The organism is Pectobacterium peruviense (genome assembly GCF_002847345.1).
GTDB lineage: Bacteria > Pseudomonadota > Gammaproteobacteria > Enterobacterales > Enterobacteriaceae > Pectobacterium > Pectobacterium peruviense.
Genome location: NZ_LXFV01000022.1, coordinates 1 through 57671, shown reverse-complemented (window position 1 = coordinate 57671; position 57671 = coordinate 1). Strand labels below are relative to the sequence as shown.

The window sequence follows — 57671 nt, the reverse complement described above, 5'->3', positions numbered from 1 at the left end:
AAGCTGTCCGACGATGATAACGATACGGCGCAAGGTATCAACACGCGCACGGGTCGTCCGTTTATGACCATCAATGCGGCGCTGAGCGGACGCGGTGAGCAGGGACCATTGGTGCAAGAGGTCAATCAGAAGTTGACTGACCTCTATCACTACCTCGATCAGATCGTCAATGCGACCGATCCGGGGCAAGCGGCATTGAAGGCGGTACAGGCACGGCAGGGAAATAAATTTGCCGATCCGGTGTTCGCCTTACAGCAATACGCCCGCAGCCTCCCCGCGCCGCTGGACCGCTGGGTAGGTCAATTAGCCGGAGAAAGCGCCAGTCTGGTGACCGGCCTTGCGATGTCGTCGTTGAATCAAGAGTGGCTGGATAAAGTCGTGACGCCATTCAATGAAAAGCTGGCGGATCGTTACCCCTTCGATCCGTCATCAAACAAGGATGTGCCGTTATCGGAAATGGAAATGTTCTTCATGACCGGCGGGACGCTGGACAGCTTCTATCAAACCAACCTCAAAGCGATGATGGAAAGCGGCATGCTGGAAGAAGGTATGGCGTCACCGTTGCAGGCTGAACTAGTGAAACAGCTTGAACGCGCTACCCGCATCCGCCAGACCCTGTTTAATGCGCAGGGTAGCCTGGAAGTGCATTTTGTTCTGGAGCCGCTGGAATTGACGGCGAACAAGCGTCGCAGCGTACTCAATCTGGACGGACAACTGCTGGAATACAGCCACGGTCGTCGTCAGAAAACACCGCTGGTGTGGCCAAACAGTATGCGCGATGGAGCCGAAAGCAAGCTGACTCTGGTGCCGGACGATCGTGAGCGCTCACCACGTAGCCTGAGCTTTAGCGGACCGTGGGCGATGTTCCGGTTAGTCAACAGTGACCAGCTAACGCAGGTTAATGAGAACACCTTCGACGTGCGCTTCTCGCTGGAAAACGGCGCGATGACGTATCGCGTATATACCGATGCCAGCCATAACCCGTTTGCTGGTGGTCTGTTCAGCCAATTCACGCTGCCTGACTCGCTTTATTAACTTAACTCTCGGGAGCCTACTCAGGCTCCCTATTGCTGGATGATGTGATATGCAAGATGCACAACAAGCCCTGAAAGTGGGCCGGGATCCACGGATGCTGCCGGAGTTTGATGCACTTCGGGCGGAAATTAACAAGTTGAGTCACGCGTCTCGTCCCGATGTGGATTGGATGCTGGTGCACGATATGGCCACCACCATCTTTGAAAAACAGGGTGTGGATCTCCAGACTGCGATCTATTTCACTCTGGCGCGTTCACGGCTGGCTGGATTGACGGGCTTCACGGAAAGCTGTGAGTTTCTGGCGAACCTGATCGTGACGCAGTGGGATAACTTCTGGCCGCCAGTGCATCAGGAACGGGCGCGTATCGAGATGCTGGACTGGTTCATTGCCCGCATCAGCGAGGTGGTGCGGCAGTACGCTATCAGCCATGAACACAAGCGGCTGGTTTATCGTTGCGAACGCGCGCTGCAATTGATGAGTGAAAAGCTGCACAACTCGGGTTTGAGCCGCATTCCCCGCGTCGAGAATTTGCTGCACTTCGTCGAAGGTTATACCCATCTGTTTGATGAAACCGAGATTGTCATTGTGTCGGACGATCAGGAACTGAGAAAACAGGATATGCAGATTCCGCCTATGGTGTTCTTTCATTCAGACATGGAGCCGGGCGCGACGGTGCAAAGCGGTGGTTCATCAGGCTCGGGTCAGGCTGCACTGCCCGCAGGTAGCATTCTCATTGGACGGGAGAAGGGGCAAATGAAACCGACGGTATTGAAAATTGAGGCGCATAAAAAGCAGAAGCCAGCTTGGTTCTGGTTTGTCTCCGGGTTGCTGACTTGCGCGCTACCTGTCGCCGCTATTACGGGGTGGCAGTATTGGCAGGAACAGAAAGCCGATGCGCTGGCATTGCTGCAACAGCCCGCGTACGCCTTGCCTACTGCCCCCGACCATAATGACATTCGCCGGGTGCGTATTGTTCTGGGTGAGCAGAAATTGCAGGGCATGGAAGGCGAACTGATCAACCGCTATCAGGCACAGCTGGAACAGGTGAAAAATGCGTCGCCTTTCTACCTGTACCAGTACGGTAATGGGTTGAAAAACGTGATGCAGCAACTTTATCCCGATTCGCTGGCGGTGAAAGAGATGGAGCGCCAGTGGCAAATTGCGCTTGAACGCCAGCAGGGTGATGAACCGAAAACACAGGGTTACGAACAGGCGCGTGCCAGAGTCAACGATACGTTGCAGCAACTGCTGGAACTGGAGCGTCAGCGGCGGACGGTGACGATCTCCTACCTGAAATCAAAACTCTACGATATGCAAAAAGATCTGATATCGGATGTCCCCTTTGGGATACGGCTGCGTGAACTTGAGGCGCGTAAAATCAAGAGCCAATCGCTGACGCCAGCGGAGCTACGCGGTATGGAGGATGAGCTGCGCGCCTTCAATATTCGCTTGTACCGTTTGCAGCAGGGTAATTCTGCCAGTTGATTATCGTGAAGGGAAAACCGCTGAGCCCATGATGAAATACAACAAATTATTGATAGTCCTGTCGGCCTGCTGGCTGGCGTCATGTCAGGCACCTGTGACGTCGCTGCCTGAATCGGAGTTAGTGGCGTCAGCGAACCGCGGAAATGGTGAAGCGCAATATCAGCTGGCAAAGACGCTAGCCACACGTTCCCAGTACACCGAGGCGATGCAATGGATGCAGAAGGCGTCTGGGCTGTCTGAACTCCCCGGAAATGCAGAAATGCGTGCGGCTGCTGCGCTTCAGGTCGGCGATTGGTATCAGGCTGGATTAGGCGCGCCCAAGAACAGCCCGTCTGCCCGCCAGTGGTGGGGAACGTCCTCACGTCTGGGAAATGGCGAAGCAGGACATCGGCTCGGTATGGACTGTCAGGTTCAGCATCAGGGAAAGCTGGTAGCAGCCTGCCTGAATGCATTTGAATCGGCTGCGGCGAATGGTTATCCCCACGCACAGCTGATCGTTGCTCAGTGGCATGCGACGCATGCGGGCGGTGAAAAAGAGGCTGTAGTGTGGTTGCTGAAGGCTTCTGAACTTGGCAATCGGGATGCGCAATATCAGCTAGCGCAGCGCTATGAGCAGGGCAACGGCGTGGTTATCCGTCGCGATCTGGCCGAGCGCTGGTATTTCCGTGCCGCGACGCTCGGTCAGGCACAGGCGCAACGGTGGATGGCCCTGCATGAAGACGGTGAGAATGCGTTGAACTGGTATCAAAAATCCGCGTCATCAGGTGATGCGGAAGCCCAGCTTTGGCTGGGCAAGGCATACCGCGAAGGTAAGCGCTTACCTTGGGATGAGCAGAAGGCGCGTTACTGGCTGGAACGTGCTGCGTCTGGAGGATCGGGCGAAGCCGATTATTTACTTAGCCAGAGTCAGACAACCCATGAAAAGCGTGAACATTATCTGGTTCAGGCGTCCTCTGCGGGCTATATCCGAGCGCAACGTGAACTGGGTGAGCGGCTATTTAAAGTGAACGAATTCGCGCGTGCGCGTGAAGAATATGCCAAAGCAGCTTCAGCAGGAGATGCCGAGTCACGACTGGCCTATGGCGAGATGTTGCGGCTGGGACAAGGCGGTAAAGAGGATTATGTTGAAGCGATGAAGCAGTATCGTCTGGCGGCGAATGACGGTAACCGTATGGCTCAGTATCGTATGGGGATGATGCGTCAAGATGGACTGGGGGCATCCCGCAATCGTATTCATGCTTACGCCTGGTATGCCATGGCGGCGACGGAGGGGATGAACGAAGCCATCCATGCGCGTAACGATCTGGAAGCGACAATGCAGCCTGATGAAATCAAAGCCGGACAGCGGCTGGCGATGCACTGGTCGTCAGGAAAGACAGAGTAATCCACTGCGGATTTGTTGGTGGTAAATAGCTGATGAATAGTTAAGGTAGAACCGATAAATCATCACGGTTTAATGAGATCGTAATGACAATAACAGGCGGGTGTTGCGTGATAGCAGCACCCGCTTTTTTGTTGTTATTCCGCGATCTATATGCCTATTTTTCATCATAAATGAAAGTGATTACTTACTTATATTCTTATAGGAAATGAACAAATTATCGCCATATATCGTTCTTTACTATTAATGATCACTATTTTAATTGGTTATTTATTTGATTAATTCAGCACTAATAAAAACTTTCAGAATAACTGCGCATTCTGCGCAACTTCTTGCTCACTTTCTGGTGTAAATCACTTTTTGCGCAATGTTTGCAAACGATTCGAGAAGTCTGCGCAACTTATTGCTCAAATTTTGCTTAGGGGGAATTTTAGTTAAGTTATTTTTCATTAAAAACAACAAGATAAAAATTGGCATGGGGATTGCTATACAGACGGTGAAGTTACTAAACCCGTTTAACTATTCCCCGTTTCAACAACAAGGAGCAAGACTATGCCAACTCCATGCTATATCAGCATCGAAGGTAAAACTCAGGGCAATATCACCGCTGGTGCCTTCACATCTGATTCTGTCGGCAACATCTATGTGGAAGGCCACGAAGACGAAATGCTGGTACAGGAATTCAAACACATTGTAACCGTACCGACCGACCCGCAGTCTGGTCAGCCATCTGGCCAACGCGTGCACAAGCCGTTCAAATTTACTGTCGCGCTGAACAAAGCGGTTCCGTTGATGTACAACGCCCTGGCGTCTGGCGAAATGCTGCCGACCGTGACCCTGAAATGGTACCGCACGTCAGTTGAAGGTAAACAAGAGCATTTCTTCTCTACCGTACTGACCGATTCCACCATCGTGGACATCGATTGCAAAATGCCACACTGCCAGGATCCGTCAAAGATGGACTACACCCAACTGATTGAAGTGTCGCTGGCCTACCGCAAAATTGACTGGGAACACACCGTTGCTGGTACGTCCGGTTCTGATGACTGGCGTGCGCCGGTCGAAGCGTAATTCCTATTTAACCCGGGCTTGCTCGGGTTTTCTGTTTTTTCTCTGATGTGAGTCGTGGTGTGAGCAGACTCAGACCACAGCTCAGGTTTTCATTTTTATCAGGATAGCGACGTACCGCTCCGGAGGAACCCGAGGCGTGCGGTAGCCATGGCAACGGCCAGTAAGGAGAGGACAGGTGGCAAACAGTACAGGATTACAGTTCACCGTAAAGGTTGGCGCCCTGGAGGCAGGCACCTTTGCGGTGGTGGATTTCAGGCTGGATGAGGGGCTGAATCGGCCCTTCAGCCTGTCGCTGAGTCTGGCGAGCGCGTTGCCGGATATCGATTTTGGCACGGTACTGGACCAGCCGTGCGAGCTGCTGATTTGGTATGAAGGCGAACTGAAGCGCCGGGTCAGCGGAGTGATCAGTGGATTTACGCAGGGCGATACCGGATTCCGGCGCACGCGCTATCAAGCGGAAATTCGGCCTGCTATGTGGCGGCTGGGGCTACGCACCAATGCCCGTATCTTTCAGGCGCAGAAGCCGGAAGCGATTATCGGCGCATTGCTGGAAGAGGCGGGTATTACCGACTACGCCTTTGCGCTGCGTAACGAGCACGCTGTACGGGAATATTGCGTGCAGTATCGGGAAAGCGATTTAGCCTTTATCACCCGACTGGCGGCAGAGGAAGGTCTGTATTTTTTCCACGAGTTTGAGGAAGGCAAGCATCGGTTAGTGTTTGCCGACGATGCGGGTGCACTGACCAAAGGGCCAGAACTGTTCTTCAATCTTGCCACACAGGGGTTGAGTGAAGGTGAGTACGTGCGACGTTTCCACTATGCGGAACGCGTGAGCACCGCCGAAGTGGAACTGAAGGATTACTGCTTCAAGACGCCGGCTTATGGGCTGTCGCATAAGAAGATGAGCGGTGAACTGGAGCACCAGCGCGAAAGCTATCAGCACTACGATTATCCGGGACGTTATAAGCAAGATCCGAGCGGCAAGGCGTTCAGCGGCTATCGTCTGGATGCGCTGCGCTCAGGGGCGGTGACGAGCGAAGGAGAATCCAACTGTGCGGGGCTGATGCCGGGCAATACCTTTACCCTGACGGAGCACCCGAATGCGACGCTGAACGCAGTATGGCAGACAGTGAGCGTGACGCACGTCGGGCAGCAACCGCAGGCGCTGGAAGAAGAAAGCGGCGGCGAGCCGACGACCATGAGCAACAGCTTTGCTGTGGTAAAAGGCACGACGACGTGGCGCGCTGCGATGCCGTATAAACCTATGGTGGACGGCCCGCAAATCGCGACGGTGGTCGGTCCGGCGGGGGAAGAGATTTACTGTGATCAGTACGGTCGGGTAAAACTGCAATTCCCGTGGGATCGCTACGGCGCGAGCAACGACCAGAGCTCTTGCTGGGTGCGTGTCAGTCAGGGTTGGGCAGGCGGCCAGTACGGCATGATCGCGATCCCGCGCATCAACCATGAAGTGATCGTCAGCTTCCTCGAAGGCGACCCGGACCAGCCGATTATCACCGGACGTACTTTCCACGCGACCAACCCGACGCCGTACGTTTTACCCGCACATAAAACGCGCACAACGCTGCGTACTGATACGCATAAAGGCAATGGCTTCAACGAACTGCGTTTTGAAGATGAGGCGACGCGTGAACAAATTTACTATCACGCTCAAAAAGATATGGATGGCGTCATCAACAACATCCATCGGCAGAGCGTGGGGCGCGATCAGCACCTTAGCGTCGCTCAGGATCAGTTCCAACGGGTCGATCGTCACCGTCACCGAACGATAGGCAAAGATGACTTTGAAAACATCGGTCAGGATCATCATCAGGAAATTGGCCGAAGCTTCATTCAGAAGATTGGCTCTTCGTTCAAGCGCTTTATCGGTGGGGGAGAGATTACCCGTATTGAAGGAAGCCGTCAGACTACGATGTCCGGCTCTGAAGAGACGCTGATCGGAGCGCACCAGCGTGTTTTGGTCAATACGGACAGCTATCTGAAAGCCGCGGATATTGTGCTGGAAGCAGGGCAGGCTCTGACGATTAAAGCGCCTGGCGGTTTTATCAAGATTGATAGCACGGGCGTCACGATCTCCGGGACGATTGTGAAAATCAACGATGGTGGTGCGGCTGGCGTAGGGACGGCGCCGGTGTCGATTACGCCAGAAGACCCGACTAAGCCTACGCAGCCGGATGCGCCAGACAGACGTTAAGGAGGAACTATGCCAGGTGCTGCACGTTTAGGAGACAGCTGCGCGGGTCACGGCTGTTTTCCTGCCACCCCAATTATTGAAGGCAGTGGTGATGTCATCATCAATGGCAAACCCGCGGCCCGTAAAAGTGATGCAGTCTTACTTCATGCCTGTCCTTGCCCGAATGTGCCTCACGGCGTACACAGTCGAGCGATATCTGCGGGTTCCGGTACGGTCATCATCAATGGAAAGCTGGCGGCGCGTATCGGTGATGCGATTGGCTGTGGCGGCTCGGTCGCTGCAGGCAGTGGGAACGTAATCATTGGCGACTCGCCTTATCAGTCCCCTGTGAAACCGTGTGCCGAACAATCGGCCAAAAGTCGCGCGCCTCTACTAGCATTAACGCCAATGCTGTTGCCGACATTAATGGAATGGGCTTCGGTCGCCGAGTTGCCCATTCTTGATGACCTGCTCTCCGTCGCCCAGCGTAAAGAGCGTTATCTGGCGCGTGCCAAGTTGGCTACCGAGGCGGCGACGTTGCCGGGATTAGCCGATGCGGCAAAACGGCTGGCGTTTAATAACGACAGCATCTTGCGCGCTGAGGCGGCTCAGTACGTTTATTCGGTCGATGAATTTCGACGAGGCGTGCTGGATAAACTGCCTAAGGCTCCGGTTGGTCTGGAACTGCTGGATGTCCAAAAACTTCCTGGTTTGACGGACAATGATTTTATGGATAAGAAAACAGGGTTTGGTTCTGCCCTGTTCAAATCAGCGATTAATGGTGAAACCATGTTGACCTATAGGGGTACCAATAATGCGGTGACGGGAGTGAAAGACTGGTTGACTAACGCCACTCAGGGTATGGGATTTGAATCAGCGCAATACAAACAAGCAATGGATCTCGCGACTCAAGTCAAAGATCTGATGCCAAATCCTCCACCTGTTATTGTTGGCCACTCTCTGGGGGGCGGGTTAGCCTCTGCAGCGGTCAGTGCGACAAAACTTCCCGGCTATACGTTCAATGCCGCAGGATTACATGAGAATACTGCCTTGCGAGGTGGTGGTGCGACATTGGCAGAAACGGCATCATTGATTAAAACACAAGCGGTTGATGGCGAGATATTAACCATGGTGCAAACCTACGGTAAAGCTTTGATTCCAGGCTTGCTATCCGGTGCGGGCGCATTGATTGGCGGAACCGCCGGTGCGGCGCTAGGGGGCGTTATCGGTGTTGCAAAGCTACTGGGAGGGGGGCTGCCGAAAGCAAGCGGTGATATGATGGCGCTTCCCGCTGTTGGCGGTTCACCGATTGCGCGTCACGGTATGGATCAGGTGGTTGCGGGTATTGAAAGCCAGAAAAAGGAAGATATCGGGAAGATAACCAATACATTCAGGGGAATATAATGCAATGGTTGGCACGTATAAAATGGGTAGGCGTCGTTATTCTGGGATTATTAACCGCTTGTCAGGCAGGAGGACACAGTATGCGGGCGAGTGAACTTTTTGAACCACCTGTGGTGGCTGTGCTGGAAAGCATTCAAAAAGGTGACGAATCAGCAGCCCGTCATCAACTGTCACAGGGCGTTAACCTGAATATTAAGGGAAAAGAAGGTGTTACTCCGTTGTTGTGGCTGATTTATGAGACGAAGGATAAAAAAGCCGTCACGCTGGCGCTGAAACTGGGTGTCGATCCAAACTATAAAGACGGATTTGGCGACAGCGCAGTTAATTCCGTGGCGGGAGCCAAAGATCCAGATTGGCTTCGCATTATTCTGGATGCTGGTGGCGATCCAAATGCAATTGGTCGTCGTGGTCAGCCGGCAATATTTAGTGCCATTAATGAGCAACGGTGGGCTGATATTAAGCTACTCGTTGAGAAAGGGGCTGATCTGAATTTAGAAGATCAAAATAAAAGAAATAGTGCGCTTTATGCCGCTTATGTAAATGAATACGAAATTGTGTATTGGTTGATTGAGCAGGGCGCAAGTTTCGATACTTATTCTTCAACCGGTAGTAGCTTGGCGTGGCGTGTACACGACAGCTTATCCATTATGTCCCCTAAATCACCTCACTATCCTTGGGCGCTGAAGGTAAAACAGCTATTACTGGATCGCGGTGTTAAATTCCCACCGTTGTCGCCTGCTGAAGTTAGGGATCGTTGGGAAAAAGGACTACCGCTGTAATTTCTTTTCGATTTGTAGTGTTTATTATCCATTTCGTGTCATAAAAATAAACTGCGTTTACCGACCAGATAATCATGCTGATTATCTGGTCGGTGCTGCGATCAATGAATACACCTCATCGTATTAAAAATTATATTATTTATTTACAGGCAAATAATGATGATGGCAAACGGTTATACTCTGTTTGAAATCAGCCAGTTCGATGCGCCTTTATACGCTATTATCTCGCCGCTGAGTTATCCAAAATTACCTGAATATTGGCAGGCTTTTCAACCTGCTGCTGCGGATATATGGCAACAGCTGCATTTTGGCAAGGATGCTGAAGACTGGCAGATGTGGGCTCCAATTGTGGTGAAAATAGAAGAAGGCAAACCAGGCGAAACCTTATTGCATTGGCTGACAGAGACGCAGCCGGAGCGGCATGGTGGCGTGATTCTTACGCATAGCGCACTGACATTGCAGCAGGTTGCTGACTTTTGGCAGACGCGTATTTTCTGTCTCTGGCCTGATGGCACACGAGCGCTGTTTCGTAGCTATGTGCCAGAGGTTTTATCGACCTGGTGGTCTACCCTTGACCTTGCTGCTCAAACTGATTTTCTTGGTCCGTTAAATAATATGTATTTGCCTATAGTGAATAGCGAGCGAGGGGAGTATCAGCTATTTTCACAGCAGGCTGTTAATAAAGAAAATAAGATCGAAATTAATAAAAATTACCAAATTAACTTAACGAATTATCAATACTACCTTCTCGCCAATGACAATCGATTACACCGATTAGCGAATGAACTCTTTCTTTTTGTCAGTGCGCAATGTGCTTTTCCTCTGGATGTCGAAGTAGTAAAGGCCCGATTTATTAGCGGCATTGCATTAGCTGAGAAATATTACCCTAAAGCCAGCGAAGCGGAATGTGAAGCCTGGTCTGCTCATCGCTGGGTACTCGGTAGCGAATTCTATTTACACCCGATTTTTATTCATCTGATTGAACGCTATTCGATTGCGGACAGTATTCGGATTTTTAAATCTGAGCCTGAACGTACTGAAAGTGTACAGCTTAATTACCATCGCCTCGGTTGGATGCGGGGAGAGTTACCTGACATGACGGAGGTCACGCTGTGAGTGTATCGCAACCTTTCCTTGAACTGACGCCGGAAGATGATGCCGTCTGGCAAACGCGTGTCGCTCAGGGTGGCTGTTTTGTTATTGCTGAGGCATCAATGAATGATGCCGTGCCTTGGCTGGCCGAGCGCTGGGGAGGCAGTCTGGAACAGACGCGTTTGTACTGGGGGGAAACGGGGCGCGTTCATGCGTCGGTAGCGCCGTATTGCATCCCGCTTAACGCGGCTAACTGGTCGCAGGTGAAAGAACACATTATCACCCAGTCTGGGTGGGGAATGGGTCTGCAACTGGAATGGTTTATGCAGGCGTACTCGCCGCTCGATCAATTACTTGAGGTAACAAAGCATCTGCGGCAGTGGAGTCTGGTGGCTTCACCTTCCGGGGAAAATGTCATTCTGCGTGTGGGTGACTGGCGGGTGGTGAATCAACTGCTATCAGCCAGTTCTGTACAAGAAGCCTGCGCGCTCTATGGCCCGATAGCCAGCTTCTGCGATATTTCGCCTGATGGAACCGTACGTGCTTTAAACCTGACAGCCCGTGAACCCCACTCCATTCCCGACATCCTGCCGCGTCAACTGAGCGATGAACAATGGCAAGCCATCATGGTGCCTTCTGAACATCAGAATCTGGCGCGCTACAGGGAACACCTGCGCGCTTACCATGCTGGCTGGCAACATGCACCTGACGATGAGTTACAGACGTTTACCTACCAGCAGGCGGAACAGGCGAGGAACAACGGCTTTAACAATGACCGCGATATCGTGCGTTGGCTGGCATTGGCGACAGAACTCTCGCCGGAATTCATTCATCAGCCCTGGGCAAAAAATATTCTGATACAGCCGGAATACATCGGCACGCAAAGCCGTATGGATCGCCTGTATCAGGCAGCAATTGACCACCTGGACGAAGCATAAAATAAAAAGGACGTCATTTCATGAGTCAGAACAAACAGGCAACGTTGCTTTCCAGTGAGGATGCAGCGAGTCGGGGTTTTAGCACGGATAAAAAAATATCAGGAGGCTGTGCCAAGTGTGGCTATGAAGTTCTGATTTATTATCATTATGACTCAGGGGAGCCGGTTCCTAATGCGCCTTTTGTCCTCATTGACAGCAATAAAACGGAAATCCACGGGCAGACGGATGCTAATGGCCTCTGTTTTATTTACGACATGGGGGGCGGCACGTTTGAATTGATGCTGGAGGAAGGTGAAGACGAGTTCACGCCACAGGAAACCATACAAAACAACCCCGTATTACAGTCAACCCCAGGCTATGCCGCACTAGCGGGTGAATATTTCACGCTGTTCCTTCTCCTGCGTAAGCAGGGATTAGTGACGTATGACGTCGGTGACAGTAGTGACCGGCACGTTGATGTTGATGGCGCGGGAATATTCACATCAATTCCGGATGATTACACCAAGGCTTACCGTCGCTTTTGGGAACTGGATAAGCAAATTAATCGTGGCAATCGCCAACTGAAGCAGGCCATCAACAAGATCCACCATAGCCTCGCGGCAGAAACAGCGGATGCTGGTGGGGATGATAACGCCGCGCTCATGATGTTCTGCGAGATTATTCTGGGTTGTATCCCTGTGGTGGGACAAGCGTTGGACGTGTACTCCATTGGTGAGTGGTGTTGGCAAACCCATGAAAATCCTAAACTGATGGATGATCCACTGCATGTTGCCGGTGGTGTTTTGTGTGTGATTGGGGTGATCCCCGGGCTGGGTGATGCCATTAAGGTGAGCGGGCGGGCGATTATTAAAGCGCTGAGAAATGCCTCCTCACCTGCGGCGGTGCAGTTTGCCATCAAAACGATCCGCAGCCTGTCCAACGGTAATCTGGTGAAAGGCGTTACCCAACTGCGTGGTCTGCTGAAAGAGTACGGACAGAAAGGCAAAGCGATGCTGGCGACAATGCAGCAGGCTTTGGTAACGGCAATGAAGGCTTCGGAGAAAGATGGCTGGATTGTTACGCTGATGAAAGATCGGTTCAGCAAGATGCTCGACTATCTGGATCAGTTAGTTAAACGTTACGATGAAGCTATCGGAACCCTTGAGAAAGAATTTGATAAGTTTATTCCTCTGATAGTAACTCGTGTTTCCGGTAGCCCCCGCCCCAAAGGTTCCTTTGCGAAAAAGGCTGAGACCCCACAAAGCCATACAACGGCGGAGAGCAGGGCCACTAGCCAATCTTCAAGTTCGAAGTCTGCCGATTCTCCAACTACAGGTAAACAAACTGAGGTCAAACCTGATGGTGACAAAGGGAAAGACCATCGGCCTAAAAAGCAAGCTTCAGAAGAAAATGTCCCGCACAAACCAGAGTCGTCAAAACCCGCTAATGCCATTGAAGAAAAGCCTAAACCAAAAGAACCCGTAAAGAAAAAAAGCGAATCTGCTCCGGAAGAAGCGAACAGTATTAATGCGGGAAAAAATACTGAAAAGCCATCGGGGAAAAAAGGGGCTGAGCAGGATGCACAGGCAAAGGATGGCGGCACCAAGGCAAAAACAGACGACATTAAGAAAAATGGCGATCCGGTAGATATGGCGACCGGTGCCGTGGTGGAGAAGCGCACCGATATTCAGCTCAGTGGTCAATTGCCACTTTCACTGCAACGCTACTATCGTTCCACGGGAGAGCGACATCCCGGTTTGTTGGGGAGTTTGTGGCGTACCAACTGGGATATCAGCCTGACGCTCAACAACGGGGTGGCAACGCTAACGGATAGTGAGTTCAATCAGGCATTCTTCGCCCTGCCCAATGAAGGAGAAGTTAGCCGTTCGCCATCTAACCTGCAATGGCGGCTGACCCGTCAGCAGGGTGAGCTCGTCCTTCATCATGTCGATGGGCTGCGCTACCGGTTTGAACACGCACTCGGTCTCCAGCTTTGCCTGACGTCTATCGACGATGCGGCGGGTAATCGGGTGACTTTCGAGTGGATGCTGAGCGAACTGTGCTGGATTGTGTTGTCAGACGGGCGCTTGATTCACGTCACAACCGATCGCCGACGGATCACGGCACTTACGTTGTGTACCCCGCAGCGTCAGCCATTAAAAACGCTGGCGAGCTATACCTATGATAATCGCGGGCATTTACTGAGCGTGCGGGCGGATGAGGGGCGCAATTTTGACTATCGCTACTCACTGGAAGGCTGGCTGCTGCGCTGGTCGGATTTAGGTTCGACCTGGGTTGAGCACGACTATGATAAAAAAGGCCGCGCCATCCGGGACAGAACCTCCGAAGGTTATTGGCCGGGTTACTTTGAATACGACGATGACACGCTGACCAGCCATTACCACAGTGGTTTTGGCGGGGTATTCAGCTATGTGCGCGACGAACGCAACAATATTCTGCTCCAGCGTACGCCAGATGGTGGTGAGACCCATTTCGAGTGGGTGGATAACCAACTGGTGGCGGAGACTGACCCGCTGGGTGGCCGTACGGCGTATCAGCGTAACGACTGGGGGCAGGTGACCGAGGTTGCTTTGCCGGACGGCGCCACACATCAGTATTTGTATGATGACAACGGGCAACTGTTGGCCTATACCGACCCGTTGTGCTGCGAATGGCACTACCAGCGTAATACGGCCGGTCAGGTTGTGGAGGTGAACGACCCGGAAGGGCGTGAGTGGCTGTATTCTTATGGCGAAACGGGACAGTTGTCGACGGTGATAGGGCCGGACGGCGTGTTGCAGCGTTATCACTATAACTGCCGTGGCCTGCTGAGCAGTCTTGAACGGGATAATGCGCCACCGGTAACGTTCCGGTATGACGACCTTGATCGCCTGACGGAGCGACATATCGGGCATGAGGCGGGCGTGCAGGTCCGGCGTTGGGAATATGACGGCGTGCGCGAGTCACCGTCGAAGGTGGTGTACGAAGACAGTAGTGAGACGCAGTTTGGTTATGATGTGGAAGGTAACCTGACGGCAGTTACGGATGCGCTGGGCCAGCGCTACCAGTTCCGATACGGAGCGTTTGATAACCTGCTGGAAGCAACCGACCCGTTGGGTGCAACCGTTCGCTACCACTACAATGCGGAAGCGGAGTTCGCCGGGGTGACGAACAGTCAGGGACGAGACTGGACGTACGGCTTTGACCATAGCGGGCGGCTGAGTGAGGAGCGGCATTACGACGGCCGGGTATACCGTTATCACTACGATGTGGCAGACCGTCTGGTGCAGCGCACGGCACCTGATGGCAGTGCACTGCATTATGAACATGATGCAGCAGGGCGGATAACGCGTATCACGGCGCGGAGAGCGGACGGGGAAACGGACGGCATCACCGAGCTGGAATATGATGTTGCCGGTAGGCTGACCCAGGCCGCCAGCCCGGACGCGGTGGTGGAATACGCCTATAACCGGGCGGGCCAGGTGACGTCGGAGATGGTCAACGGCGAGGCGGTGCAGAGCGGTTACGACGCGGGTGGTCAGCGTGCGGTGGTGGAAGGTATTCTGGCACCACTGCAGCTGGCGTGGCAGTCGGGGCGGCTGTCGTCTCTGGGCATCGGTTCACACCAGCCGTTGCAGTTTAGCCACACCGCAGCGGGCGAAGAGCAGCGACGCAGTAACGGCAGCGGGTTTGCATTACGCCACGAGTGGAGCCCGACGGGGTTGCTGCAGCGTCAGGCGCTGGAAGGGGCGGACGGGCGGGTGAATGACGTGCTGGAGCGTCGTTATCAGTACGATGTGCTGGACCGTCTGACGGGTATCACCGATAGCCACTGGGGTGAGCAGGCCTTCCGGCTGAACGGGGCGGGTCAGGTGACGGCGGAGCGCCGTGATGAGGGACGTCGGCGTCAGGCACGGCTATTTGGCTACGACAGCGAACAGAACCTGTGCGAGGTGTCGCAGATAGCGCCGGGTCTGGGTGAGACGCTGAAGGTGCAGGATGCGGTGGTGCAGTCGTCGGCGCGGTACGATGCGGCGGGTCGGGTAATCGAGCGGGGCCATACGCAGTACCGTTATGATGACTGCGGGCGTCTGGCGATGAAACGTGAAACGCGTCCGGGGTTCAGGCCGAAGGAAACGTACTTCGACTGGGACGTGCAGGACCGGCTGGTACGGGTGAGTCTGCCGGACGGGGCACGGTGGCGCTATCGTTACGATGCATTTGGTCGCAGAATCAACAAGGTGCGCGAGGGACAGGTGCCGTCGGCACAGGCGGTAGCGCGGGTAGCGTACCGGTGGGATGGTGACCAGCTGATTGGTCAGCAGCAGTACCGGGCAGACGGCTCCGCAGCGCGGGAAGTGCAGTGGGTGTATGAGCCGGGGAGCTTCCGACCGCTGGCACAGGTGGAAGCGCAGGGCGATAGCACACAGTTGCACTACATCGTGACCGACCTGACAGGAACCGCGCGAGAGCTGTGCAGCGAGGAAGGCGAAGTTCGCTGGCGCGGCGAACAGGGTCTGTGGGGTGCGCATCGCGAAGAGCGGCGACCTATCCCGTTGCGGCGTTACCTGGGTGATGCGGCAAACGAGGAAGTGTACTGTGAGCTGCGCTATCAGGGGCAACTGTACGATGCGGAAACGGGGCTTTACTACAACCGACATCGTTACTATGATGCGGAGAGCGGACAGTATCTGTCGCCGGACCCGATAGGTTTACTTGGGGGAAATAGACCTCAGGCGTATGTTTCCAATCCTCTAGAGTTCTGTGATCCTCTGGGGCTGGATAAAAAAGGGCCAGCAGCAATGGGGCCTCATGGGACGCTGAAAAAGGATCCCAGCCCTGGACAGTCCCACCATTTAAACCAAGATGCAGCATATAGAGATGTTATTCCAAGAGAGAAAGGTGCGGCTATTAAGCTGGAAGGTAATGCGTTTACAGAGCCGGGAACGCCTCACTATGAAGCCCATAGCTCAATGGAGAAATTCTGGGATCAATATAGGCGGGGTGGGGAACTTAATGGCCAGCGACCTACTAATACGAAATATACTCAAGCATTGAAAAGATCTTTGGAGGCTGCTGGGTTACCTGCAAATGAGGTAAATCAGGCAGTAAGGTATAGTATACAAAATAGAGTTCAGCATGGTGCTCTTGGCGGTATGAAGGTACCTAGGATCCCCGGAAGAATTAATCAGGTTAAACCATGAAGATATCTAATGATGCTGTTGATAGACTGCTTAAAATAGATTGGTTTGCTAATGTTGGCAACCAATGCCTTATTCCTAATGTCAAAGTTGCTGCCTCTTTGAATGAGGCTAATTTTTCTTTGAGTAGCCCTGATTGGGAAAATGTTACTCTGGAAGAGTCCAATGAAATATCAGGATATCTTGCAGTTAAATACACTGTTATTTTTCAATATTGGAACGACTTAGCGCAAGAAGCTAAGTCTTTTTTGAAAGGTAAGTTGTTAAAACAAATACCTCATTTGAATGGTTTTGACAATGTCCTACTTTTGCAATGTATTGAATGGGATGTTGTTAGCTACTTAATTGAAGGTGCATATAAAGATAAAATTAAAAAACCGCTATTTTTTGATTCTTTGATTCACATCTATGAATCAGGTCATATACCCTGTGGTTGGGATGGTGTGTGGCCTAATGGTAAATTAGTGGTTTATTGATATGTAAAAATAGCCGAAAGAGATCTTACGATCCTTTCGGTTTTTTAATGTTACGTTCTGATTGTTAAAATGGTGAGGCTGGCTGATTATTGCTGGAAGTGGTTCTTTCATGAATGACGAATTTAATATCATGAATATAAAAGAAATAGGTAATAAGATATGTGACCATCTTATTTTATCTTCTCATCAAAAAGAAGCGTTGGAAATCGACGGTCTTTTAAAAAAGATCTTTAATGAAACCAATGATCCCATTGAGAAGAAAATAGTCATCGATAATTTATTATTGCGTTGTCACCCTAAGTGGCTAGGTGATTATTATGTTGAAGGTGTCACTTATCAAGATTGGACTAATTTAATATCAAGGTTCGATCGTTCGCTTAATAAATTTAAGAAGAAGTTGAAAGATTAATAAAAATGCCGGAAGTGATCACATTATCCTTCCGGCTTTATTATTTTTAGCGGTTAGTCAGCCGCTACAGATTAATCTGCGTCTCAATAATAATCCTGCCGCGCTCCACCGTGACGGTCACCGGCATCCCAGTGATAAAGCCCGACTCTTCCAGCCAGCGGCCTTTTAGGTTGATGGCCGACGGCGGGTTGGATTTACCATTATGCGGGGCGTATCCCACGGTGTAGTAACGCTCTGTTTTGCCTGCTTTATTAACGGTGACGCCTGACTTAGAATGTGCCTTAGCCATAGTAACTACCTCGTTTAGTTGCTTGTGGTGAGCGGGCTGACGTGTTGCAAGCGCGTCAGTTCCGCGTTAACTCCGTTACTTTGCCAGCGCCTGTAACTGCTTCTTGGTTAAAAAGGCATCCAGCAACTTCTTAATCACTTCCTTATCCTCATCGGGCAACTGCTCGACTTCCTGAAACTGTCGCAATAGCTCCCGGTCTTCAAACCTTGCCTTAGCCGCTTCATCCCTCGCCCCTTCCAGCAGGTAATCCCCGGTCACATCCAGCGCATCGGCCAGACGCTTTAACGTGTCGCCGCCCGGTCGGAGCGTAGAGAGTGAGGGCGATAAATTAGATCTCATTAGGGATTTGGTTAAAGTAGATGCTTTGTTCCTATTTGGTTACGGTTGGTATCCGTCAGAGGTTATGGCGAATTATAAAGAAAAAGGACTCTATGTAGGAAAGTATAAATTTATTTCATGTTCAGATTCAAGGAGTTATAAAGTTGAAGAAAAATAATTAACGCAATCTGTTATTCATCACTGCTTGTTAACTAATCAAGTGTCAGCGTATTACGATAAATACTCCCTTCTTTCTACCCGAATCTCTTTCCTTTCAAGCAACGCTTCAATCGCCAGCGATTGGCTGATTAGCTTGTTTTGTGTAGTCCAATTTCCATTATAATTATTCCCCCTTATTCATAGCATTGCCGTTGTTGCTAATGGTGCCTGCCGCATGATTCCCCTCCTCATTTATGATACATAAAACGTTCTCTATTTCCCTATATTAAATTTATGATCTAAATTAATTATTAGCATTGTAAATAAAAATACTGAATATGTTATTCAGTATTTTCTTTGTACACATGAAGGGTTTTTATTCTATTGTTTCTGCGCCATAGCTATGTGGTTAATTCCATTTTTAAATTAATGTAAATTAATGAGGTTATTTTGGATATAATTAATAATGAATTAGTTTCATCACTAATATTAAGTGAGTTAATTCAATACCGGCGTCGATTCACCCACTCGACGAAATCAGTGAGTGAAGAAGAGTCTCTGGTAACTCAGGTTCAATTACCCAGAATTCGTGATTTTGTTGACGAAGGTCGTCGGGTTGAACTTATTCTACCAGCGTTTCCCGTTAAATCCCCCAGCCCTTATAAGGTGCTGGGGAGAATGCCAGACATGGCAGAGCGCTTGTCCCTGATATTTCTGAATTCGTTATGTCAGCGTATTCAGCTTTATTATCCACCTGGCGCACATATCCGTATTTGCTCGGATGGGCATGTATTTGGCGATCTGATTGGGACCAGCGACGAAACCATTAACACCTATCAGGATGAGATCGAAAACTTATTGCATGAACTGGGCGCGGTTCATCTCAGCGTCTTTAATCTTAAGGATGTAGAGAATATGGCGGCACTCACCGCTGACTATGACCATCTTCGCCAACGGCTGGTTGAGGATTACGCCGAATCGGCAGAGGAGATCAAGGAGCAGCTTATGCAGAGCGAAGAAGGTTTACAGCTTTATCGTTCAATAACTCGCTTCCTCTATGAAGATAGCCTGCGGCCTGACTATACCGGCTCTAATGCAGCCTTACAGAAGGATGCTAAAAAACGCGCATGTGGCGTTATTCAACGTAGCTGGGCGTGGGGCAATCTGCTTGCTGAAAATTTCCCAGACGCTATCCGTTTGTCTATTCACCCTCAACCTGCGGACAGCCTGAAACTGGGTATTCATATGATGCCCACCAAAGATGACTGGTTAACGCCTTGGCATGGTGTTGCCGCCAATGTTAATGGGCAGTTTGTGCTTATGAAGAATACGGATGCGCAGCAGTTGGCCGGTGAAGTTGTGGAAATTCGTGGTACGCCTAGCCACTACTTAGTTAAACAGTCGGACGTGGCATAAGCGTGCTCTTTTCTCACCTTATGATCTGCTGAAAACATCGATATTGTCATCTTATAAAGGAATATACATGATGGAAAATAGAGTGAATTGCAGCATCGAGCTGCTTTCTCCTTTTGGCGCGCTATTGACCCCTGTTGAAGCGGGGCAGAGCATCGCCACACTGCCGATCGACTCACTGCGTGAACTTGCTCGCGAGTATCACCTTCTGGTGCTACGTGGGTTTTCTTCTGGTTTTTCCGATCCCGAAACGTTGACTGAGTATGCCGGTCACTGGGGGGAAATCATGATGTGGCCTTTCGGGGCAGTGCTGGATGTAAAAGAGCATGCGGATACCAAGGATCACATCTTCGATAACAGCTATGTGCCGCTACACTGGGATGGAATGTACAAGCCAACGATCCCTGAATTTCAACTGTTCCATTGCGTTTCTGCGCCGGGGCAGGATCAAGGTGGACGCACCACTTTCGTTGATACCACACGTTTGCTGGCTGAGGCCGATGCACCGTTAGTCGAGGAGTGGCGTCGTGTTTCAATCACTTATCGCATTAAGGCCGTTGTGCATTACGGTGGTGAAGTGACTTCACCATTGGTCATTCCTCATCCTAACGGCGTTGGTGAGATCATGCGTTATAACGAACCGCCGACCGAAGGGGAGCGTTTCCTTAACCAGCATGCGCTGGAATATCATCATGTTACGCCGGAAGCGCAAAACACATTTAGCCAGACGTTACGGCAGCATCTGTACGATCCCCGTTATTATTATGCGCACCAATGGCTACAGGGCGATGTTGTGATAGCCGACAACTTCTCGCTACTGCATGGACGCGAAGCGTTTACGGCTCATTCGGCTCGTCACCTGCAACGTGTGCACATTCAGGGAACCCCGATTTGCGTGAATACCTGTATTGATAACGCAGCATAAGGGAAAGCATCATGGCACATATTCTCATGGCGGCGATGGCAACGCCGGGGCACGTTTATCCGTTGCTGAGCATCGCTCGCTATTTGGTTGCGCAGGGGAACGATGTCACGCTGTTTAGCGGCGCGTTATTCCGTGAGCAGGCGGAGGCCGCTGGGGTAGGGTTTATTCCTTTTAGCGATGATATTGATTTTGACTACAGGCACCTTGAGCAGCATTTCCCTCTGCGAGCCACGCTGCCACCAGGTAACGCGCAGATGGCTCTGGCGCTGAAAAATTTCTTTGCTGCGCCGATTCCATTGCTGGATCGCCAATTGCGTGAAGCGCTGACAAAAACCAATGCCGACCTGCTCATGGTTGAAAACTGTTTTTATGGTGTCTTGCCGCTGTTGCTCTCTAGGCGGCGGCCTCCTGTCATCGTGATAGGCGTTACACCGTTGTCCTACTCAACAAGAGATTCTGTTTTCTATGGGCCCCGCATACCCCCTAAATTGCTGCTGCCCGATCTAAGCCATGAGCAGCTTGTCGATGAGGAAACTCGGGGATTCATGAACGAGGTTCAGCACGCATTTAATCACGCGATGGTGCTGGCGGGAGGAAAGCCGCTTGAGCGGCCTTTTATGGATGCGTTGATTGGCCATTGCGATCGTTTCTTACAGCTATCCACTACTGAGCTTGAGTATCAGCGTGACGATTTACCACAAAGTGTGCGATTTGTTGGACCATTATCTCACCATGTTGCAACTGAGTGTGTTCCTGAGTGGTGGGCGCCGGACGACAGTCGGCCGCTTATTATCGTTTCACAAGGAACACTGGCGAATGTCGATCTCCAGCAACTCATTGGGCCAACGTTACGCGCACTAGCTGACTTACCCGTCAGGGTGCTGGCGACCACGGGAGGACGTTCAGTCGATTCCCTGAAAGCATCCTTACCTGAAAATGCCAGAGTGGTGAGCTTCCTCTCTTATGACGATTGGCTGCCGACGGCGTCGATATTAATAACCAATGGTGGATATGGTTCGATTAATGCTGCGCTGAAAGATGGCGTTCCACTCATTGTGGCTGGGGTAGGGGAAGATAAACAGGAGGGCGCTGCGCGCGTGGTGTTTGCCAGATGTGGGATTAACCTGCAAACCAGTACGCCAAGTGAACAGCAGATTAAGCAATCCGTGATTGAGATATTGGAGGATCCCGGCTATTTACAGCGAGCAAGATGGATTCAGGCAGATTATGCCAGTCATGATGCGTTTGCTCTGATTAATACCGAAGTTAATACGCTATGTCAGGTAAAGGAGGGCGGTATCACATCAGCCAGTAATACCTCTCTGCTCCATGTCTAGCCATTACTTTATATAGTCATTATTTTACATAGCCATGTGCTGAAATCAGCCACGCGTTATGGGGTGAAATGGTGCCCCATAACGCTATGGCGAATCATGTTATTTCTATAGCGCTTTATCGGTCAACAATGCGACCTTGCTAGCTGTTGATACGCGCTCAAGGTAGGCGTGGACGTTAGGGCCAAACTGCACGCCTTTCACGATCGTGAGCGACAGTAAAATAGGGAACAGAATAAAATCGGTAGTGGAAATAGCGTTGATGTTTGCCAAACGCGGCTCCAGTGCTTCGAGTTTCTGCTCTACTTCCGCAATCAATTCCGGCGTTTTCGCTATCAGTGCATCCAGATCGCCAAAGGCTTTTTCTTCACGCTGAATGTAGGCATGACGTGCTTCTGGCATGGAAAGTTCTTTGAAATCGGCTTTTGTGAAGCGGGGAATCGCAAGGTTAAATACTGCGCTGGAAACGGACTTACACCAGGCTTCAATCTCAGCATCAACCGGTTTGTCGGCGATTAACGGGGCTTGCTTGCTGTCAACATAGTGGACGATATCCATGCTTTCCGGCATGAAGCTGCCATCTTCTTTCTGCAGGATAGGCACGACTTTGCGGCCTACCATGCGCGTTGGTGTGTCGGCGTCGCCTTCCATAATGACGGATTGCTCAACAGGCAGATTTTTCAGACCAAAAATCATTCTGGCTCTGACACAGAATGGGCAGTGTTCGTAAATGAAAAGTTTCATGCATCGCCTCGTAAGATTTTGAAAAAGGCGGCAAAAGTTTGCCAGCCCTGTCATGACAAGTTATGCCATCAGAGTAATACTTGATGCAGTCAGCGGTAAAGCGAATGTGGTCACCTCTGCTGAGTGCAAGAAAAGGAGAGGCACGATGTGAATCCGCATGACTCATGCTGGATTGCGGTATGATGCGATGTAACTCCTTTTGCGGAAGAGAAAAAATGGATCGCCTGAGCGCGTTGGAAGCATTTATCTGCGTTTTTGAAACGGGTTCGTTTTCCGCCGCGTCCCGCAGACTCGGTATTGGGCAGCCTGCGGTTTCCAAAGCGATTATGCAGCTTGAAAACCAACTGGCAACGCCACTGCTGATCCGCTCTACCCGAGGCCTGACGCCAACAGAAGCCGGGCAGAATTTTTATGAGCAAATCTCTCCCGCATTAAAAATGCTGGGGGATGCTCAGGATCATGTCGTGAGTGGGAGCACGGCGCTGTCCGGCCGGCTACGCATCGGTGCACCCGTTACTTTCGCCAGACAACTCATAATACCGCGGCTCCATGAATTCATGGCAGAGCATCCACAGCTAAACGTTGATGTCATTCTTGACGATCGTCCGATCGACCTGATTGCTGAAGGGATTGATGTGGCACTGCGTTTGGGCGAGATGAAGGATTCAAGCCTGATCGCCCACCGGCTGGCGTCGTGTTCCATGCGTCTGTTGGCAACCCCTGACTATTTCGCGCGTTATGGTATTCCCGCTTCTCCTGACGCACTGACTGCCTATCCTGCTGTCATCTATTTGCAGGGAGAGAGAACCGACCGCTGGACCTTTTCTCAGGATGGAACACAGACTACGGTATTCCCCAATGGGCGTATTCGTGTGTCTGCGGCGGAAGGTGTGCGTGCCGCGGTGCTGTCCGGTGTAGGGTTGATTGTGGCGTCTGAATGGATGTTTGCACCAGAGCTTGAGAGCGGGCAGGTCGTTACGGCACTGGATTCATGGTCGTTGGGTAAGATGGATTTATGGGCTGTGTATCCCGGAGGCCGCATGACATCAGCTCGCGCCAGAATTTTTACCCGCTTCGTTCAGCATCTCTTTTCTTAATTTATTCCTATTCGGAATAGGTGATATCCATTTTACCTCTCTACTGGGAATGATTACCGCCTCTTATGCTGTACTCATCGCTTGCCGACTTCCGGCGGGAAACACACAGACAGGTATGATGATGAGTACATTATCCAGCGAAGCCGATGTCAGAACACCGCATGCTCCCGGCAAAGTATTGATTTTCTCAATGGCGGCAGCCAGCGGTATTTCTGTTGCCAATATCTATTACAACCAACCGATGTTGGGCGTGATTAGCGAAAGCTTTACGTCGAGCGGCGCGACCTCACTCATCCCAACGGTAACGCAACTGGGCTATGCCTTGGGGCTGCTATTGCTGGTTCCACTCGGTGATAAGTTTGATCGCCGTCGGCTGATTGTGTGGCAATTCTTGATGCTGGCGTTGGCTTCTGCGTTTGCTGCACTGTCGACATCAGCTTTCACCTTATTAAGTGCTTCGCTGCTCATCGGTTTTGGGGCTACCGCCGCACAGCAGATTGTTCCGGCTGCTGCAGCGCTTGCTGATGCGAAACAGCGCGGCGCGATTGTCGGGACGGTGATGAGCGGGTTGCTGAGCGGCATCCTGCTTAGCCGTACGGTTGCGGGCCTTGTGGCGGAAAGCGCAGGCTGGCGTGCGATGTTTTGGTTGAGCGTACCGCTGGCACTGGCGGGCGCGTGGGCGATGGGAAGAATGTTACCTGCCTCACCTTCGAATCAAGTCGTTCGTTACCGTGATCTGATGCGTTCGCTAGTGACGCTGTGGCGGAATGAACGCGCATTGCGCAAAGCTACGCTGATTCAGGCGCTGCTGTTTGCATCGTTCAGCGCGTTCTGGAGCGTGCTTGCGCTGTATCTGGAAAGCGGACGTTTTCAAATGGGGGCCGCTGCCGCGGGCCTGTTTGGCGTGATTGGTGTGGCGGGTATTTTTGCTGCTCCGCTGGCGGGAAGATTGGCCGATAGAATCGGTAGCCGTCCAGTTGTGATCGCTGGAGCACTCCTGACGCTGCTGTCATGGGGGATATTCATCGGCTTCGATTCTGTTATTGGCCTGATTATTGGCGTTGTCCTGCTCGATCTTGGCGTTCAAAGTGCGTTAATTGCCAATCAGCATGTGATCTATGGGCTTGGTGATGCTGCCAGAGGGCGAATCAATACTGTGTTCATGGGCGGTATGTTTTTGGGTGGCGCGGGAGGATCCTCAGTTGCGATGGCTGCATGGCATCAGGGCGGATGGTTGATGGTCGGGGGGCTTGCCAGCGCGTTGGCAATCATGGCTCTGCTGGCTGCGTTGATGAACACAAAAAAGTAGAATTATGATCGGAAAAGCAGGTTGAAATAGCCAGATATTGCGATAAGGACGCATCGCCAATGTTGTTTTACAACCGACAGATTAACCTTACTTGCTGATGACAATACTATACATTTGGCTTGCTATAGTCCTTGCATCCCTTGTCAGTACCTCACATCTCTGTGAGTGTTGTGTAGTTAACCATCCCTGTCATTAGAATGACCTTAACCCGCCTTGTGCGGGTTTTTTTTGCCTGCGTTCTGGCTAGCGGTATTCGCGCTGAACGTATCTATACCGTGTCGTTTTGGATTGAATGATCGGGGACTATTTTGGTAACGACCCGATTTCTGCCTTCATGCTTGGCCTGATAGAGTGCGTCATCCGCAGTTTTCAACACGCTATCGATTTGCTCTGTTCCTGGAATAAAACAGGTGACGCCTAATGAAATCGTGATGTTTTCAGGAATTGGCAGCGGCATTTTTTCAACTTTTTTACGCAGCCGTTCGGCAATCTCAGTGGCTCGCTTCATGTCCGTATCGGGCAGGAGTGCCAGAAACTCCTCCCCACCGGTGCGACAAATCAGATCGGATCCGCGTGAGCCTTGTTTTATGTTTTTAGCCAGCAGCCTGATGACGTCATCGCCAATATTGTGTCCGTAGGTATCATTCACGCGTTTAAAATGGTCGATATCAATCACGATGGCTGCAACCTGATTACTCTTTGACAGAATGAGTTCAATATTTTCATAGATGCCACGGCGATTGAGTAACCCAGTGAGCGGGTCGGTGTGGGCCTGTAAACTCAGTTTTCCAATCCGCTTGTGCAGTAACACCGTACCAAAAAGAATAACGCGTTTTAGCTGATCGACTTCGAAGTACCATGAGGGAACTTTCTTAATTTTTTCAATGACGCCGTGTTCCTCCATTTTGCTGGCTGAAACTGCCAGCAAACGTAAAGGGTTGGCAATATAAAAGGCGAGTAGGGTGAGAGCAATAAGCGTTAATGCCATTACCGGCGCACCTTCATATAGGACGGAACGCATGACACCGTTAATTGAATCGATCACGTTTTGGGAAGGATGTAAGGTAATGATCACCCAGCCAGATGACTCGACTGTATCAAAACCAACCAGAGACGGAGTACCTTGCATGTCGGGCATGGCGAGAGTTCCACTCTTCTTGTTCTGAAATACGTCTTTGATTTTCTTGTCACTGATGGATTTGCCGACCCACTGTTTATCCGGATGATAGAGAACCACGCCGTTTTTATCGATGACATAAACGCTGGAGTAATCATTATAGAAATGGGTATTCATGAATTCGTTTAAGAAGCTTTTGCTTTTTAAATAAATCGTCCCACCGATGTAACCGAGATAATTTCCCTGTTTGTCTTTTATGGGGGAGGAAATCAATACGAGTAGATTCCCCGTCACGGAAATATAAGGCTGGCTGATTAGCGGCTTCTGTTCCGTCAACGCCAACTTGCTGGCATCTGAGGTCAGCGTACTACCTTTTAGGTTGAGTGACGTTGGGTAAACCGCGCGTATGCGGTTCTGGCTGTCCGCAATAAAAATAGAATTAAAGCTTTGGCTCATGTGGTATGCCTGTTCGCTTTTCTCTAACAGCGCATTATCGTTACTAAAATTATCTGCAATCCATGTCGCGCTGTAGGCTAGTTCCTGCTGCGCGGAGGATAAAAAACTTTCGGTGGTGGCAGCCAATTTGGTGGAGTAATTAAGGTTTGAATTAAGTATCTGATCGGTAATGAGCTTTTTTTGTACGTTGTAAACGGCGATATAGGCATTCGTCAGCGTAATCACCATGCTGATAATCGCGAGGGATAAAATGAGCGAACGTAAATTGATTGGGAGACGCTTTCTTATTTTCATGGTGTCCGCACCTACTTTCCGCTAGGTAAGCAAATTTAATCTTTCTTGTTTTTATGAAAATTTGTTATGTAACACGGGCTGAACATCCCTTGCGGCCGTTGAATAAATTCCTCCTATTCAAAGTTATAGACGCTAATTGGACTATCTTGCAACATGCAAGATCTCCACTACTTCAGCTTAATGGAGGGAATGCACGATCTCCAGTGTTCCGTTAATGATGAATTGCACACCCATGCAAACCAGCAAAAATCCCATCAACCGTGAAATGGCTTCAATACCGCTTTTTCCGATCAGGCGCATAATCAGGCCAGAGCTTTTCAGACTGAGCCAGACGATCAGGCTGATCAACATAAAAGTGAGTACGGGGGCAACGGTAACAACCCATGGCGTGATGTCTACGCCGCTCTTGATCTGTGAGGCAGAACTGATGATGAGGGCAATGGTGCCGGGCCCTGCAGTGCTCGGCATCGCCAGTGGAACGAAGGCGATATTGACTTCATTGGCGGAGAAACTGTCGTCAATTTCTTCTTTTTTACTTTTGACTTCCGGCGCGTGTTCTGGCTTTTGCTGGGGAAAAAGCATGCGAAAGCCGATGAAGACCACAATGAGCCCACCGGCAATACGCAATCCGGGAATGGAAATCCCGAAAGTGTTCATAACGATTTGGCCCGCGTAGTACGCGACGGTCATGATGATGAAGACATAGAGCGAGGCCTGAAAGATCTGACGATTTCGCTCCCCTTGGCTCATGTTGCCGGACATTGCCAAGAATACCGCTACCGTTGTCAGTGGATTCGCGAGTGGCAGGATTAACACCAGACCAAGACCAATGGTTTGAATCAATTCCAGCATTCTACGTTCCTTTTATTGGGGCGTTTTCGTCAGTTCAGGAAAATGGTCAGTAATGATCTGTCGCTATGGTGTCTGGTGCAGCTTAGACCCGCTCATCCTCCGCTAATTTCTTAAAACGATAGAGTGTTTTCGTCAGCATATCGCGAGAAAACATATCGAACATTTGGCCGATCTTTTTCCCGATCAAGCCTCCAGGGGGATTATAGCGGATCGTCAGCGTCACAGCCGTACCCGCTTCCGACGCTGCAGGGTGAAAAGACAGTCGACCTTCATTGGGAACGCGTGCTCCTTCCAGAGAACGCCAGTGGATATACTCCCCCGGTTTTTCGTCAATAATACGAGCCTGCCACTCAATGAGTGCGCCAATCGGTGTGTTAATTCGCCAGTTGGAATCGGTATGGTTCAGTATCTCGATACTGGCGAAATGGCCCATCAGAATCGGCAACGTTTCCGGTTTGCGCCAAAGATCAAACAAGCGTTCTGCCGGGCGATTAATCGTAATGCTGCTGCTGATTTCATTGGCATAACTGCCGTTTTTCGCTGCGGTTTTTCTTAAGAAAGAGGGAAACACCTGTCATCCTCCCTAATGGATTGTTACCCCTTAATGGGCATATATACGCCATTCTGACCGATATCGCCCAGCGAAGCAAAGTTGGATAGGGTGGCGATAGTGTGGGTGCAGGCTATTGCAGCAATAGCTCGAACTTTTACACGCCTAATGTTGCGTTAATGTTCATTCGGTACTGTAAGTATCAGACAGAAGCCGAATGAAGTGCCGCAAAACACCAGGGTTTTTACATAACAATAATAGCAGTACCCCGCCCACTATTTTTAGTGGGCTTTTTTTTATTTTAATTTCCCTATTTAGGTATTTTATTCTTATGCGAATTGATATTGGTCAATTTATCGTTAATAGATTTGTACCTATTAAGATGTAATAGTTATTTATCCATGTGTTTTGAATTATAAATAATGTGCTGATTGTGGATGATTTACTTTTTAGCTATGTCGTGATACGTTTATAGCCAGCTTTTATGCTGGTGGGAATAAAAATGAATAATCCATTTGTTGCCAAGTGGAGCCGTAATGGTAACCTGCTTTGTCACGGACATTGGCTAATATCTTATAAAGAAAAAGACTTCGCGCTGCCGGAAAAATATAAAGAAAATCATATGGGAACGATGGGGATCTACTCTATCATTGATCCTGATGATGAACTCTACCGAGACGGATTAGATGAGGATGATTGGATTCTTGGAAATATCGACTGGCTTGCCGATAGTTTTGAAGAGAACAATATCCCTATCGAAGAGTGTTATTTTAGATATTTTTTTCAGGCTATAAATAAGCAGGACTGGCGATGTACTAGTTGTGCAGGTTGTATGTAAATCAGACTGTCATTATTAATTCCTCCAATCCCTCAGTCTTTCCGTCGAACCTTAATCTATTAAGACAATGCTGTTGTCTGCTTGATTATTCGACGGCGTTTTATACGGCTTTTCCTCGTTTTTCATTCCTTTTTCATCGCCTTTGCTATGCGCCTCGCATACCGTGCTGCGGGGCGTCTTTTTCGGGTAAAAGTGTTACCCTGACCAAACAATCCTTGATTAAGATGAGGCAGCAATGACGGAAGCTGACATTCTACGGTTGAGTGCTTTGGTGGGCGAGAAACTGAAAGCGCGTGGTGCCACGTTGACGTGTGCAGAATCCTGCACTGGAGGCTGGCTGGCTAAGTCTATTACTGATGTTGCGGGCAGCTCTGGCTGGTTTGACTATGGGTTTGTAACGTACAGCAATCTGGCTAAGCAGCGTCTGGTCAATGTTAGCGCAGACACATTAGAACGACATGGCGCAGTGAGTGAAAACGTCGTCAATGAGATGGCCGCGGGGGCTTTGCAGGCCGCCGATGCAGATTTTTCCGTATCGATCAGCGGCGTTGCTGGGCCAGACGGGGGGACGGAAGAGAAACCTGTCGGCACAGTGTGGTTCGGCTTCACCGACAAGCAGGGTGGGGCATTCGCTCGGACAATGCGGTTCAACGGAGACCGAAACGCGGTACGTCTGCAATCGGTCCATTTTGCGCTGCAAACGGTGCTCGACGCGTTTCTGAAAAAATAACCTTGATGCTGTATGTGTATACAGTATAATGTCAGTAATTATTCAGCAATTCATGATTAAGCCGCCGCGTAGAGACAGTAGCTTTACGCCGCATGACAGGAGCAGAAATGGCTATTGATGAGAACAAACAAAAGGCACTTGCGGCAGCACTGGGCCAAATCGAAAAGCAATTTGGTAAAGGTTCTATCATGCGGTTGGGCGAAGATCGCTCAATGGATGTTGAAACCATTTCTACAGGCTCTTTGTCCCTTGATATTGCTTTAGGTGCCGGCGGTTTACCTATGGGCCGCATCGTTGAGATTTATGGCCCTGAATCTTCTGGTAAAACCACGCTGACTTTACAGGTGATTGCTTCTGCTCAGCGCGAAGGTAAAACCTGTGCGTTTATCGATGCTGAACATGCGTTAGACCCGATTTATGCGAAAAAGCTTGGCGTAGATATTGATAACCTGCTGTGTTCTCAGCCGGATACGGGTGAGCAAGCGCTGGAGATCTGTGATGCGCTAACACGCTCTGGCGCTGTTGACGTTATCATTGTCGACTCAGTTGCAGCCTTGACGCCAAAAGCTGAAATTGAAGGTGAAATCGGTGACTCTCATATGGGCCTTGCGGCACGTATGATGAGCCAGGCTATGCGTAAGCTGGCGGGTAACCTGAAGCAAGCCAATACGCTGCTGATCTTCATCAACCAGATCCGTATGAAAATTGGTGTGATGTTTGGTAACCCTGAAACCACTACTGGTGGTAACGCATTGAAATTTTATGCCTCTGTTCGTCTGGATATCCGTCGCACTGGCGCTATTAAGGAAGGCGAAGAGGTTGTCGGTAGCGAAACTCGCGTGAAAGTCGTGAAGAATAAAGTGGCAGCACCGTTCAAACAGGCTGAATTCCAAATTCTGTACGGCGAAGGCATTAATATCCACGGCGAGTTGGTTGATCTGGGTGTGAAACACAAACTGATCGAAAAAGCGGGTGCCTGGTATAGCTATAACGGCGACAAGATCGGTCAGGGTAAAGCGAATGCTTGTAATTTCCTGAAAGAGAATCCAGCGATTGCTGCTGAACTGGATAAGAAATTGCGTGAAATGCTGTTGCATAAAGGTAATGAGCTGACGCCTGCCGCCGCGGGAAATAGCCATGACGAAGGCGAATTCGCTGGTGAAGGCAACGAAGAGTTTTAAGGGTGGTTGAATTATCTGTGACAGAACACTTCAGCGGATAGATGGATGAATAAACCATTACGCTATGCGATGAACGTGCTTTCTGTTCGCGATTATAGTGAAACCGAAATACGCCGCAAATGTGCGGCGTATTTATATAAGTCAGAAAGTACGGAAAGTGAAGCAGGTGAAGCCGCTGCCCGAGCTGCGACAGAAGACATAGAAGCTGCCATTGCTTACTGCAAAGAACACGATTGGCTGGATGATGCGCGCTATGCTCGTCGTTATATCAGCAGCCGGAGCCGTAAAGGTTACGGTGCCCAACGGATTAGAATGGAGCTAAGCCAGAAAGGAATCGATAAGACAACGTTAGCCATGGCATTGAACGATAGTGATATCGATTGGTGCGCGCTAGCGAAATCTGTTGTGGAACGAAAATTCGGACATCCCCTGTCTGATGAATGGAAAGACAAAGTCAAACATCAGCGATATCTGCTCTATCGTGGCTTCTTTCATGAAGAAATCCAGTCAATTTATACGAATTTTTCAGATTGAACGCACACGGGATTTTACTTCCCAGCGAAGAAAATTTATCTTATTCCCACTTTTTGTTCGTGAGTTGCTCGGTAACGTCAGCATGCTGGACTAACCTTGCCCGCGATCTGTTCTTCTAGCTTGATTCCAGGACAATTATGAGCAAGAGCACCGCTGAGATCCGTCAAGCGTTTCTCGATTTTTTCCACAGTAAGGGACACCAGGTTGTTGATAGCAGCTCTCTGGTGCCGAACAACGATCCGACATTGTTATTCACCAATGCGGGTATGAATCAGTTCAAAGACGTGTTCCTCGGGCTGGATAAACGCAGCTATGTCCGAGCGACGACCTCACAGCGCTGTGTGCGTGCCGGTGGTAAACATAATGACCTGGAAAACGTAGGTTATACCGCACGCCACCACACTTTCTTTGAAATGTTGGGTAACTTCAGCTTCGGTGATTACTTCAAGCATGATGCGATCCGCTATGCGTGGGAATTGCTGACCTCGCCCCAGTGGTTCAACCTGCCGAAAGAAAAACTGTGGGTAACGGTATACGCAACGGATGATGAGGCCTACAACATTTGGGCTGATGAAGTTGGCGTACCGCACGAAAGAATTATTCGTATTGGTGATAACAAAGGCGGGCCTTACGCTTCTGATAACTTCTGGCAGATGGGCGAAACGGGGCCGTGTGGTCCATGTACCGAGATTTTCTACGATCACGGTGAGCACATCGCGGGTGGCCCGCCGGGAAGCCCTGATGAAGATGGCGATCGCTATATCGAAATCTGGAACTTGGTATTCATGCAGTTCAACCGTCAGGTTGATGGCACAATGTTGCCGCTGCCGAAACCTTCCGTCGATACCGGTATGGGATTAGAACGTGTTTCTGCCGTGTTGCAGCACGTCAATTCAAACTATGACATTGATTTGTTCAAAACGCTGATTGATGCGGTAGCGAAAGCCGTCGGTACAACGGATTTAACCAATAAATCATTGCGTGTTATCGCCGACCATATCCGTTCTTGTGCATTCCTGATTGCCGATGGCGTGATGCCATCCAATGAAAATCGGGGTTATGTTCTGCGTCGTATTATCCGTCGTGCTGCGCGTCACGGCAATATGTTGGGCGCTACGGATACCTTCTTCTACAAATTGGTCGCGCCGCTGATTGAAGTCATGGGCCCGGCGGCTGAAGAGTTGAAAAAGCAGCAGTCTGTGGTTGAGCAGGCGCTGAAGATGGAAGAAGAGCAGTTTGCCCGCACGTTGGAACGTGGCTTGTCTCTGCTAGACGAAGAAATTAAAAACCTGAAAGGGGATACGCTGGATGGTGAAACTGCCTTCCGCCTGTATGACACCTACGGTTTCCCTGTTGACCTCACGGCGGACGTTTGCCGCGAGCGTGGCCTGAAAGTCGATGAAGAAGGCTTTGAAGCTGCGATGACGGCTCAGCGTCAGCGCGCGCGTGATGCCAGCGGATTTGGTGTGGATTACAACAGCCTCATCCGTGTAGATGAGAGTACGCCATTCTGCGGCTATGAAAAAACGCAGCAGCAAGCAAAAGTCATTGCGCTTTATCACAATGGGAACGCGGTTGATCAGATCGCGGCAGGTGATGAAGCGGTAGTGATTCTGAACGAAACGCCGTTCTATGGTGAATCCGGCGGTCAGGTTGGCGATCAGGGCGAACTGAAAAATGCAGGCGTTAGCTTTGCCGTTCAGGATACGCAGAAATACGGTCAGGCAATCGGCCACGTTGGTAAACTGACGCAGGGTACGCTGCGTGTTAACGACAGTGTCGATGCGAATGTTGATAACCAACGCCGCGAGCGCATTCGTCTGAATCACTCCGCGACGCACTTGCTGCATGCCGCGCTGCGTCAGGTTCTGGGCGATCATGTCGCACAGAAAGGTTCTCTGGTTAATGACAGCTATCTGCGCTTTGACTTCTCACATACGGAAGCGATGAAACCTGAACAGATTCGTCAGGTTGAAGATATCGTCAACGCACAAATCCGTCGTAATCTTACCGTACAAACGGATGTTATGGCGTTGGATGATGCGAGAGCGAAGGGCGCGATGGCGCTGTTCGGCGAGAAGTATGACGATCATGTCCGCGTTCTGACGATGGGTGATTTCTCCATTGAGCTTTGTGGGGGCACGCACGCAAGTCGTACCGGTGATATCGGTCTGTTCCAAATCATTTCTGAATCGGGTACTGCTGCTGGGGTGCGTCGTATCGAAGCGACCACGGGTGAGAATGCGCTGTCCGCGCTGCACCGCCAAAGCGACGTTCTGCAGGACATTGCGCAACTGCTGAAAGGGGATAGTCACAACCTGACGGATAAGGTACGCTCTGTTCTAGATCGTACCCGCGCGTTAGAGAAAGAGCTTCAGCAGTTGAAGGCTCAGCAAGCGGCGCAGGAAAGCTCGTCACTGTCCGGCAAGGCAAAAGAGGTTAACGGTGTGAAGTTGCTGGTTACGCAACTGGACAACGTAGATCCTAAGCTGCTGCGCACGATGGTTGACGACCTGAAGAATCAGCTTGGGTCTGCTGTTATCGTTCTCGGAACGGCGTCAGAAGGCCGAGTTAGCTTGATTTCTGGTGTAACGAAAGATCTGACCGATCGCGTAAAAGCTGGGGAGCTAATTGGGTTTGTTGCCCAGCAGGTTGGCGGCAAAGGTGGTGGTCGTCCAGATATGGCTCAGGCTGGTGGCTCAGACGTATCTGCGTTACCTGCTGCACTGGCGAGCGTTGAATCTTGGGTTGCTGCGAAGCTATAAACGATAGATAACGTTTTATTCGCGTTATCCAACAAAACGCCATAACTTTCTGGTTGTGGCGTTTTTGTCTGCGGAAAAGGATCCGGCAAACAGGATATAAAGTGTGTTACCTTCAGATATTCTGAAGCTTTATATGCTCAGTCCTGTTGTTGTGATAACAAAAGCACAAGCTACTGATATCGACTAAACTAACAAGTAGTGACACCGGAGTGTGATGGTGGTTATACCATCGTCTAGGTTTACGTTTTCACGGCACATGATGGATAATGGCGGGGAGACAGAGAGACCCGACTCTTTATAATCTTTCAAGGAGCAAAGAATGCTTATTTTGACTCGTCGAGTTGGCGAAACCCTCATGATTGGCGATGAGGTAACGGTTACCGTATTAGGAGTGAAAGGCAACCAGGTGCGTATTGGTGTTAATGCGCCTAAAGAGGTTTCTGTCCACCGTGAAGAGATCTATCAGCGTATTCAGGCAGAAAAATCTCAACCTACGTCATATTGATTGACAATGCGTCTCGTGTTCGCGGGACGCAATTGTTATTTCCTGCTTTTCCCCCACACATTTATCGATGCATCGACTTTTACTATGCGCTTATTGTCGCAAGGTAACCGTCTGTTTTTCTGTCGATAAAACAGACTTTTTGTTGTGAAAGTGCGCGTCTTGGATGCGAATTGTTCAAACGAACGCAAGGTGGGAAAAATTGTTTGACTTATAAGTCTGGGAAAGTAATATGTGCGCCACGCAGTACCGGTGAGCACTAACAAGAAGTACTTAGTAGCGAAACAGGTAATGTAAGGTGAGGTGGCCGAGAGGCTGAAGGCGCTCCCCTGCTAAGGGAGTATGCGGTCAAAAGCTGCATCGAGGGTTCGAATCCCTCCCTCACCGCCATTTAATATGCATCCGTAGCTCAGCTGGATAGAGTACTCGGCTACGAACCGAGCGGTCGGAGGTTCGAATCCTCCCGGATGCACCATTAAAGACAGCCTTTGCAAGGCAAGTAATATTAGTGAAAGCAAGTTTTGTCGTAGATGAAGAATTAGTAATGCATCCGTAGCTCAGCTGGATAGAGTACTCGGCTACGAACCGAGCGGTCGGAGGTTCGAATCCTCCCGGATGCACCATTCTTAAGTATCTCGTTTAATTACTCACCCCATATTTCTGCACCACACTCTGCATCCGTAGCTCAGCTGGATAGAGTACTCGGCTACGAACCGAGCGGTCGGAGGTTCGAATCCTCCCGGATGCACCAATTTTGACGTAAATAAATCATTATCTGTTCTTGTCTAGCCGTTAACCGAATCGCTTCGTATAAGCGAAGGCGTTTCAATATTAAGTAGACAATTTTTCTCAGCAGCACCATCTTTGTTTTACCACTTCGCTCTCTTCCATATTTTTAGCGCTACAGTGCCACTGTTTTCCTGTTCTGCTAATTCAGACCGATATTTTTCTAAGCATGCTCCTGCATGAACTCTTATCTCTTCTCCTGCCTATATATTGAGATTGAACCTACGTATAAATGAAGACTGCCTTACTCCTATAGTGATAATTACCTGTTTTTTATAAGGTTATTGAGTAAGCGACAACGTTTTCACTTTACGATAAAGTAAGCTCTCTTTTCAGTGGTCATGGAGTCATGATGTACGATCGCTATCAAGGGCTGATCTTTGATATGGATGGCACCCTGCTTGATACAGAGCCGACGCACCATAAAGCGTGGGATCTGGTTCTTGCCCGATATGGTATGAGTTATGATGCCAGTGCCATGACCGCATTGAACGGTTCGCCTACCTGGCGTATTGCGCAGCGTATTATCGACAGCCATCAGGCTGATATTGATGCTCACCAACTGGCCGCGGAAAAAAACGCCATTGTTGAGGAAATGCTGCTAGATACTGTGAAACCACTGCCGCTGATTGATGTTGTTAAACATTATCGCGGGCGTCGTCCTATGGCGGTCGGCACGGGTAGCACGCATGGTATGGCAGACAGATTACTCACGCATTTGGGTCTGCATGACTATTTTGACGCGATCGTTGGGGCTGATGATGTCACGCAGCATAAGCCTTTCCCCGATACTTTTCTGCGTTGCGCAGCGTTGATTTCTGTCGCACCGGAACACTGCATCGTGTTTGAAGATGCCGATTACGGTGTTGAAGCCGCTAAGCGAGCTAATATGGCCGTGGTTGATGTCCGAACATTGTGAGTGAGTTCTGGGCCGTTTTTTCTCTTTTCTGGAGTAGCCTGCTCAGCGCAACATTGTTGCCCGGCAGTTCGGAAGTTCTGCTGGTGACATTATTGCTGGCTGACAGCGCAAAGCCCTACCTGTTGATCACAGTAGCAACGGTAGGAAATACGCTGGGTGGGTTAACAAATATTTTTATAGGGCGCTTACTCCCTCAACCAAAACAACAAGCTGGGTATACGGTGGCCATGCGCTGGTTACAGCGCTATGGTTGCGCTGCGCTGTTATTTAGCTGGGTGCCGGTAGTAGGCGATTTATTGTGCGTGTTAGCGGGTTGGTTACGTATGCCCTGGGTGAAATCGGCGGTTTTTATCGGAATTGGAAAAGCGCTACGATATATCGTATTAGCAGGTATAACGTTACAGGGTATGGCGTGGTGGTCTTAGCCAGGTTGCAATGCAAACTGGTGAGTGCTGCTGAGTTTCAATTATGCTTACAACCATTACATTTTAACAACGGGAGGTCGATTTGATCCCGGACATTTCAGAAGCACTTTCTTGGCTGGAAAAACACCCATTGGCAGTGAAGGGTATTCAGCGTGGAATTGAGCGCGAAACATTGCGCGTAACAGCAGACGGACATCTTGCTACGACAGGGCACCCTGAAATATTGGGCTCTGCGTTGGCACACCCATGGATTACGACGGACTTTGCAGAAGCTCTGTTGGAGTTCATTACGCCGGTCGACAAAGATGTCGATCACTTGCTGACGTTCCTGCGCGATATTCATCGTCACGTTTCCCGTAATCTGGGCGATGAAAGGATGTGGCCATTGAGCATGCCGTGCTTTATCGACAGCGAGCAAAATATAGAGTTGGCGCAGTATGGCTCTTCAAATGTCGGGCGTTTTAAGACGCTTTACCGTGAAGGGCTGAAAAATCGCTATGGCGCATTGATGCAGACCATTTCCGGCGTGCATTATAACTTCTCTCTTCCGCTGTCATTCTGGCAGGCGCGAGAAGGCGTCGCTGACGCAGAAAGCGGGAAAAAAGCCATATCTGCGGGATACTTCAGACTGATTCGTAACTATTACCGCTTTGGCTGGGTTATCCCTTACCTGTTTGGCGCGTCTCCGGCGATCTGTTCTTCTTTCCTGAGAGGGCGAGAAACTGCGCTACCGTTTGAGCGTACTGAAAAAGGCATGCTTTACCTGCCTTATGCGACCTCTCTACGGCTCAGTGATTTAGGCTATACCAATAAATCACAGAGCAACTTGGGAATTACGTTTAACGATCTGGACACCTATGTCGCCGCGTTAAAACGTGCGATAAAAACGCCGTCTGAGGAATATGCTCAGGTTGGTATGAAGAAGGATGGTCGTTATCTACAATTGAATACGAACGTCTTGCAGATTGAGAACGAGCTCTATGCGCCAATTCGTCCTAAGCGTGTGACGCGTGCGGGTGAAACGCCATCGGATGCCTTACTGCGTGGTGGGATCGAATATATCGAAGTCCGCTCGCTGGATATCAATCCGTTCTCTCCGACCGGGGTGAGTGAAAGTCAGGTGCGTTTCCTGGATTTATTCCTGATCTGGTGTGCGTTGGCGGATGCGCCAGAAATGAGCGCGGATGAACTACTGTGTACACGTAAAAACTGGAATCGCGTGATCCTTGAAGGTCGTAAGCCTGGGCAAACGGTAGGTATGCGGTGTGAAACCATCCAACAACCGATTGCTGAGGTGGGAAAATCCCTGTTTGCGGATTTACGTCGTGTTGCGGAAGTGCTGGACGCGGAAAACGATCAACCACATTATCAGCAGGTATGTGATGAGCTACTCGTTGGTTTTGACGATCCTGAAACGACGTTCTCTGGCCGACTGTTAACGTTGATGAAGCAAGAAGGCAATGGTAGCGTTGGGCTGAATTTAGCGGAAGAATACCGCAAAATGCTCAGCAGTGAGCCGTTGCAGGTGTTGACGGAAGAACAATTGGCCGCTGAGAGCGAACGCTCTTGGCAGCGCCAGCGTCAGATTGAGTCTGAAGATACGATGGATTTTGACGATTATCTGGCGACGCATTAAAAAGAAAAGGCCACAGAAACTGTGGCCAAATAAACATCTCTAATAGGGATGATAATAAATGCGCGTCTTTCAGTAAGTCAGACTCGCATAAAAAGGAAAAGTTTCCCGGAAACGAGAAAAAATGAATTTTTTCTATGAGGAGATGGCATTATGCCGTTACTAGATAGCTTTACCGTTGACCATACTCGAATGGCTGCACCTGCTGTTCGGGTCGCTAAAACCATGAAAACCCCTCATGGCGACACTATTACGGTATTTGATCTGCGTTTCTGCCGTCCGAACATCGAAGTCATGCCTGAGCGTGGCATTCATACGCTAGAACACCTGTTTGCTGGCTTCATGCGGAATCATTTAAACGGTGATGGCGTTGAGATTATCGATATTTCTCCGATGGGATGCCGTACCGGTTTCTACATGAGCCTGATTGGTACGCCTGATGAGCAACGTGTTGCTGCTTCCTGGAAAGCCGCGATGGCGGACGTTCTGAAAGTGACTGACCAGCGTAAAATCCCTGAACTGAATGAATTCCAATGCGGCACCTATGATATGCATTCACTGGAAGAAGCACAGGAAATCGCTCAGCATATTCTGGATCACGATGTTGGTATCAACCAAAATGACGATCTGGCACTGCCGAAAGATAAACTGGCTGAGCTACATATCTAGTTTTTGGGTATGAACAGATAAAAAAGAGAGCCGAAAGTGGGCTCTCTTTTTTGTGCTATTGAACATGTCAGACCGCGAGAAAATGTTGTATAACCCGGCTGCCAAAGTAGGAAAGCGTCAGCATCAGTGCGCCAATTAGACTAAACCAGACGACGCGCCGACCTCGCCAGCCTTCATGGTAATGCCCCCAGAGCAATAGAATATAGATGAACCAGGCAAACAGGGAGAACACCGCTTTGTGCAGGTTCTCTTTGTTATCGATGAGGTTATCCATATAGAACAAGCCGGTACAGAGCGTCAGCGTGAGCAGGATGACGCCAATCTGCGTGATGTGAAACATCTTACGTTCAATGCCCATCAGCGGCGGCATGTCAGCGGCAAAACCGAGTTTTTTGTTCTTGAGCAGATAATCAAGCCAGGCAAGCTGGAGCGCATAAAGTGCCGCAATCAGCAAGGTTGCATAGGAGAACAGCGCCAGGCCGATATGGATCATCAACCCCGGTGACGCTTCCAGATGCGTAATAAACTCACTTGGCATGAAGCTGGCGAAGGCGAGATTGATCAGCGCAAAGGTGTAGACGATAGGGAGAATAAACCAGCCGCGATCGCGTGCTGCGACAATCGTCATAACCGTACAAATAATGAGGCTGACAAGCGAACCGATATTCAACAGACTAAGGTTTTGACCCGCCTGAACATCGAAAATGCGTTGATAAAGCGCCACCGCATGGCAGATTAGCGCAGCGCTGGCCGAGAGTATTGCCAGCCGACGATATGCACTGTTCTTGCGCAGCAGACTGGGGATAATCAGTCCGAGGCTGAGTGTGTAGGCGGCAAGCGCCACAATAGCGAAAACAGACATACAAATAGGTTATTAAATATCAACTAGGTAAAATAGAGAATCAGTATAGCGTTAGTCGTCGTGGGTACCAACAGTTCTCCGTCAGCAGCGCTGAGATCGTTCCCGCTTTTGTGTATAATCTCTTCCATTCGTGTCGCGCTGGCGGCCTGTCTTACGTTGAGCATGAGATATGTTTGAAAATTTAACCGATCGACTCTCGCGCACATTGCGCAATATCAGCGGCCGCGGGCGGTTGACTGAAGAAAACATTAAAGAAACGCTGCGTGAAGTGCGTATGGCATTGCTGGAAGCCGACGTAGCGTTACCCGTGGTGCGTGATTTTATCAATCGCGTAAAAGAACGTGCTGTGGGACATGACGTCAACAAAAGCCTGACGCCGGGTCAAGAGTTCGTCAAGATTGTTAAAAACGAACTTGTCAGCGCAATGGGTGAAATTAATGCCGAGCTGAACCTTGCCGCTCAGCCGCCTGCGGTGGTCCTGATGGCGGGTCTACAAGGTGCAGGTAAAACGACCAGTGTGGGCAAACTGGGTAAGTTCCTGCGTGAAAAGCAGAAGAAAAAAGTGCTGGTGGTTTCTGCTGACGTTTATCGCCCTGCGGCGATTAAACAGTTGGAAACGCTGGCACAGCAGGTAGGTGTCGATTTCTTCCCGTCTGATGCGCAGGAGAAGCCACTTGCTATCGTAGAACGTGCGTTACAACACGCTAAGTTGAAATTCTACGATGTCCTGTTGGTCGATACCGCCGGTCGTCTCCACGTCGATGACGCGATGATGGATGAAATCAAGCAGGTTCATGCGGCGATTAAGCCGGTTGAAACGCTGTTTGTGGTTGATGCCATGACGGGGCAGGATGCAGCGAATACGGCGAAAGCCTTTAATGAAGCGCTGCCACTGACCGGTGTGATCCTCACCAAAATTGATGGTGATGCCCGCGGCGGTGCGGCGTTATCTATCCGCCATATTACTGGCAAGCCGATTAAATTCCTTGGTGTCGGCGAAAAAACCGAAGCGCTAGAGCCATTCTATCCCGATCGCGTCGCATCACGCATTCTTGGCATGGGCGATGTGCTTTCACTGATTGAAGATATTGAAAGCAAGGTGGATCGTACACAGGCAGAGAAGCTGGCCAAGAAGCTGAAGAAGGGCGACGGATTCGATTTGACCGATTTCCTGGATCAGCTTAAGCAGATGCGCAACATGGGCGGCATGGCGAGCATGATGAGTAAAATGCCTGGCATGGGCCAACTGCCTGATAATGTTAAATCGCAAATGGATGACAAGGTGCTGGTGCGTATGGAGGCGATCATTAATTCGATGACGATCCAAGAGCGTGCTAAACCCGAGATTATCAAAGGTTCGCGTAAACGTCGTATCGCACAGGGTTCTGGCATGCAGGTGCAGGATGTGAACCGTCTTCTGAAGCAATTTGATGACATGCAGCGAATGATGAAGAAGATGAAAAACGGCGGCTTGGCGAAAATGATGCGCGGCATGAAAGGGATGATGCCACCAGGATTCCCGGGGCGTTAACCTTCAAAACCGATGGTGCAGAGAAACTCTTGGCGAGATTATACGCTTTAGATTGCTTTTTGCGCCAAAATGAGTAAAATTTTCGGGCTTTTTATATGACATACTGGGCTCCGTTCCTCGATGGGGCCCAGTTGTTTTATTCACTAAAGAGGATGTTATGGTAACAATTCGTTTGGCACGTGGCGGCGCGAAAAAACGCCCTTTCTATCAAGTAGTCGTGACCGACAGCCGCAATGCGCGTGATGGTCGTTTCATCGAGCGCGTAGGTTTCTTCAACCCAATCGCAGCTGGTCAAGCAGAAGCCCTGCGTCTGGATCTGGACCGTATCGAGCATTGGCTTGGTCTGGGTGCAACTGTGTCTGATCGCGTATCTTCGCTGATCAAAGACGCTAAAAAAGCAGCATAATCTGTTGCGGTGGTGATAATGAGCAATCAACTTAGTCCAAAACCTCCCGTTAACCCGATTGTGATGGGGAAAATTGGGTCGGCGTATGGCATCCGAGGTTGGCTCAGAGTGTTTTCATCCACCGAAGATGCCGATAGCATTTTTGATTATCAACCTTGGTTTATCCAGAGTAAAAGCGGTTGGCAGCTTGTCGAGATTGAAGGCTGGAAGTATCACAATCAGGATCTGATCATCAAAGTGAAAGGTGCTGATGACCGTGATGCGGCTAATTTACTGACCAATTGTGAAATTGTCGTAGATTCGTCACAACTGCCCGATCTGGGTGAAGGTGATTATTACTGGAAGGATCTTATTGGCTGTCAGGTCGTGACCGTAACAGGTTATGAGTTGGGTAAAATCATCGACATGATGGAAACCGGCTCGAATGATGTGATGGTGATAAAGGCTAACCTGAAAGATGCCTTCGGAGTCAAGGAGCGGCTGGTTCCGTTCCTCACCGAACAGGTTGTTAAGCGCGTCGACCTTTCTGCTCAGACTGTTGAAGTAGATTGGGACCCTGGTTTTTGAACTCTGAATCGACCAGTAGTATCCAACGGAACGAAGCTATGTGGATTGGGGTGATTAGCCTGTTTCCAGAGATGTTCCGGGCAATTACTGATTACGGAGTCACTGGCCGGGCAGTTAAAAATGGCCTGCTGAACGTACAGTATTGGAGTCCTCGCGACTTCACTTACGATCGGCATCGCACCGTGGACGATAGGCCTTATGGCGGCGGCCCCGGTATGCTGATGATGGTGCAACCTTTACGGGATGCGATCCACGCAGCAAAAGCAGCGGCAGGCGAAGGCGCGAGAGTGATTTATTTATCACCTCAGGGCCGTAAATTAGATCAGCAAGGCGTACGTCAACTTGCTACGAACCAGAAGATGATTCTGGTCTGTGGACGGTACGAAGGGATTGATGAGCGCGTAATTAAAACCGAGATCGATGAAGAATGGTCTATAGGGGATTACGTACTCAGCGGTGGGGAACTGCCAGCGATGACCCTGATTGACTCCGTCGCCCGCTTTATACCGGGCGTTCTGGGACATCAGGCTTCAGCAGAAGAAGATTCTTTTGCCGACGGATTGCTGGATTGTCCTCATTTCACTCGCCCTGAAATACTGGAAGGCATGGACGTTCCGGCAGTACTACTGTCTGGCAACCATGCGGAAATACGCCGCTGGCGATTGAAGCAGTCGCTGGGCCGAACCTGGCTTAGAAGACCTGAACTTCTGAAAAGCCTAGCTCTGACTGACGAGCAAACAAGGTTGCTGGCTGAATTCCAACGTGAATATCAGTCTGAGCAACAAGAGTATTAGGTGGTTACGCCAGTTTACTGCGCGAACCCAACTATCAGTTTACCTAGGGTAAGAGACATATTATGAGCAACATTATTAAGCAAATCGAAGACGAACAAATGAAGCAGGACGTACCTGCATTTCGTCCGGGTGATTCCGTAGAAGTGAAGGTATGGGTTGTTGAAGGCAGCAAAAAACGTCTGCAGGCATTCGAGGGCGTGGTTATCGCTATTCGTAACCGCGGTCTGCATTCTGCATTCACTGTTCGCAAAATTTCTAACGGCGAAGGCGTGGAGCGTGTATTCCAGACTCACTCTCCAGTTATTGACAGCATCTCTGTTAAACGTCGTGGTGCCGTGCGTAAAGCCAAACTGTACTACCTGCGTGAGCGTACTGGTAAGTCTGCTCGTATCAAAGAGCGTCTTAACTAAGATAGCGCTTTCGCAACATCCGAAAGTTGTTATTTTTAAAATGCCTAGCGAAATTGCTAGGCTTTTTTTTGTCTGAGTGGCGGCAGAGAAAAGATAGATAAAAGACATCTCAGGTACTTGCAGGGACGAGTATGATAGTTCCGTCAGAGAGCCAGTTACGAATAAGGCTCTCTGGTTTGATTATAACGACAGTCCATTATTGCACGTAGTAATTGTTTTAACGTGATAGTTAGTTCGGTGACTACCTGCTGGAGTTGTTTTGTTTGAGTATCCGGTGAGCTAATTAATATTGGTCTTTGGAACCTGACTTCATTTCTTCTGTCGGTAATGATTCAAGGCTCGTTGGAAAGGTGAATTACTCTTGGATGATCGATTTTAGCAAAAAAATCAAGTAATGGCTTATGGTTACTTGATATTGATGGGAGTTACGACGTTTATACTGTTGCCGTTCTTCCTGATAAAAGAATTAATATTACGGGTGAAACAATAAGTTTTGAATGTGATATTGATAAGGTAACCCTTCTGGGGGTTGTGATGGAAACTAAAAAAGTTGTATTACTCAGGGATATGTAATGAAGAAGTTTTTTAAGTGGGTACTTTATATTTTTGTTGCTTTAATTGTTATTGGTTATTTCGCAGATGACAAAAAAGCAAACAAAGGTAGTGAATCTAACGCTTCTGTGAGTAACGCTGTAAGTACTCCTGTGCCAGAAAGTAAAGCGCCAGAGGTTTATAAGACTACTGCTAGCGGATTGTTCAACGCTTATGAAGAGAATGAAGTTGCTATAGATGAAAAAATGAAAGGGAAGATTGTAGAAATATCAGGCACAGTACAATCTATTGATAAGGATTTTACCGACGCTATTATTGTTCAATTAAAAACTAGTAATGAGTTTCTTCCTGCAATGATGCATATTATCGATTCAGAGAAATCAACGGCGATCTCTTTAAAGAAAGGACAGAAGATTGTTGTTAGATGTGAAAGTGTAACGCGTATTATTGGTGCTCCAGCCGGTCGTAATTGTGTATTTGTAAATTAGAGCATTTTTATGGCGGTTAATTAGTGCCGCCATTTTATCCCTAACCGGTGCCTGAACACTATTATGACAGTAAAAAGCCCACCATCTTTGGTGGGCTTCGCTTTCCCTGATGCCATCATTATTGTTTGAATTTCAGCATCATGATGACATCAGATGTGGTTATTTTATAAACGTTTATACAGATCAATTTTCCGATATTGATCGGTTACGGCGATCAACGTATCGCGTTGGTGCCAATTTCCTACCCTGCTCAGAAAGGTTTATTCGCGATAACTGTTGGATACATGTGCATACGATCGTTTATAAACTGAATGTCTGTGAATCCGGCCTGCTCTAACTGCGACTGTGTTTGTTTGTGGGTACGAAATGCTGTCCATGTTGCGCCAATAATGCGCGAGAAAAGTACATACTGAAGTGCTAGCAATTTCGGGTCAGAGCTTGCCCATGGGGAATCTTGCGACAGCGTAGGGGGCGGTGTCATAAAGCTGGTTATCAGCGTGCCTCCTGGCTTCAATCCAGAGTAGAACACGCGGTAAAGCTCAGTGACTTTGTCATCATCTTGCTCATAAACATTGAGTCCATTGCTGGTAATCACATCGGCTTGTGCTGCTAGATCAATTGTCCAGGCATCAGCAAGAACCAATGATATCTGGTTTTCTAACCCTTGCTGACTGGCAAGTTTATACGCTTCTTCCAGCGCTTGTTTATCCAGATCGATCCCGATTAATTTCACATCTCGATGCCGCGTATAATCCAGCAGCAGTAAATCTGCCATGACGCCGCAGGGGACGGATACCATGATGGCGTCGGGGCGCAAGAGCTCTTGAAGCAGGCGCTGGAAAATACCGAATCGTTCACGTGTTGCCAAAACGCTGGGTAACTGTGTGTAGATGATTTCTTCGAGTGGATTAACATAGCGATCTGGCCTATGTGTTATCACATTATGTGTCCAGTACGCATTTAGCCCATGGTGTTTTAGTAAAAACTGACCTAACTCAAGATGGGAAAAAGCATCCAGAAGCGCCAACTGTTCTTCTACGGAAATCCCGAGGTGAACGCCTGACTCGAGAATTTTGTTTTTTACCGCCGCGACCCGTTCATCATGGCTTTCTTTTGATGAGGTATCGTGTGACAAGAGTCTTGGGCTACTATTCAGAGACGCGTTATGAGGCTTGTTTGAACCGAGCATGTGAGCACTCCATAATATAATCGCTATCAGGAATAATGGGATTAACTCGAAGTGACCTATGAGCTTTCGTTATCCCAACATTAGATTGTTAATAACTTAATGTGATTATTCATGTTGGCAATGATAGGGGCGAGGTATGTCTGGCGTATTTCTGTGCGAGTACAAAAGTGAGTGGAATTGTTACCAGATGCGATGAGTCCTAGCTTTCTATCAGCTACGTTGCGTATTAGTATGGATCATCGTTATTCAGGAAGATGTTAAGGTAGATTCTGTTGCCAGTGGGTTCGCAGTGTCTCCGCTGCTTCTACGCCATCGCAGCTGGCGGGAAAGTTTTTCCCTGCTTTTCCCCATTCTTCCATGTTATCTGCACGACAAAAAGCCAATTGCCCTGCCTGATAACCGCGCAGGTAGGTGTCACGGTCAACCTGTGGATTACCAAACCATTCCTGCAAGGTGCCATCGTCTTTTACGACCATGCCAGAGGTCGCATCCTGGTAACCAGCTTCATACCAGAATCCTGACTCGCTTTTAGCCGGTAGCGACGGTGTGTTGCTTTGGCATGCTGTCATTAAAAGAATTACAGCCAAGACATAACTGTATTTCATCATCAAACCTTTAATATTTGCGGCCATTGGCCTGAATGAACATCGTTATCAGGCGATGCCCAGCTTTTCTTTCAGTAGCTTGAGGTAGCGGCGACTGACGGGGATATGTTTCCCCGTATGTGTCAGCACTTCTGCTGCGCCGTTTTCCATTAGCTGGATTTCTTTCAGTTGCTCTGTGTTAACCATATATTGACGATGGCAACGGACAAAAGGCGTTTTCTCTTCCAGTGTTTTCAGTGAAAGTTGGGTGTAGCCAGACTGGCTGACTCCCACTACGTGCACGCCACTGAGTTCCGAACAAAGATACTCGACTTCCTCAATCTTGAGCAAAAAAATACGATTGTGTCCGTTGCAGGGAATATGGCGGAGTAAGGGTTCTGAAATTATCTGTACGTTTTTATTTACACTTGTGCCGCGGCGTAGACGGTTTAGCGTTTTACTCAGCCGCTGTGCATCCAGTGGTTTTAGCAAATAGTCAAAAGCATGTTCTTCAAATGCTCTTACTGCGTATTCATCATAGGCTGTCACGAAGACGACGTAAGGCATATTTTCTGGATCCAGCATTGCAACCAGCTCTAACCCGCTGACCTTTGGCATCTGTATATCCAGAAAAATCACATCCGGCTGCAACCGGTGGATTGCGGGTATTGCCTCTAGCGCATTGCTGCACTGTGCAATGATGGTGATATCAGATTCATTTTCCAATAGCAGGCTGAGCTCTTCGCGTGCCAGCTGTTCGTCATCGATGATTATGGTTTTCAGCATCCTTCCCCCTTGTTAGCGTGATTCTACCATTATTCATGCTAGGGATTAGCATGGTTGCGTCGGGGAGTGATAGAGCATGCAGATATTGTTTTTCTGGCAATATTTAGGGTGGTAATTTTTTATTTACACCATGTGGATTGAAATCTTTACGGTTCGTGTTATGGTGTAAACATTACGCGTAGGTTGTAAAGACGATCGCGAACATACCGAACTCTTCAGGAATGGGATCATGCAAAAAGATTCACTTAATAATATTAATATCAGTGCAGAACAGGTTTTGATTACTCCCGATGAATTGAAAGCCAAGTTTCCGCTTAACGACGCGGAGCAACGCGACATTGCGCAAGCGAGAGCGACCATCGCAGATATTATTCATGGCCGTGATGACCGGCTGCTGATTGTCTGCGGGCCTTGTTCTATTCATGATACGGATGCTGCGTTGGAATACGCGCGCCGCCTGCAGTCGCTTGCTGCTGAATTGAACGATCGCCTCTACATTGTGATGCGCGTTTATTTTGAAAAGCCACGCACAACCGTGGGCTGGAAAGGGCTCATCAACGATCCGTTCATGGATGGTTCATTTGATGTGGAATCAGGGCTGCACATCGCTCGTGGGTTGCTGTTGGAACTGGTGAATATGGGGCTGCCGCTAGCGACAGAAGCGCTTGATCCGAACAGTCCGCAGTACCTGGGCGATCTATTTAGCTGGTCAGCTATCGGCGCACGTACGACTGAATCACAAACGCACCGCGAGATGGCTTCTGGCCTGTCGATGCCAGTCGGGTTCAAAAATGGTACTGATGGCAGTTTGGGAACAGCGATCAACGCGATGAGAGCTGCCGCGATGCCTCACCGCTTCGTCGGTATCAATCAAACTGGGCAAGTTTGTTTGCTGCAAACGCAGGGTAACGTTGATGGTCACGTGATTCTGCGCGGTGGTAAAGAACCAAACTACAGTGCGCAAGATGTCGCCGAATGTGAAAAACAGATGCAGGAAGCGGGACTGAGACCTGCGCTGATGATAGATTGTAGCCACGGCAATTCGAATAAAGACTACCGCCGTCAGCCACTTGTTGTTGAATCTGCAATTGAGCAAATCAAGGCGGGAAATCGTTCGATTATAGGATTGATGCTGGAAAGCCACCTTAACGAGGGGAGCCAGTCTTCAGAACAACCGCGTTCAGATATGCGCTACGGTGTATCGGTCACGGATGCCTGTATCAGTTGGGAAAGTACAGAAACGTTGCTGCGTTCCGTTCATCAAGATCTGAGTGCCGCACGTGTGAAACATTTAGGAGAGTAACAAGATATGGTAGCTGAACTGACCGCATTACGTGATCAGATAGATGAAGTAGATAAGGAGCTTGTCGCGCTCTTATCACGTCGGTTGCGTTTGGTGGCGGAAGTGGGTGAAGTGAAAAGTCGCTATGGTTTACCCATTTATGCGCCCGATCGTGAAGCGGCCATGCTCAGCTCACGCCGTAATGAGGCAGCGTCGATGGGGGTTCCGCCGGATCTTATTGAGGATATCCTGCGGCGCACTATGCGCGAGTCCTATTCCAGCGAAAACGACAAAGGCTTTAAAACGCTGTGCCCACAATTGCGTCCGGTTGTCATCATTGGTGGCCGTGGTCAAATGGGGAATCTGTTTGAGAAAATGCTGACGCTGTCGGGATATCAGGTGAGGATCCTGGAGCAAGATGACTGGCCGCGTGCGGATGAGCTGTTGTCTGATGCGGCTATGGTGATTGTCAGCGTGCCGATTCATGTTACCGAACAGGTTATTGCACGTCTGCCTGCTTTGCCAGACGACTGTATTTTGGTTGATTTGGCCTCAGTGAAAAATGGCCCACTTCAGGCGATGCTGGCGGCGCATAATGGTCCGGTGCTCGGCTTGCACCCGATGTTTGGGCCAGACAGCGGTAGCCTTGCCAAACAGGTTGTTGTTTATTGCGATGGCCGACAGCCGGAAGCTTATCAGTGGCTACTGGAACAGATTCAGGTATGGGGGGCGCGTCTGCATCGCATTAGCGCGGTCGAACACGATCAGAACATGATGTTCATTCAAGCACTGCGCCACTTCGCGACATTTGCCTATGGCCTGCATTTAGCGGAAGAGAATGTGCAACTTGAACAGCTATTAGCGCTGTCATCACCAATCTATCGTCTGGAATTGATTATGGTTGGGCGACTGTTTGCGCAGGATCCGCAGTTGTATGCCGACATTATTATGTCTTCAGAGGATAATTTGGCGTTGATTAAGCGTTACTACAAACGTTTTGGCGAAGCCATTGAGTTACTGGAGCAGGTAGATAAAGCAGAGTTTATCAGCAGCTTTAAGAAGGTCGAGCACTGGTTCGGCGACTATGCCAAACGCTTTCAGGCTGAAAGCCGCGTGCTTTTACGTCAGGCAAATGATATTCGCCAGTAAGTACGTTTGAGTTTTAGATGGTGCTTGATATTGGAATTGTGCTTGAAAAGCCACCCCGGTGGGAAACCAGGATGGCTTTTTCAATTATTCGTTCACATCGACTATTCGTTTACATCAACAGGTACGACGTTTTCACTGGGGTAACAGCCCAACACTTTCAACGAGCGGGTAATGGGGGCTAATCCTTTTAGCGCTTTCTGCATGGCATCGCCGCGCAAATTGGCCTGCACATCAAGATAGAACATCTCTTCCCACGGGTTACCGTTGATCGGCCTGGATTCCAGCTTAGTCATCACAATGCCGTTATCTCGCAATACCAACAGTGCCTCCACCAGTGCACCTGACTGCTGACCTGTTGCCATAATCAACGTGGTTTTTGCGGGGACTTGTTCAGTCACATCAATCGGCTTACGCGCTAATACAATGAAGCGGGTGATGTTTTGTGATTGATTGGCCAGATCATGTTCCAGTACCTGTAATTGGTAAAGCTGACCACCAGCTTCGCTGCCGAGTGCCGCTGCTTTTGGAGAATTGAGTGCAGCCACTTTTTCCATCGCCGCAGCCGTGCTTTCACAATATTCAATTTTCCAGTGCGGAAAACGATTGATGAAATGGCTACACTGCTGGAATGGCTGAGGGTGGCTGTAAACCGTTTCGATCTGTGCCAATGACGTATCAGTAGCAACTAAAACGCAGTGGTTTATCGGGTTGGTTAATTCACCAACGATGGATAACCCCGTGTGTTGCAGCAGGTCGTAGACATCGTTAATCGAACCGGAACTGGTATTTTCAATGGGTAAAACGGCATAGTCGGCTTGCCCTGTTTCCACCATGTTGAAAATATCCTGAAACTTCTGGCAACCGCACTCAATAAATTGCTCGAAATGTCGTGCGGCATATTGGCGGGCTGCGAGATGGGAATAAGACCCCTTCGGACCGAGAAAGGCGACGCGGGCAGAGTGTGATGTTGTTTGATTGAGGTGGTGCTGTAAGAGCGCCTGCTGCGTCAGTACTGAATCTTCAATGATGAGCTGAAATAAGCGAGTAATGTAATGACCATCAAGGTGGTGTTTTTTCCCTGCGGCTGTCAGCTTGTCCAGCAAATCACGCTCACGCTCTTTGTCCCGGATTGGACGATGCGAATGTAATTTACTGCGGGCAACGTCCAACGCGAGTTCTCGTCTTTGTGCCAATATTTCAATTAATTGCAGATCCAATGCGCTGATGCGCTCTCGCAGTACCAGTAATGGGTTGTCTGTCATGATGCTGTTACCTGTCTTATGTTCTTATATAAAAAAAGCCTCCTGGTCAGGAGGCTTTTTTGTTCGTCTTCGTATTCTTGCTCTTACGACGAATCGCCTCCCAAATCAGGGGAAGGTGAAAAAGAATACGAAGAAGAACAGTTTATTGATCATGTTTACTCGGTTAGTCAGGAAGATATCCAGATTCTGAGCAGGTAAGGTAACTGTTGGCTTTTCATCCTGTCAATACAAAATCGCCGAGCGTACTTTTAAACCGTGTATTGCATTGGTTCTTTAGGACGCAGATAGCGGCGCTTAGTATGCAAAAACGCGCCCAAGGGCGCGTTATATTGAGATGAATAGAGTGGAGATTACTCTTCTTCTTGCGTCGGTTGTAGATTAGCTTCTTTAACACCCGCTACCGCGCGTCTGGCTTCACCTTTGTGTTGGAGTTTGTCCAACTGGCGTTCGAGCTTGGTAATCAACTCATTGATAGCGGCATACATATCGTCATGTTTAGCACTGGCAACCAGCGGGCCATTCGGCGTACTGATCGTGGCATCAGCCACAAAACCCTGAGGTTCTTTTGACAGAATGATATGAGGGTTAATCAGCTGGGTTTGCCACTTATCCAGCTTAGTAAGACGGTCTTCGACATGTTGACGAATTGCGGGGGTGATATCCATTTGCTTACTGGTAATATTAATAGTCATATAAACTTACCTCTCTGCCTATGTCCGTCTTGGATAATTTCAGCATACAGTGAGTTGTGGCAAAAAGCGTGATTTTGATCGCTTTTTTTCGTCACTTTTTGTCAAGAAAATGCGATTTGTGAAGCGCCATCGGGAATAGAAGGGAAGTACTTGAGGGGGCATCTGGCCTGTGCCATTATTGATAGGATGTATTGATGTCACCGCGCTGTTTTTGACTCCTGCCAACCCTATTTTTCCTGCTTATCGATGTATAACGAACAGGTCGAAACATAAAAAAAACGGCAACCGAAGCTGCCGTCTGATTATTGGCTGTCACTTATCGTTTATGCCGGATTAGCGGCAATCACTTTTGCGACTTTGTCTGCCTGTGCGGCCAACTGCAGTTCACGGTAAGCGCTTTCCATCAACGGCAGGGCATTTTTTGTTGCCTGAGTATCTGGGTAATCACGCAGCATTTGCTCAACGCGATTAACTACTGCCACATAAGCGCCACGTTTCGTGTAGTATTGCGCGACAGAAAGTTCATACTTGGCCAGACGCTCTTTGAGGTAAACCAAACGCTTGTTTGCGTCGGTGGCGTATTGGCTGTTCGGATACCCCTGAATGAGCTTACTGAAATCCCGGAATGCGGTGCGGGCATACTGCGGATCGCGATCGGAACGATCGACGCCGAAGAAGCCTTGTAACGCGCTATCATCCAGCGCCATGTCGGTCAGGCCGCGCATGTACAGGACATAATCCACGTTTGGATGGGTCGGGTTGAGTCGCAGGAAGCGGTCAATAGAAGCTTGGGCCAATGGCAGCTCCGCGGATTTGTAATAGGCGTAGATCAAATCCAACTGTACTTGCTGCGAATATGGACCAAAGGGATACCGGTTATCCAGTGCTTCCAACTGCGTGATGGCTGCTTTAAAGTTGCCGTCCTGCAGTTTTTGTTGAGCATTGGCATAGATTTCAGATGGCGGACTATCAGGAACCGCATCTTTGGAATTGCTGGAGCAACCAGCCAGCGCCAGGCTCAACGTGGCGGCAGCCACCAGATATTTCATACGCGTCATGACGTTTTGATTATCCTCAGAATGTTATTCCGGGAGGCTGTCCGTTTAGCTCCCGATTTAGACCAGCTACAATAGTACATTATTTTAAACGGCATCGCCGTCAAAACCCAACGTTAACGAAGAAGCTGCATAATATGGCACAACAAGTACAACTCACCGCAACGGTGGCCGAATCTCAACTCGGACAACGTTTAGATCAGGCTTTGGCCGAATTGTTCCCTGATTATTCACGATCCCGCATAAAAGAGTGGATTCTTGAGAATCGGGTACAGATTAACGGCAATGTCATCAATAAGCCAAAAGAGAAAGTACTTGGCGGCGAATCGGTAGCCATTGATGCATTGATTGAAGAAGAAGCACGCTGGGAAGCACAGGATATCAAGCTGGATATCGTGTATGAAGATGAGGACATTCTGGTCATCAATAAACCCAGAGGTCTAGTGGTTCACCCCGGTGCGGGTAATCCAGATGGCACGGTATTGAATGCCTTGTTACATCACTACCCTGAGATTGTTGATGTGCCCCGTGCAGGGATTGTGCACCGGCTTGATAAAGATACCACTGGGCTCATGGTGGTGGCGAAAACTGTACCAGCACAGACACGTTTAGTTGAAGCATTACAGGCGCGCGAAATTACTCGTGAGTATGAGGCCGTTGCGATTGGTTCGATGACGGCTGGTGGCATGGTCGAGCAACCTATCGCCCGTCACGCAACCAAGCGTACTCACATGGCGGTGCACCCGATGGGCAAGCCCGCCGTGACTCACTATCGCATTATGGAGCATTTCCGTGCGCATACCCGTTTGCGGTTGCGTCTGGAAACGGGGCGCACCCATCAGATTCGTGTGCATATGTCGCATATTGACCATCCGTTGGTTGGCGATCAGTTATACGGTGGTCGTCCTCGTCCGCCAAAAGGTGCGTCGGATGATTTCATTAAAACGCTGCGTGGCTTCGATCGTCAGGCACTGCACGCTACCATGTTACGTTTCTACCACCCTATTACCGGAATTCAAATGGAATGGCATGCGGCACTGCCGCAGGATATGGTCGATTTGATTGATGCGTTGAAAGCCGATACCGCGGCGTTTCAGGATCAACTCGACTGGTAATGCATTCAATACGATAAGTGCTGACTATAGAGGTGACGGACTATGCTGATATACCCCGACTGGCCTTTGCCAGAAAGTGTGAAATCTTGCAGCACGACGCGTATTGGCGGGCGTAGTTTGGCACCTTATGACTCGCTGAATGTTGGGAATCATGTGGGTGATGAGTCCGAACTAGTCAGCGCAAATCGGCAAACGCTGGTGGAGATGGCTGGTCTTCCTGCTATGCCACATTGGTTGGAACAGGTTCACGGTACTGATGTGATTCGTATTGGCGAGGCGTTGCCATCGTCCGTTTGCGGTGATGCTGCCTATACCGATAAGAAAGGTCAGGTTTGTGCGGTGATGACGGCCGACTGTTTGCCTGTGCTTTTTTGTGCAATCAACGGCAATGAAGTCGCTGCCGCACATGCTGGTTGGCGAGGATTACACGCGGGTGTGCTGGAAGAGACAGTAGCCTGTTTTCGAGCGAAGCCCGCGCAAATTATGGCATGGTTTGGACCCGCTATCGGGCCTGATGCTTTTGAAGTCGGTCCTGAAGTTAGGGATGCGTTTATTCAGCATAACGCGTCGGCGGCCTCTGCATTTAGGCCTGAAGGAAACAAATTTTTTGCCGATATATACCAGCTAGCGAGTCTGCGTTTACGCGCTGCAGGGATAACGCAAATTTTTGGTGGGAATTCCTGTACTGTGAGCGAACCTCACAAATTCTTCTCTTATCGGCGTGATGGCGTGACGGGCCGTATGGCAAGTTTAATCTGGCTGATATAACCTATTGAATTAAGGCGATCCAAGATAAGTAACATTTAAATCCCGTCACGACTGGCAAAATAACCTTGAAATTTTTGAGGGATGACCTCATTTAATCTCCAGTAGCAATTTTGACCAGTGTACGGGAGGTGTTATGCGTCTGGATCGTCTTACCAACAAATTCCAACTTGCTCTTGCTGATGCCCAGTCTCTTGCCCTTGGGCGCGATCACCAGTTTATTGAACCACTTCATTTGATGAGCGCTTTGCTTCATCAGGACGGAGGAACTGTTGGTCCACTTCTGACTGTCGCAGGAGCCAATCTTAATCACCTGAAAGCTGAAATCGACCAGGCAATCACGCGTTTGCCTCAGGTTGAAGGCACTGATGGTGATGTCCAGCCTTCGAACGAGTTAGTTCGCGCATTGAATATGTGCGACAAACTTGCGCAAAAGCGTGGTGATACCTTTATTTCCTCAGAACTTTTCGTGCTTGCTGCTTTGGAGTCTCGCGGCACGCTGGGGGATATATTGAAAAAGGCGAGTGTCACGCAGCAAGGTGTAACGAACGCGATTGATCAAGTGAGAGGAGGAGAGCAAGTGAACGATCAAGGGGCTGAAGATCAGCGCCAGGCATTAAAAAAATTCACTATTGATCTCACTGAACGTGCAGAACAAGGCAAGCTCGACCCGGTTATCGGGCGTGATGAAGAGATTCGTCGCACTATTCAGGTCTTACAGCGTAGGACCAAAAATAATCCGGTATTAATTGGTGAACCCGGTGTGGGTAAAACGGCGATAGTTGAAGGGTTAGCCCAACGTATCGTTAATGGAGAAGTGCCTGAAGGCCTGAAAAACAAGCGCGTGCTTTCTCTAGATATGGGCGCGCTGGTGGCTGGTGCGAAATATCGTGGTGAGTTTGAAGAACGTCTGAAAGGTGTGCTCAACGATCTGTCTAAACAGGAAGGTAATGTCATTCTGTTTATTGATGAACTGCATACGATGGTGGGGGCGGGTAAAGCTGATGGCGCGATGGATGCCGGCAATATGCTAAAACCCGCGCTGGCTCGAGGTGAGCTGCATTGTGTTGGGGCGACGACGCTGGATGAATATCGTCAATATATTGAAAAGGACGCCGCGCTTGAGCGTCGTTTCCAGAAAGTGTTTGTCGCGGAACCTACCGTTGAAGACACCATTGCGATTTTGCGTGGATTGAAAGAGCGTTATGAATTGCACCATCATGTGCAAATTACTGACCCGGCGATTGTTGCAGCGGCAATGTTGTCCCATCGCTATATTTCGGATCGTAAGTTACCGGATAAAGCCATTGATCTGATTGATGAGGCGGCATCCAGTATACGTATTCAGATTGATTCAAAACCAGAGCCTCTCGATCGGCTTGAGCGCCGAATCATCCAGTTAAAGCTGGAACAACAGGCTCTGAAGAAAGAATCTGATGAAGCCAGTCAAAAGCGGCTTGAGTTGCTAAGTACGGAACTTGACCAAAAAGAGCGTGAATATTCCCGACAAGACGAAGAGTGGAAAGCGGAAAAAGCGTCACTCACCGGAACGCAGAATATTAAGGCTTCTTTAGAACAGGCCAAAATTGCGTTGGAACAGGCTCGACGTCAGGGAGATCTAGGGAGAATGTCTGAGCTGCAATACGGCAAAATCCCCGAGCTAGAGAAGCAGTTGGCAGCCGCAACGCAGCAGGAAGGAAAAACGGTGCATTTGCTGCGTAATCGAGTCACTGATGTTGAAATCGCTGATGTGCTGGCACGCTGGACTGGAATTCCTGTTTCTCGCATGTTGGAAAGTGAGAAAGAAAAATTATTGCGAATGGAAGATGAGCTGCATCAGCGAGTGATTGGGCAAAACGAAGCCGTTGAGGCAGTAGCGAATTCTATTCGTCGTAGCCGAGCAGGGTTATCCGATCCTAATCGTCCGATCGGTTCGTTCCTGTTCCTCGGACCAACAGGTGTGGGGAAAACTGAACTCTGCAAAACGCTGGCAACTTTTCTCTTCGACAGTGACGACGCCATGGTGCGTATCGATATGTCTGAGTTTATGGAGAAACACTCGGTTTCACGTCTGGTCGGTGCGCCTCCTGGATATGTCGGCTATGAAGAAGGGGGCTATTTGACGGAAGCCGTACGCCGTCGTCCCTATTCGGTCATTTTGCTGGATGAGATCGAAAAGGCACACCCTGATGTGTTTAATATCTTGCTTCAGGTATTGGATGATGGCCGCCTTACTGATGGACAGGGGAGAACTGTCGACTTCCGCAATACTGTCGTCATCATGACGTCAAACTTGGGATCTGACCTTATTCAAGAACGTTTTGGTGAGCGCAGCTATACCGAAATGAGAGATATGGTTCTTGAAGTTGTTAGCCACAGCTTCCGTCCTGAGTTTATTAACCGTATTGATGAAGTCGTCGTATTCCATCCACTGGGAAGGGCGCATATTACATCGATCGCACAAATTCAGCTCCAGAGACTGTACAAACGTCTTGAAGAGCGTGGATATAGCGTCACGATCGCGGATGCTGCTTTAGATATGCTCGGAGAGGTCGGGTTTGATCCTGTCTATGGTGCACGTCCGCTTAAAAGAGCGATACAACAACTGATAGAGAACCCACTCGCTCAGCAGATACTGGGGGGAAAACTGATACCCAGTAAACCGATCACATTAGATGTTGAAGGTGAACTGATAGTTGCAAGGCAAGAATAATGTGAAGCGGTAAGTAATCAACGGGTGGCATTCGCTACTGAATGTCTCCCGTTTTTACGTCTTAAGCTCATATTGTATTCATATTTTGTATGGGTAATGTGCTAAATGATGTTTTTTGGTTTGTTTTTGAACGCTTGGAAATTATTTTGAATTTAGCGCTTGTCAGCGGCCGAGAAGTCCCTATAATA

Annotated in this window: 52 protein-coding genes, 4 tRNA genes and 1 other annotated feature (1 of these 57 running past the window's edge); of the genes, 43 read left to right on the top strand and 13 right to left on the bottom strand. The window is 49.4% G+C overall.

Annotated features, from left to right (window positions below):
• The 12 genes from tssM to A0G03_RS15980 form a co-directional block, all read left to right on the top strand.
• A protein-coding gene (gene tssM, locus A0G03_RS16035) for a type VI secretion system membrane subunit TssM (RefSeq protein WP_048261803.1) crosses the window boundary here: on the top strand, window positions 1–1035 show its end. 2463 nt of this gene lie to the left of the window's left edge; the window shows 1035 of its 3498 coding nt (coding positions 2464–3498); the start codon falls outside the window, past its left edge; the stop codon is at window positions 1033–1035.
• 49 nt (window positions 1036–1084) lie between these two features.
• Window positions 1085–2521, top strand: coding sequence for a VasL domain-containing protein (locus A0G03_RS16030; RefSeq protein WP_048261802.1), 1437 nt, complete (start codon window positions 1085–1087; stop codon window positions 2519–2521).
• Between the two features lie 28 nt (window positions 2522–2549).
• Window positions 2550–3905, top strand: coding sequence for a tetratricopeptide repeat protein (locus A0G03_RS16025; RefSeq protein WP_048261800.1), 1356 nt, complete (start codon window positions 2550–2552; stop codon window positions 3903–3905).
• Window positions 3906–4454: 549 nt separating this feature from the next.
• Entirely contained in the window at window positions 4455–4973 is a 519-nt protein-coding gene (locus A0G03_RS16020) for an Hcp family type VI secretion system effector (RefSeq protein ID WP_048261798.1), read from the top strand.
• 175 nt (window positions 4974–5148) lie between these two features.
• Window positions 5149–7185: a type VI secretion system tip protein TssI/VgrG gene (locus tag A0G03_RS16015; protein ID WP_048261796.1), complete on the top strand. Its 2037-nt coding sequence runs from the start codon at window positions 5149–5151 to the stop codon at window positions 7183–7185.
• A 9-nt stretch (window positions 7186–7194) separates the two neighbouring features.
• Window positions 7195–8568: a PAAR domain-containing protein gene (locus A0G03_RS16010; RefSeq protein ID WP_048261795.1), complete on the top strand. Its 1374-nt coding sequence runs from the start codon at window positions 7195–7197 to the stop codon at window positions 8566–8568.
• An 80-nt stretch (window positions 8569–8648) separates the two neighbouring features.
• A complete protein-coding gene (locus A0G03_RS16005) occupies window positions 8649–9347 on the top strand; it encodes an ankyrin repeat domain-containing protein (RefSeq protein ID WP_048261955.1) in 699 nt (232 codons plus the stop codon).
• 159 nt (window positions 9348–9506) lie between these two features.
• Window positions 9507–10463 carry a DUF4123 domain-containing protein gene (locus tag A0G03_RS16000; RefSeq protein WP_048261793.1) on the top strand — a complete coding sequence of 319 codons (957 nt, stop codon included), beginning with the start codon at window positions 9507–9509 and terminating at the stop codon, window positions 10461–10463.
• Window positions 10460–11377 carry a DUF4123 domain-containing protein gene (locus tag A0G03_RS15995; RefSeq protein WP_048261791.1) on the top strand — a complete coding sequence of 306 codons (918 nt, stop codon included), beginning with the start codon at window positions 10460–10462 and terminating at the stop codon, window positions 11375–11377. Before A0G03_RS16000 ends, A0G03_RS15995 begins: the two co-directional genes overlap by 4 nt.
• A 20-nt stretch (window positions 11378–11397) precedes the next feature.
• Complete coding sequence (locus A0G03_RS15990; protein WP_241771515.1) at window positions 11398–16560, top strand: RHS repeat-associated core domain-containing protein; 5163 nt, start codon at window positions 11398–11400, stop codon at window positions 16558–16560.
• Window positions 16557–17033 carry a hypothetical protein gene (locus A0G03_RS15985; protein WP_048261788.1) on the top strand — a complete coding sequence of 159 codons (477 nt, stop codon included), beginning with the start codon at window positions 16557–16559 and terminating at the stop codon, window positions 17031–17033. Before A0G03_RS15990 ends, A0G03_RS15985 begins: the two co-directional genes overlap by 4 nt.
• Before the next feature lie 109 nt (window positions 17034–17142).
• Entirely contained in the window at window positions 17143–17442 is a 300-nt protein-coding gene (locus tag A0G03_RS15980; RefSeq protein WP_241771514.1) for a hypothetical protein, read from the top strand.
• A gap of 64 nt (window positions 17443–17506) precedes the next feature.
• On the opposite strand, the gene A0G03_RS15975 is transcribed toward A0G03_RS15980, so the two are convergent.
• Window positions 17507–17731, bottom strand: coding sequence for a SymE family type I addiction module toxin (locus tag A0G03_RS15975; protein WP_048261787.1), 225 nt, complete (start codon window positions 17729–17731; stop codon window positions 17507–17509).
• A 75-nt stretch (window positions 17732–17806) separates the two neighbouring features.
• Window positions 17807–18070 (bottom strand): hypothetical protein, encoded by a 264-nt coding sequence (locus tag A0G03_RS15970; RefSeq protein WP_048261785.1) that lies wholly within the window; start codon window positions 18068–18070, stop codon window positions 17807–17809.
• A 588-nt stretch (window positions 18071–18658) separates the two neighbouring features.
• On the opposite strand from A0G03_RS15970, the gene pvcA reads away from it, so the two are divergent.
• From pvcA to A0G03_RS15950, 3 genes are all read left to right on the top strand, one after another.
• Window positions 18659–19624, top strand: a complete 966-nt coding sequence (gene pvcA / locus A0G03_RS15960) for an L-tyrosine isonitrile synthase (RefSeq protein ID WP_048261783.1) — start codon at window positions 18659–18661, stop codon at window positions 19622–19624.
• A 70-nt stretch (window positions 19625–19694) separates the two neighbouring features.
• A complete protein-coding gene (locus A0G03_RS15955; RefSeq protein WP_072062060.1) occupies window positions 19695–20546 on the top strand; it encodes a TauD/TfdA dioxygenase family protein in 852 nt (283 codons plus the stop codon).
• Between the two features lie 11 nt (window positions 20547–20557).
• Complete coding sequence (locus tag A0G03_RS15950) at window positions 20558–21883, top strand: glycosyltransferase (protein WP_048261779.1); 1326 nt, start codon at window positions 20558–20560, stop codon at window positions 21881–21883.
• 105 nt (window positions 21884–21988) lie between these two features.
• Here the strand turns inward: A0G03_RS15950 and grxB are convergent, their stop codons facing one another.
• Window positions 21989–22624: a glutaredoxin 2 gene (gene grxB / locus A0G03_RS15945; protein ID WP_048261777.1), complete on the bottom strand. Its 636-nt coding sequence runs from the start codon at window positions 22622–22624 to the stop codon at window positions 21989–21991.
• Between the two features lie 215 nt (window positions 22625–22839).
• On the opposite strand from grxB, the gene A0G03_RS15940 reads away from it, so the two are divergent.
• Both A0G03_RS15940 and A0G03_RS15935 read left to right on the top strand, forming a co-directional pair.
• Window positions 22840–23721: a LysR family transcriptional regulator gene (locus tag A0G03_RS15940; RefSeq protein WP_048261776.1), complete on the top strand. Its 882-nt coding sequence runs from the start codon at window positions 22840–22842 to the stop codon at window positions 23719–23721.
• A gap of 121 nt (window positions 23722–23842) precedes the next feature.
• Complete coding sequence (locus A0G03_RS15935; RefSeq protein WP_048261774.1) at window positions 23843–25030, top strand: MFS transporter; 1188 nt, start codon at window positions 23843–23845, stop codon at window positions 25028–25030.
• 268 nt (window positions 25031–25298) lie between these two features.
• On the opposite strand, the gene A0G03_RS15930 is transcribed toward A0G03_RS15935, so the two are convergent.
• The 3 genes from A0G03_RS15930 to A0G03_RS15920 all read right to left on the bottom strand — a co-directional run bounded on the left by A0G03_RS15930 (window position 25299) and on the right by A0G03_RS15920 (window position 28320).
• Window positions 25299–26897: a sensor domain-containing diguanylate cyclase gene (locus A0G03_RS15930; RefSeq protein ID WP_048261771.1), complete on the bottom strand. Its 1599-nt coding sequence runs from the start codon at window positions 26895–26897 to the stop codon at window positions 25299–25301.
• Window positions 26898–27074: 177 nt separating this feature from the next.
• Window positions 27075–27749: a MarC family NAAT transporter gene (locus A0G03_RS15925; protein WP_048261769.1), complete on the bottom strand. Its 675-nt coding sequence runs from the start codon at window positions 27747–27749 to the stop codon at window positions 27075–27077.
• Between the two features lie 82 nt (window positions 27750–27831).
• Window positions 27832–28320: an SRPBCC family protein gene (locus tag A0G03_RS15920; protein WP_048261767.1), complete on the bottom strand. Its 489-nt coding sequence runs from the start codon at window positions 28318–28320 to the stop codon at window positions 27832–27834.
• Between the two features lie 481 nt (window positions 28321–28801).
• Here A0G03_RS15920 and A0G03_RS15915 point away from each other — a divergent pair, with 481 nt between their 5' ends.
• From A0G03_RS15915 to luxS, 14 genes are all read left to right on the top strand, one after another.
• A complete protein-coding gene (locus tag A0G03_RS15915) occupies window positions 28802–29137 on the top strand; it encodes a hypothetical protein (RefSeq protein ID WP_048261765.1) in 336 nt (111 codons plus the stop codon).
• Window positions 29138–29372: 235 nt separating this feature from the next.
• On the top strand, window positions 29373–29867 hold the full coding sequence (gene pncC / locus A0G03_RS15910; RefSeq protein WP_048261762.1) for a nicotinamide-nucleotide amidase: 495 nt from the start codon (window positions 29373–29375) through the stop codon (window positions 29865–29867).
• A gap of 107 nt (window positions 29868–29974) precedes the next feature.
• Window positions 29975–31048, top strand: a complete 1074-nt coding sequence (gene recA / locus A0G03_RS15905; protein WP_048261760.1) for a recombinase RecA — start codon at window positions 29975–29977, stop codon at window positions 31046–31048.
• A 45-nt stretch (window positions 31049–31093) separates the two neighbouring features.
• Complete coding sequence (gene recX / locus A0G03_RS15900) at window positions 31094–31582, top strand: recombination regulator RecX (protein ID WP_048261757.1); 489 nt, start codon at window positions 31094–31096, stop codon at window positions 31580–31582.
• Window positions 31583–31719: 137 nt separating this feature from the next.
• Complete coding sequence (gene alaS / locus A0G03_RS15895) at window positions 31720–34347, top strand: alanine--tRNA ligase (protein ID WP_048261754.1); 2628 nt, start codon at window positions 31720–31722, stop codon at window positions 34345–34347.
• A gap of 319 nt (window positions 34348–34666) precedes the next feature.
• Window positions 34667–34852 (top strand): carbon storage regulator CsrA, encoded by a 186-nt coding sequence (gene csrA / locus A0G03_RS15890; RefSeq protein ID WP_005972168.1) that lies wholly within the window; start codon window positions 34667–34669, stop codon window positions 34850–34852.
• Between the two features lie 294 nt (window positions 34853–35146).
• Window positions 35147–35239: transfer RNA gene (locus A0G03_RS15885), tRNA-Ser, on the top strand.
• Between the two features lie 8 nt (window positions 35240–35247).
• Window positions 35248–35324, top strand: a tRNA-Arg gene (locus A0G03_RS15880).
• Between the two features lie 71 nt (window positions 35325–35395).
• Window positions 35396–35472 (top strand) — tRNA-Arg (locus A0G03_RS15875).
• Window positions 35473–35523: 51 nt separating this feature from the next.
• Window positions 35524–35600 (top strand) — tRNA-Arg (locus A0G03_RS15870).
• Window positions 35601–35987: 387 nt separating this feature from the next.
• A complete protein-coding gene (gene yqaB, locus A0G03_RS15865; RefSeq protein WP_048261751.1) occupies window positions 35988–36554 on the top strand; it encodes a fructose-1-phosphate/6-phosphogluconate phosphatase in 567 nt (188 codons plus the stop codon).
• Complete coding sequence (locus A0G03_RS15860) at window positions 36551–36979, top strand: YqaA family protein (protein WP_048261749.1); 429 nt, start codon at window positions 36551–36553, stop codon at window positions 36977–36979. The genes yqaB and A0G03_RS15860 overlap by 4 nt, the downstream gene beginning before the upstream one ends.
• 82 nt (window positions 36980–37061) lie before the next feature.
• On the top strand, window positions 37062–38615 hold the full coding sequence (gene gshA, locus A0G03_RS15855) for a glutamate--cysteine ligase (RefSeq protein ID WP_048261746.1): 1554 nt from the start codon (window positions 37062–37064) through the stop codon (window positions 38613–38615).
• A gap of 150 nt (window positions 38616–38765) precedes the next feature.
• Window positions 38766–39281 (top strand): S-ribosylhomocysteine lyase, encoded by a 516-nt coding sequence (gene luxS / locus A0G03_RS15850; RefSeq protein ID WP_048261743.1) that lies wholly within the window; start codon window positions 38766–38768, stop codon window positions 39279–39281.
• A 67-nt stretch (window positions 39282–39348) separates the two neighbouring features.
• Here the strand turns inward: luxS and A0G03_RS15845 are convergent, their stop codons facing one another.
• The gene (locus A0G03_RS15845; protein WP_048261740.1) at window positions 39349–40143 is read right to left on the bottom strand and encodes a cytochrome C assembly family protein; all 795 of its coding nucleotides are present in this window, start codon (window positions 40141–40143) and stop codon (window positions 39349–39351) included.
• Window positions 40144–40312: 169 nt separating this feature from the next.
• On the opposite strand from A0G03_RS15845, the gene ffh reads away from it, so the two are divergent.
• The 7 genes from ffh to A0G03_RS15810 all read left to right on the top strand — a co-directional run bounded on the left by ffh (window position 40313) and on the right by A0G03_RS15810 (window position 44891).
• Window positions 40313–41674, top strand: a complete 1362-nt coding sequence (gene ffh / locus A0G03_RS15840) for a signal recognition particle protein (RefSeq protein WP_048261738.1) — start codon at window positions 40313–40315, stop codon at window positions 41672–41674.
• Window positions 41675–41831: 157 nt separating this feature from the next.
• Window positions 41832–42080, top strand: a complete 249-nt coding sequence (rpsP, locus tag A0G03_RS15835) for a 30S ribosomal protein S16 (protein ID WP_015841363.1) — start codon at window positions 41832–41834, stop codon at window positions 42078–42080.
• A gap of 18 nt (window positions 42081–42098) precedes the next feature.
• Window positions 42099–42647 carry a ribosome maturation factor RimM gene (rimM, locus tag A0G03_RS15830; RefSeq protein ID WP_005970361.1) on the top strand — a complete coding sequence of 183 codons (549 nt, stop codon included), beginning with the start codon at window positions 42099–42101 and terminating at the stop codon, window positions 42645–42647.
• A gap of 38 nt (window positions 42648–42685) precedes the next feature.
• Window positions 42686–43441 (top strand): tRNA (guanosine(37)-N1)-methyltransferase TrmD, encoded by a 756-nt coding sequence (trmD, locus tag A0G03_RS15825; RefSeq protein ID WP_039350655.1) that lies wholly within the window; start codon window positions 42686–42688, stop codon window positions 43439–43441.
• Between the two features lie 62 nt (window positions 43442–43503).
• Window positions 43504–43851, top strand: a complete 348-nt coding sequence (gene rplS / locus A0G03_RS15820; RefSeq protein ID WP_005970359.1) for a 50S ribosomal protein L19 — start codon at window positions 43504–43506, stop codon at window positions 43849–43851.
• Between the two features lie 372 nt (window positions 43852–44223).
• Window positions 44224–44424 (top strand): S24/S26 family peptidase, encoded by a 201-nt coding sequence (locus A0G03_RS22135; protein ID WP_080965258.1) that lies wholly within the window; start codon window positions 44224–44226, stop codon window positions 44422–44424.
• Window positions 44424–44891, top strand: coding sequence for an OB-fold protein (locus A0G03_RS15810; RefSeq protein WP_048261735.1), 468 nt, complete (start codon window positions 44424–44426; stop codon window positions 44889–44891). The genes A0G03_RS22135 and A0G03_RS15810 overlap by 1 nt, the downstream gene beginning before the upstream one ends.
• A 250-nt stretch (window positions 44892–45141) precedes the next feature.
• Here A0G03_RS15810 and A0G03_RS15805 read toward each other — a convergent pair whose 3' ends face one another.
• The 3 genes from A0G03_RS15805 to btsR form a co-directional block, all read right to left on the bottom strand.
• Window positions 45142–46080 carry a class I SAM-dependent methyltransferase gene (locus A0G03_RS15805; protein ID WP_048261732.1) on the bottom strand — a complete coding sequence of 313 codons (939 nt, stop codon included), beginning with the start codon at window positions 46078–46080 and terminating at the stop codon, window positions 45142–45144.
• A 257-nt stretch (window positions 46081–46337) separates the two neighbouring features.
• A complete protein-coding gene (locus A0G03_RS15800) occupies window positions 46338–46685 on the bottom strand; it encodes a DUF2799 domain-containing protein (RefSeq protein WP_048261949.1) in 348 nt (115 codons plus the stop codon).
• A gap of 48 nt (window positions 46686–46733) precedes the next feature.
• A complete protein-coding gene (btsR, locus tag A0G03_RS15795; protein ID WP_048261727.1) occupies window positions 46734–47450 on the bottom strand; it encodes a two-component system response regulator BtsR in 717 nt (238 codons plus the stop codon).
• A 229-nt stretch (window positions 47451–47679) separates the two neighbouring features.
• On the opposite strand from btsR, the gene A0G03_RS15790 reads away from it, so the two are divergent.
• Both A0G03_RS15790 and tyrA read left to right on the top strand, forming a co-directional pair.
• Window positions 47680–48753, top strand: a complete 1074-nt coding sequence (locus A0G03_RS15790) for a 3-deoxy-7-phosphoheptulonate synthase (RefSeq protein WP_048261724.1) — start codon at window positions 47680–47682, stop codon at window positions 48751–48753.
• Window positions 48754–48759: 6 nt separating this feature from the next.
• Window positions 48760–49881 (top strand): bifunctional chorismate mutase/prephenate dehydrogenase, encoded by a 1122-nt coding sequence (gene tyrA, locus A0G03_RS15785; protein WP_048261723.1) that lies wholly within the window; start codon window positions 48760–48762, stop codon window positions 49879–49881.
• A gap of 101 nt (window positions 49882–49982) precedes the next feature.
• Here tyrA and pheA read toward each other — a convergent pair whose 3' ends face one another.
• The 3 genes from pheA to bamD form a co-directional block, all read right to left on the bottom strand.
• Window positions 49983–51143 (bottom strand): bifunctional chorismate mutase/prephenate dehydratase, encoded by a 1161-nt coding sequence (gene pheA / locus A0G03_RS15780; RefSeq protein ID WP_048261720.1) that lies wholly within the window; start codon window positions 51141–51143, stop codon window positions 49983–49985.
• Between the two features lie 28 nt (window positions 51144–51171).
• Window positions 51172–51297 (bottom strand) — a sequence feature (Phe leader region).
• A gap of 196 nt (window positions 51298–51493) precedes the next feature.
• On the bottom strand, window positions 51494–51835 hold the full coding sequence (raiA, locus tag A0G03_RS15775; protein WP_048261716.1) for a ribosome-associated translation inhibitor RaiA: 342 nt from the start codon (window positions 51833–51835) through the stop codon (window positions 51494–51496).
• Between the two features lie 323 nt (window positions 51836–52158).
• A complete protein-coding gene (bamD, locus tag A0G03_RS15770; RefSeq protein ID WP_011094861.1) occupies window positions 52159–52893 on the bottom strand; it encodes an outer membrane protein assembly factor BamD in 735 nt (244 codons plus the stop codon).
• A gap of 134 nt (window positions 52894–53027) precedes the next feature.
• Between bamD and rluD the strand changes: the two genes are divergently transcribed.
• The 3 genes from rluD to clpB all read left to right on the top strand — a co-directional run bounded on the left by rluD (window position 53028) and on the right by clpB (window position 57483).
• Window positions 53028–54005, top strand: a complete 978-nt coding sequence (gene rluD, locus A0G03_RS15760; protein WP_048261714.1) for a 23S rRNA pseudouridine(1911/1915/1917) synthase RluD — start codon at window positions 53028–53030, stop codon at window positions 54003–54005.
• A 42-nt stretch (window positions 54006–54047) separates the two neighbouring features.
• Window positions 54048–54773, top strand: coding sequence for a purine nucleoside phosphorylase YfiH (gene yfiH / locus A0G03_RS15755; RefSeq protein ID WP_048261711.1), 726 nt, complete (start codon window positions 54048–54050; stop codon window positions 54771–54773).
• A gap of 133 nt (window positions 54774–54906) precedes the next feature.
• The gene (gene clpB, locus A0G03_RS15750) at window positions 54907–57483 is read left to right on the top strand and encodes an ATP-dependent chaperone ClpB (RefSeq protein WP_048261703.1); all 2577 of its coding nucleotides are present in this window, start codon (window positions 54907–54909) and stop codon (window positions 57481–57483) included.
• Window positions 57484–57671: the final 188 nt, after the last annotated feature.

Coding starts and splice junctions, on each gene's coding strand:
- A0G03_RS15800 (WP_048261949.1), bottom strand. CDS start 46,685: ATGAAATACAGTTATGTCTTGGCTGTAATTCTTTTAATGACAGCATGC.
- A0G03_RS15915 (WP_048261765.1), top strand. CDS start 28,802: ATGAATAATCCATTTGTTGCCAAGTGGAGCCGTAATGGTAACCTGCTT.
- trmD (WP_039350655.1), top strand. CDS start 42,686: ATGTGGATTGGGGTGATTAGCCTGTTTCCAGAGATGTTCCGGGCAATT.
- rimM (WP_005970361.1), top strand. CDS start 42,099: ATGAGCAATCAACTTAGTCCAAAACCTCCCGTTAACCCGATTGTGATG.
- pncC (WP_048261762.1), top strand. CDS start 29,373: ATGACGGAAGCTGACATTCTACGGTTGAGTGCTTTGGTGGGCGAGAAA.
- yqaB (WP_048261751.1), top strand. CDS start 35,988: ATGTACGATCGCTATCAAGGGCTGATCTTTGATATGGATGGCACCCTG.
- A0G03_RS15990 (WP_241771515.1), top strand. CDS start 11,398: ATGAGTCAGAACAAACAGGCAACGTTGCTTTCCAGTGAGGATGCAGCG.
- A0G03_RS15955 (WP_072062060.1), top strand. CDS start 19,695: ATGGAAAATAGAGTGAATTGCAGCATCGAGCTGCTTTCTCCTTTTGGC.
- pheA (WP_048261720.1), bottom strand. CDS start 51,143: ATGACAGACAACCCATTACTGGTACTGCGAGAGCGCATCAGCGCATTG.
- A0G03_RS16005 (WP_048261955.1), top strand. CDS start 8,649: ATGCGGGCGAGTGAACTTTTTGAACCACCTGTGGTGGCTGTGCTGGAA.
- bamD (WP_011094861.1), bottom strand. CDS start 52,893: ATGACGCGTATGAAATATCTGGTGGCTGCCGCCACGTTGAGCCTGGCG.
- csrA (WP_005972168.1), top strand. CDS start 34,667: ATGCTTATTTTGACTCGTCGAGTTGGCGAAACCCTCATGATTGGCGAT.
- A0G03_RS16010 (WP_048261795.1), top strand. CDS start 7,195: ATGCCAGGTGCTGCACGTTTAGGAGACAGCTGCGCGGGTCACGGCTGT.
- A0G03_RS15950 (WP_048261779.1), top strand. CDS start 20,558: ATGGCACATATTCTCATGGCGGCGATGGCAACGCCGGGGCACGTTTAT.
- A0G03_RS15810 (WP_048261735.1), top strand. CDS start 44,424: ATGAAGAAGTTTTTTAAGTGGGTACTTTATATTTTTGTTGCTTTAATT.
- rluD (WP_048261714.1), top strand. CDS start 53,028: ATGGCACAACAAGTACAACTCACCGCAACGGTGGCCGAATCTCAACTC.
- A0G03_RS15805 (WP_048261732.1), bottom strand. CDS start 46,080: ATGCTCGGTTCAAACAAGCCTCATAACGCGTCTCTGAATAGTAGCCCA.
- luxS (WP_048261743.1), top strand. CDS start 38,766: ATGCCGTTACTAGATAGCTTTACCGTTGACCATACTCGAATGGCTGCA.
- A0G03_RS15980 (WP_241771514.1), top strand. CDS start 17,143: ATGAATGACGAATTTAATATCATGAATATAAAAGAAATAGGTAATAAG.
- recX (WP_048261757.1), top strand. CDS start 31,094: ATGAATAAACCATTACGCTATGCGATGAACGTGCTTTCTGTTCGCGAT.
- A0G03_RS16020 (WP_048261798.1), top strand. CDS start 4,455: ATGCCAACTCCATGCTATATCAGCATCGAAGGTAAAACTCAGGGCAAT.
- A0G03_RS15970 (WP_048261785.1), bottom strand. CDS start 18,070: ATGAGATCTAATTTATCGCCCTCACTCTCTACGCTCCGACCGGGCGGC.
- A0G03_RS15940 (WP_048261776.1), top strand. CDS start 22,840: ATGGATCGCCTGAGCGCGTTGGAAGCATTTATCTGCGTTTTTGAAACG.
- A0G03_RS16025 (WP_048261800.1), top strand. CDS start 2,550: ATGATGAAATACAACAAATTATTGATAGTCCTGTCGGCCTGCTGGCTG.
- raiA (WP_048261716.1), bottom strand. CDS start 51,835: ATGACTATTAATATTACCAGTAAGCAAATGGATATCACCCCCGCAATT.
- A0G03_RS15985 (WP_048261788.1), top strand. CDS start 16,557: ATGAAGATATCTAATGATGCTGTTGATAGACTGCTTAAAATAGATTGG.
- recA (WP_048261760.1), top strand. CDS start 29,975: ATGGCTATTGATGAGAACAAACAAAAGGCACTTGCGGCAGCACTGGGC.
- grxB (WP_048261777.1), bottom strand. CDS start 22,624: ATGAAACTTTTCATTTACGAACACTGCCCATTCTGTGTCAGAGCCAGA.
- A0G03_RS15930 (WP_048261771.1), bottom strand. CDS start 26,897: ATGAAAATAAGAAAGCGTCTCCCAATCAATTTACGTTCGCTCATTTTA.
- tyrA (WP_048261723.1), top strand. CDS start 48,760: ATGGTAGCTGAACTGACCGCATTACGTGATCAGATAGATGAAGTAGAT.
- A0G03_RS15790 (WP_048261724.1), top strand. CDS start 47,680: ATGCAAAAAGATTCACTTAATAATATTAATATCAGTGCAGAACAGGTT.
- A0G03_RS15845 (WP_048261740.1), bottom strand. CDS start 40,143: ATGTCTGTTTTCGCTATTGTGGCGCTTGCCGCCTACACACTCAGCCTC.
- rpsP (WP_015841363.1), top strand. CDS start 41,832: ATGGTAACAATTCGTTTGGCACGTGGCGGCGCGAAAAAACGCCCTTTC.
- ffh (WP_048261738.1), top strand. CDS start 40,313: ATGTTTGAAAATTTAACCGATCGACTCTCGCGCACATTGCGCAATATC.
- alaS (WP_048261754.1), top strand. CDS start 31,720: ATGAGCAAGAGCACCGCTGAGATCCGTCAAGCGTTTCTCGATTTTTTC.
- clpB (WP_048261703.1), top strand. CDS start 54,907: ATGCGTCTGGATCGTCTTACCAACAAATTCCAACTTGCTCTTGCTGAT.
- btsR (WP_048261727.1), bottom strand. CDS start 47,450: ATGCTGAAAACCATAATCATCGATGACGAACAGCTGGCACGCGAAGAG.
- A0G03_RS15935 (WP_048261774.1), top strand. CDS start 23,843: ATGAGTACATTATCCAGCGAAGCCGATGTCAGAACACCGCATGCTCCC.
- A0G03_RS15925 (WP_048261769.1), bottom strand. CDS start 27,749: ATGCTGGAATTGATTCAAACCATTGGTCTTGGTCTGGTGTTAATCCTG.
- rplS (WP_005970359.1), top strand. CDS start 43,504: ATGAGCAACATTATTAAGCAAATCGAAGACGAACAAATGAAGCAGGAC.
- A0G03_RS15975 (WP_048261787.1), bottom strand. CDS start 17,731: ATGGCTAAGGCACATTCTAAGTCAGGCGTCACCGTTAATAAAGCAGGC.
- A0G03_RS16000 (WP_048261793.1), top strand. CDS start 9,507: ATGATGGCAAACGGTTATACTCTGTTTGAAATCAGCCAGTTCGATGCG.
- A0G03_RS16030 (WP_048261802.1), top strand. CDS start 1,085: ATGCAAGATGCACAACAAGCCCTGAAAGTGGGCCGGGATCCACGGATG.
- yfiH (WP_048261711.1), top strand. CDS start 54,048: ATGCTGATATACCCCGACTGGCCTTTGCCAGAAAGTGTGAAATCTTGC.